The 56607-nt window shown below is 43.6% G+C and carries 45 protein-coding genes (1 of these 45 running past the window's edge); 32 read left to right on the forward strand and 13 right to left on the reverse strand.

All coding sequences use genetic code 11. From position 1 onward, the window contains the following. From gyrA to A3773_RS07670, 12 genes are all read left to right on the forward strand, one after another. Positions 1-1923, forward strand: partial view of a DNA gyrase subunit A gene (gene gyrA, locus A3773_RS07615; protein ID WP_067984629.1) — the 3' portion only. It extends 705 nt beyond the left edge of the window; 1923 of the gene's 2628 nt are visible here — the last part of the coding sequence; its start codon lies beyond the left edge, outside the window; it ends in the stop codon at positions 1921-1923. 106 nt (positions 1924-2029) lie between these two features. Beyond that, a complete protein-coding gene (gene serC / locus A3773_RS07620) occupies positions 2030-3112 on the forward strand; it encodes a 3-phosphoserine/phosphohydroxythreonine transaminase (protein ID WP_067984630.1) in 1083 nt (360 codons plus the stop codon). 27 nt (positions 3113-3139) lie between these two features. Further along, positions 3140-4231, forward strand: coding sequence for a prephenate dehydratase (gene pheA / locus A3773_RS07625; protein ID WP_067984632.1), 1092 nt, complete (start codon positions 3140-3142; stop codon positions 4229-4231). 44 nt (positions 4232-4275) lie between these two features. Beyond that, on the forward strand, positions 4276-5379 hold the full coding sequence (hisC, locus tag A3773_RS07630; protein WP_067984634.1) for a histidinol-phosphate transaminase: 1104 nt from the start codon (positions 4276-4278) through the stop codon (positions 5377-5379). Positions 5380-5381: 2 nt separating this feature from the next. Beyond that, the gene (locus tag A3773_RS07635) at positions 5382-7592 is read left to right on the forward strand and encodes a bifunctional prephenate dehydrogenase/3-phosphoshikimate 1-carboxyvinyltransferase (RefSeq protein WP_067984635.1); all 2211 of its coding nucleotides are present in this window, start codon (positions 5382-5384) and stop codon (positions 7590-7592) included. After that, positions 7592-8278: a (d)CMP kinase gene (gene cmk / locus A3773_RS07640; protein ID WP_067984637.1), complete on the forward strand. Its 687-nt coding sequence runs from the start codon at positions 7592-7594 to the stop codon at positions 8276-8278. Before A3773_RS07635 ends, cmk begins: the two co-directional genes overlap by 1 nt. Positions 8279-8304: 26 nt before the next feature. Next, entirely contained in the window at positions 8305-9999 is a 1695-nt protein-coding gene (gene rpsA / locus A3773_RS07645) for a 30S ribosomal protein S1 (protein WP_067984735.1), read from the forward strand. Between the two features lie 41 nt (positions 10000-10040). Further along, complete coding sequence (locus A3773_RS07650; RefSeq protein ID WP_067984638.1) at positions 10041-10331, forward strand: integration host factor subunit beta; 291 nt, start codon at positions 10041-10043, stop codon at positions 10329-10331. Between the two features lie 82 nt (positions 10332-10413). After that, a complete protein-coding gene (locus tag A3773_RS07655) occupies positions 10414-10656 on the forward strand; it encodes a LapA family protein (protein ID WP_231902164.1) in 243 nt (80 codons plus the stop codon). A 13-nt stretch (positions 10657-10669) separates the two neighbouring features. After that, on the forward strand, positions 10670-11848 hold the full coding sequence (gene lapB, locus A3773_RS07660) for a lipopolysaccharide assembly protein LapB (protein WP_231902165.1): 1179 nt from the start codon (positions 10670-10672) through the stop codon (positions 11846-11848). A gap of 19 nt (positions 11849-11867) precedes the next feature. After that, on the forward strand, positions 11868-12578 hold the full coding sequence (pyrF, locus tag A3773_RS07665) for an orotidine-5'-phosphate decarboxylase (RefSeq protein WP_067984643.1): 711 nt from the start codon (positions 11868-11870) through the stop codon (positions 12576-12578). Positions 12579-12649: 71 nt separating this feature from the next. Next, the gene (locus tag A3773_RS07670; RefSeq protein ID WP_231902166.1) at positions 12650-12964 is read left to right on the forward strand and encodes a ComEA family DNA-binding protein; all 315 of its coding nucleotides are present in this window, start codon (positions 12650-12652) and stop codon (positions 12962-12964) included. Between the two features lie 73 nt (positions 12965-13037). On the opposite strand, the gene A3773_RS07675 is transcribed toward A3773_RS07670, so the two are convergent. From A3773_RS07675 to A3773_RS07705, 7 genes are all read right to left on the reverse strand, one after another. Continuing rightward, complete coding sequence (locus tag A3773_RS07675; RefSeq protein WP_075109507.1) at positions 13038-13943, reverse strand: ROK family protein; 906 nt, start codon at positions 13941-13943, stop codon at positions 13038-13040. Positions 13944-13981: 38 nt separating this feature from the next. Next, entirely contained in the window at positions 13982-14872 is an 891-nt protein-coding gene (locus A3773_RS07680; protein WP_067984645.1) for an AEC family transporter, read from the reverse strand. A gap of 62 nt (positions 14873-14934) precedes the next feature. Beyond that, positions 14935-15423, reverse strand: a complete 489-nt coding sequence (locus tag A3773_RS07685; protein WP_067984647.1) for a universal stress protein — start codon at positions 15421-15423, stop codon at positions 14935-14937. Between the two features lie 25 nt (positions 15424-15448). Then, positions 15449-18322: an FAD-binding and (Fe-S)-binding domain-containing protein gene (locus A3773_RS07690; protein WP_067984648.1), complete on the reverse strand. Its 2874-nt coding sequence runs from the start codon at positions 18320-18322 to the stop codon at positions 15449-15451. Between the two features lie 90 nt (positions 18323-18412). Beyond that, complete coding sequence (locus A3773_RS07695; protein ID WP_067984650.1) at positions 18413-19795, reverse strand: TRAP transporter large permease; 1383 nt, start codon at positions 19793-19795, stop codon at positions 18413-18415. Next, positions 19795-20322: a TRAP transporter small permease subunit gene (locus A3773_RS07700; RefSeq protein WP_067984652.1), complete on the reverse strand. Its 528-nt coding sequence runs from the start codon at positions 20320-20322 to the stop codon at positions 19795-19797. The genes A3773_RS07695 and A3773_RS07700 overlap by 1 nt, the downstream gene beginning before the upstream one ends. A 205-nt stretch (positions 20323-20527) precedes the next feature. Further along, positions 20528-21598, reverse strand: coding sequence for a TRAP transporter substrate-binding protein (locus A3773_RS07705; RefSeq protein ID WP_067984654.1), 1071 nt, complete (start codon positions 21596-21598; stop codon positions 20528-20530). Between the two features lie 358 nt (positions 21599-21956). On the opposite strand from A3773_RS07705, the gene pdhR reads away from it, so the two are divergent. The 5 genes from pdhR (at position 21957) to A3773_RS07730 (ending at position 30150) form a co-directional block, all read left to right on the forward strand. Further along, positions 21957-22724, forward strand: a complete 768-nt coding sequence (gene pdhR / locus A3773_RS07710) for a pyruvate dehydrogenase complex transcriptional repressor PdhR (protein ID WP_067984655.1) — start codon at positions 21957-21959, stop codon at positions 22722-22724. Positions 22725-22973: 249 nt separating this feature from the next. Then, complete coding sequence (gene aceE / locus A3773_RS07715; RefSeq protein ID WP_231902167.1) at positions 22974-25631, forward strand: pyruvate dehydrogenase (acetyl-transferring), homodimeric type; 2658 nt, start codon at positions 22974-22976, stop codon at positions 25629-25631. Positions 25632-25674: 43 nt separating this feature from the next. Beyond that, the gene (aceF, locus tag A3773_RS07720; protein WP_067984657.1) at positions 25675-27651 is read left to right on the forward strand and encodes a dihydrolipoyllysine-residue acetyltransferase; all 1977 of its coding nucleotides are present in this window, start codon (positions 25675-25677) and stop codon (positions 27649-27651) included. Positions 27652-28029: 378 nt separating this feature from the next. Further along, positions 28030-28461 (forward strand): REP-associated tyrosine transposase, encoded by a 432-nt coding sequence (locus A3773_RS07725; protein WP_067984658.1) that lies wholly within the window; start codon positions 28030-28032, stop codon positions 28459-28461. Between the two features lie 351 nt (positions 28462-28812). Further along, complete coding sequence (locus A3773_RS07730) at positions 28813-30150, forward strand: UDP-glucose dehydrogenase family protein (RefSeq protein WP_067984660.1); 1338 nt, start codon at positions 28813-28815, stop codon at positions 30148-30150. Between the two features lie 12 nt (positions 30151-30162). Here A3773_RS07730 and A3773_RS07735 read toward each other — a convergent pair whose 3' ends face one another. The 3 genes from A3773_RS07735 to A3773_RS07745 all read right to left on the reverse strand — a co-directional run bounded on the left by A3773_RS07735 (position 30163) and on the right by A3773_RS07745 (position 32872). Continuing rightward, the gene (locus A3773_RS07735; protein WP_067984662.1) at positions 30163-30576 is read right to left on the reverse strand and encodes a 3-phosphoshikimate 1-carboxyvinyltransferase; all 414 of its coding nucleotides are present in this window, start codon (positions 30574-30576) and stop codon (positions 30163-30165) included. 329 nt (positions 30577-30905) lie between these two features. Next, positions 30906-32231, reverse strand: coding sequence for an O-antigen ligase family protein (locus A3773_RS07740; protein WP_067984665.1), 1326 nt, complete (start codon positions 32229-32231; stop codon positions 30906-30908). Between the two features lie 137 nt (positions 32232-32368). After that, positions 32369-32872, reverse strand: a complete 504-nt coding sequence (locus tag A3773_RS07745; protein WP_067984666.1) for a hypothetical protein — start codon at positions 32870-32872, stop codon at positions 32369-32371. 316 nt (positions 32873-33188) lie between these two features. On the opposite strand from A3773_RS07745, the gene A3773_RS07750 reads away from it, so the two are divergent. From A3773_RS07750 to A3773_RS07810, 12 genes are all read left to right on the forward strand, one after another. Then, positions 33189-34640 carry an undecaprenyl-phosphate glucose phosphotransferase gene (locus A3773_RS07750; RefSeq protein WP_067984667.1) on the forward strand — a complete coding sequence of 484 codons (1452 nt, stop codon included), beginning with the start codon at positions 33189-33191 and terminating at the stop codon, positions 34638-34640. Between the two features lie 77 nt (positions 34641-34717). Further along, the gene (locus tag A3773_RS07755; protein ID WP_067984668.1) at positions 34718-35980 is read left to right on the forward strand and encodes an oligosaccharide flippase family protein; all 1263 of its coding nucleotides are present in this window, start codon (positions 34718-34720) and stop codon (positions 35978-35980) included. Continuing rightward, positions 35977-36477 carry a serine O-acetyltransferase gene (locus A3773_RS07760; protein WP_082800571.1) on the forward strand — a complete coding sequence of 167 codons (501 nt, stop codon included), beginning with the start codon at positions 35977-35979 and terminating at the stop codon, positions 36475-36477. Before A3773_RS07755 ends, A3773_RS07760 begins: the two co-directional genes overlap by 4 nt. Next, entirely contained in the window at positions 36474-37676 is a 1203-nt protein-coding gene (locus tag A3773_RS07765) for a glycosyltransferase family 4 protein (protein WP_067984669.1), read from the forward strand. Before A3773_RS07760 ends, A3773_RS07765 begins: the two co-directional genes overlap by 4 nt. A 313-nt stretch (positions 37677-37989) precedes the next feature. Then, positions 37990-38373, forward strand: a complete 384-nt coding sequence (locus A3773_RS07775; protein WP_067984673.1) for a glycosyltransferase — start codon at positions 37990-37992, stop codon at positions 38371-38373. Between the two features lie 19 nt (positions 38374-38392). After that, the gene (locus A3773_RS07780) at positions 38393-39580 is read left to right on the forward strand and encodes a hypothetical protein (protein WP_067984675.1); all 1188 of its coding nucleotides are present in this window, start codon (positions 38393-38395) and stop codon (positions 39578-39580) included. Then, on the forward strand, positions 39577-40692 hold the full coding sequence (locus A3773_RS07785) for a glycosyltransferase family 4 protein (protein WP_067984678.1): 1116 nt from the start codon (positions 39577-39579) through the stop codon (positions 40690-40692). The genes A3773_RS07780 and A3773_RS07785 overlap by 4 nt, the downstream gene beginning before the upstream one ends. 36 nt (positions 40693-40728) lie before the next feature. Then, a complete protein-coding gene (locus tag A3773_RS07790; protein ID WP_197462738.1) occupies positions 40729-41529 on the forward strand; it encodes a glycosyltransferase family 2 protein in 801 nt (266 codons plus the stop codon). Between the two features lie 32 nt (positions 41530-41561). Beyond that, a complete protein-coding gene (locus A3773_RS07795; protein ID WP_067984680.1) occupies positions 41562-42602 on the forward strand; it encodes an acyltransferase family protein in 1041 nt (346 codons plus the stop codon). Next, the gene (locus A3773_RS07800) at positions 42599-43852 is read left to right on the forward strand and encodes a glycosyltransferase family 4 protein (protein ID WP_067984685.1); all 1254 of its coding nucleotides are present in this window, start codon (positions 42599-42601) and stop codon (positions 43850-43852) included. The genes A3773_RS07795 and A3773_RS07800 overlap by 4 nt, the downstream gene beginning before the upstream one ends. Positions 43853-43904: 52 nt before the next feature. After that, positions 43905-45305, forward strand: coding sequence for a mannose-1-phosphate guanylyltransferase/mannose-6-phosphate isomerase (locus A3773_RS07805; RefSeq protein ID WP_197462739.1), 1401 nt, complete (start codon positions 43905-43907; stop codon positions 45303-45305). 45 nt (positions 45306-45350) lie between these two features. Continuing rightward, positions 45351-46517 carry a nucleotide sugar dehydrogenase gene (locus A3773_RS07810; protein WP_067984690.1) on the forward strand — a complete coding sequence of 389 codons (1167 nt, stop codon included), beginning with the start codon at positions 45351-45353 and terminating at the stop codon, positions 46515-46517. An 84-nt stretch (positions 46518-46601) separates the two neighbouring features. Here the strand turns inward: A3773_RS07810 and A3773_RS07815 are convergent, their stop codons facing one another. After that, positions 46602-47600, reverse strand: a complete 999-nt coding sequence (locus tag A3773_RS07815) for an NAD-dependent epimerase (RefSeq protein WP_067984691.1) — start codon at positions 47598-47600, stop codon at positions 46602-46604. A 393-nt stretch (positions 47601-47993) separates the two neighbouring features. Between A3773_RS07815 and A3773_RS07820 the strand changes: the two genes are divergently transcribed. Continuing rightward, positions 47994-49352: an MBL fold metallo-hydrolase RNA specificity domain-containing protein gene (locus tag A3773_RS07820; RefSeq protein ID WP_067984692.1), complete on the forward strand. Its 1359-nt coding sequence runs from the start codon at positions 47994-47996 to the stop codon at positions 49350-49352. Between the two features lie 690 nt (positions 49353-50042). On the opposite strand, the gene cysQ is transcribed toward A3773_RS07820, so the two are convergent. Together cysQ and A3773_RS07830 are read right to left on the reverse strand one after the other, a co-directional pair. Then, a complete protein-coding gene (gene cysQ, locus A3773_RS07825; RefSeq protein WP_067984693.1) occupies positions 50043-50840 on the reverse strand; it encodes a 3'(2'),5'-bisphosphate nucleotidase CysQ in 798 nt (265 codons plus the stop codon). A gap of 12 nt (positions 50841-50852) precedes the next feature. Next, a complete protein-coding gene (locus tag A3773_RS07830) occupies positions 50853-52619 on the reverse strand; it encodes an SLC13 family permease (RefSeq protein ID WP_067984694.1) in 1767 nt (588 codons plus the stop codon). A 901-nt stretch (positions 52620-53520) separates the two neighbouring features. On the opposite strand from A3773_RS07830, the gene cysD reads away from it, so the two are divergent. Both cysD and cysN read left to right on the forward strand, forming a co-directional pair. Next, positions 53521-54471, forward strand: coding sequence for a sulfate adenylyltransferase subunit CysD (gene cysD / locus A3773_RS17695; protein ID WP_269454490.1), 951 nt, complete (start codon positions 53521-53523; stop codon positions 54469-54471). Continuing rightward, entirely contained in the window at positions 54471-56375 is a 1905-nt protein-coding gene (gene cysN / locus A3773_RS07840) for a sulfate adenylyltransferase subunit CysN (protein WP_067984696.1), read from the forward strand. The genes cysD and cysN overlap by 1 nt, the downstream gene beginning before the upstream one ends. The last annotated feature ends 232 nt before the right edge of the window (positions 56376-56607 follow it).

The following is a 56607-nucleotide window of genomic DNA, read 5'->3' on the forward strand; positions in this document are numbered from 1 at the left end:
GGGCGTGGACGTATCTATGTCCGTGCTAAATACCATGTTGAAGAAGATGAGAAGAACGGTAAGCCGTCTCTTATTATCACCGAGATCCCTTATCAGCTAAACAAAGCACGTTTGATCGAAAAAATTGCTGAGTTAGTTAAAGATAAGAAAATCGAAGGGATTACCGAACTGCGTGACGAGTCTGATAAAGACGGTATGCGCATTGTTATTGAATTACGACGTAATGAAGTACCTGAAGTCGTTATCAATAACCTGTTCGCACAGACCCAGATGGAGTCTGTCTTCGGTATCAATATGGTGGCGCTGGTTGATGGTCAGCCGCGCATACTGGATCTTAAAACCGCGCTTGAGTGCTTTGTACGTCATCGCCGTGAGGTGGTTACACGTCGTACTGTTTACCTACTAAGAAAGGCCCGTGAACGCGGCCATCTATTAGAAGGTTTAGCGGTAGCGCTGGCAAATATTGATCCGGTTATCGAATTAATTAAAAAATCACCAACGCCAGCAGAAGCAAAAGAAGGCTTGATTGCAGCAGCGTGGGCACCGGGTGATGTTATTCAGATGCTTGAGCGTGCAGGTGAAGATGCTTGCCGTCCTGATGATCTGGAAGAGCAGTACGGCTTGCGTGATGGGCATTACCACCTATCACCAGCACAAGCCCAAGCGATTCTAGAGCTACGTCTACACCGTTTGACCGGTTTAGAACATGACAAGCTGATTGCTGAATATAAAGAACTACTCGATAAAATTGCAGAACTTCTGCTTATCTTAGGCTCCCATGAGCGTTTGATGGAAGTGATTCGCGAAGAGCTTGAAGCGGTACTCGAAGAGTATGGTGATGAGCGTCGTACCGAGATTACTGCATCACGTAAAGATTTGACGATTGCTGATCTTATTACCGAAGAGGACATGGTTGTTACCATCTCCCATGGTGGTTATGCGAAAACGCAGCCATTAACGGATTACCAGTCACAGCGCCGTGGTGGTAAAGGTAAGTCTGCCGCAGCGATTAAAGATGAAGACTTTATAGAACATCTGCTTATCGCTAATACACACGATACGATTCTCTGCTTTACCGATCGCGGTAAAGTCTATTGGTTACGTGTGTTTGAAATTCCTGTTGCGAGCCGAACCGCGCGTGGCCGTCCAATTGTGAATATCTTGCCATTGGATGAAGGGGAGCGCGTCAGTACAATCCTGCCGGTAGGTGCCTATGATGAAGATAAATTTATCTTTATGGCAACCGCTTCTGGCACGGTTAAGAAAACCGCGTTAACCAACTTTGCCCGTCCTCGCTCAAGCGGCTTGATTGCGTTAGACCTATTAGATGATGACCATCTGGTTGGCGCAGCGATCACAGATGGCAGTAATGACATCATGCTTATGACCAGCGCAGGTAAGAGCATGCGCTTTAATGAAAATGATGTACGTCCAATGGGTCGTACGGCACGTGGCGTACGTGGTGTAAGAATGGGCGATGGCGTTGAAGTTATCTCATTAATTATTCCACAGGAAGGCGGTAAGGTACTGACAGCATCTGAAAATGGCTATGGTAAGAAAACAGCCATTGATGACTTCCCCGTTAAAGGTCGTGGTGGTCAGGGTGTGATTGCGCAGCAATGTTCTGATCGTAATGGTCAGTTGGCGGGCGCAGTTCAGGTCTTTGATGGCGATGATGTGATGCTTATCAGTGACCGGGGTACATTAGTACGTACCGGTTGTGACGGCATTTCTGAGCTTGGACGAAATACTCAAGGGGTTACATTGATCCGTGTAAATACGGATGAACGTCTCGTGAGTGTTGCACGTATAGAGGAACCGGATGAAGAAGAGATCAGCGAAGGGGAGGTGTCTGAAGAATCGTCAGATAGCCCAGCTGACTTGCAGCCGGATGCGGAAAACCACTCGGATGAGAATGAGTAGTTTATCCAATCAAGTGCGGCTTTAAGTCGCACTTTTTATATAGCACCCTTTTAGTTGCGCCTATTCTTAATAGCGGCAAGAAATATTGATATAAGAGACACGATCGATGACACGCAAGTTTAATTTCAGTGCAGGACCTGCAGGTTTACCCGAAGACGTGCTAGCACAAGCACAGCAAGAGTTGTTGGATTGGCACGGCAAGGGGCTCTCTATTATGGAGATGAGTCACCGCAGCGACGAGTTTGTATCGGTGGCTGAACAAGCGGAGCAAGATCTACGCGATCTAATGGGCATTAGCTCTGCTTATAAAGTGTTATTTCTCCAAGGCGGCGCAACGTCGCAATTCTCAATGATTCCGATGAACTTATTGAGAGGCAAAACGAACGCCGACTATATCAATACCGGTATCTGGTCGAAAAAAGCGATCAAAGAAGCGGCTCGCTACTGTGATGTCTCTATTGCAGGCAGCAGTGAAGGAAACGGCAATATTGCCGTACCGACCCAAGCCGAACTTAAGCTTAACCCTGATGCGGCTTACCTTCACTACACGCCCAATGAAACCATTGGTGGATTGGAGTATGACTATATTCCAGAATCGGGTGATGTACCTCTCGTGGCTGATCTTTCTTCTACTATATTGTCCCGTCAGCTGGATGTGGATAAGTTTGGATTGATCTATGCGGGTGCTCAAAAGAATATAGGCCCGGCGGGTTTGACCGTTGTTATTGTTCGAGAAGATCTGCTTGGCAGTGTCGTGGCCGGTACTCCGACTATGTTTGACTACAAAGTCCATGCGGATGCTGATTCCATGTGTAATACGCCACCTACATTTGGCTGGTACCTTGCTGGTTTGGTCTTTAAATGGCTGAAAGCGCAAGGCGGCGTTGCTGCAATGGAGAAAGCAAATCAGCGTAAGCAAGCTAAATTATATGCCGCGATTGATGCGAGCGATTTTTATGCTAATCCAATGGCGGTGGCAAACCGTTCATGGATGAATGTACCTTTTACACTGGCTGATGATGCGTTAGATGCACTTTTCTTGCAGCAGGCTGAAGAGGCCGGATTGTTGAATCTACAAGGTCATCGCTCTGTGGGTGGAATGCGTGCAAGTATTTATAACGCCGTGCCCGAAGCCGCCGTTGATGCGCTGATTAGTTTTATGCAGCAGTTTGAAAAACAACACGCCTAAGATCATCACAGAATTAAGTAGAAGAGTATGAGCGAACAGGAAAAAGAGCTACGTATCCTCCGTGACCAGATCGACACTATTGATGGGCAACTCCATGAGTTGCTCAATCGTCGTGCCCGTTGTGCGCAAAGTGTGGCGGAAGTTAAACAGAAATATCAGGGTGATGTTAGCCCTGTGTTTTATCGTCCAGAACGTGAAGCTCAAGTGTTGCGGGCAGTCATGGAGCGTAATGAGGGCCCTTTAGCTGATAAAGAGGTTGCCCGCTTATTCCGTGAGATCATGTCAGTCTGTCTTGCACTGGAAGAGCCGATGCGTGTTGCTTTTTTAGGCCCAGAAGGGACCTTTACGCAACTGGCAGCTATGAAGCACTTTGGCCACTCCGCGCGTCACTTACCGATGCAATCACTGAAAGATGTTTTCCGTGAAGTACAGTCAGGGGCTGCCCATTATGGTGTTGTGCCGATTGAAAACTCAACGGAAGGCGTTGTAAGCCATACGCTCGATCTATTTAAGCAGTTTGACCTTAAGATCTGTGGTGAAGTAGAAGTGCCGGTGCACTTGCACCTGCTATTAAATCGAGGGGACAGCCTCGATGGCATCAGAAAAATCTACTCCCATCAGCAGTCTTTAGCGCAGAGCCGTTGTTGGCTGGATGTACGCTATCCTGATATCGAAAAAGTGGCCGTTAGCTCAAATGCTGAGGCGGCCCGCTTAGCGGCGAAAGAGGGTAAAGGCTGTGCGGCGATTGCAGGTGATATGGCCGCTGACCTTTATGATCTAGATGCTGCCGTCAAAAATATTGAAGATCAAATCGATAACTCTACACGCTTCCTGATTATCGGCGATCAATATGTTGGCCCAAGTGGCGATGATAAAACCTCTATTTTAATCTCGGTGCCTGATACGCCGGGGGCGTTATATCAGCTGCTGGAGCCTTTCCACCGTTACGGTGTGAGTTTGACGCGTGTTGAAACCCGTTCAGCGTCAAAAAATTCATTATTCTATATCGATTTTGTCGGCCATAACTCAGACCCCGTGGTACAGAACGCACTACAGGATCTGATAAAGAACAGTATCGAGCTTAAAGTGCTTGGGTCTTACCCCAGTGCCGTACTTTAACGGGGTAGGGTCAGTCAATATATGATGCTCTCGGTCAGTGTATTATGAAGTGTGATTTTATATCCTTAGCCTGTTCTGGTATTCAGGACCTTGTGCCGTATCAGCCAGGTAAACCGGTTGAGGAGCTGGAGCGAGAGCTGGGATTAACCGACGTTATCAAGCTTGCCAGTAATGAAAACCCGCTGGGGCCTTCTCCTCGTGTGTTATCTGCGATACAGCAAGGCCTGTCGGATATCACCCGCTACCCTGATGGTGGTGGCTATAGATTAAAACGCGCGCTATCGGATAAATATGCGGTTGCCGTAGACTCACTCACCTTAGGTAATGGCTCTAATGATGTTATTGACCTGATTGGTCGCGCCTACCTTGGGAGCGGTGATGAGGTTATCTATTCTGAGTTTAGCTTTGTGGCCTATTCGATTGTCACACAAGCCTCGGGTGCAACGGCGGTTGTTACGCCCGCTAAAGCATGGGGCCATGACCTAGATGCGATGCTGACGGCGATAACTGAGCGTACGCGGATTATCTTTATCGCAAACCCCAATAACCCGACCGGTACTTGGGTAACAGAACAGCAACTTACCGCCTTTTTGGATCAGGTGCCGGAGCAGGTTTTAGTGGTGCTTGATGAGGCCTATACCGAATATGTTGAGCACCCTGAGTTTCCTAATGGACTGTTACTGCTTGAGCGTTACCCTAACTTAATCGTCACACGTACCTTTTCTAAGGCGTATGGATTAGCGGGTTTGCGCGTAGGTTATGCGGTGTCTAATGTGCAGATCGCGAATATTTTAAGCCGTGTGCGCCAACCTTTTAATGTTAATAGTTTAGCGTTGTTGGCTGCCGAAGTTGCGTTAAGCGATGAGGAGTATCTTGCACAGGGCATGGCGCTTAATAAGCAAGGTATGGCCTTGTATCAACAAGCATTAACGACCATGGGGCTGAGTTATATTCCGTCTGTGGGTAACTTTATTACCGTTGATTTTGCCATGGATGCACAGCCTATTTATCAGGCGATGTTGGAAGCGGGAGTCATTGTTAGACCGATTGCGAGTTATGGTATGCCGCAACACCTTCGCATCAGTATTGGTTTACAAGAAGAAAACGAACGCTGCTTAAACACATTAAATCGAGTGATGAATCTTTGAGTATGAGTATCAAGAAAACCCTCATTATCGGCTTAGGCTTGATTGGTGGGTCATTGGCGAAGGCGCTCAAAATGAATCGTCAATGCGGCCAAATTATAGGGTTCGATCGGAATAGTGACGAAGTCAAAATAGGTTTGGAAACCGGCGTTATTGATGTGGCGGCCGAGAATTTAGTTGAAGCCGCATCCCAAGCTGATTTGATCGTGTTAGCGGTTCCAGTTAAGGCGATGGAGAAGGTGCTCGTTGATATTGCACCGTTTATAGCAGAAAACACCCTGATAACCGATGTAGGGAGTACCAAAGGGAATGTTGTTGAGGCCGCACGGCGTGTTTTCTCAACGATGCCTTCAGGTTTTGTGCCTGGACATCCTATCGCAGGCTCTGAGAAAAGTGGCGTCGTGGCAGCGGATGAGACACTTTTTGTAAATCATAACGTTATTCTTACGCCTTTAGCAGAATCTTCATCTAAGGCGGTTATCCTGTTGACGAAGATGTGGGAATCCACCGGTGCTGAGGTACTCGTCATGGCGGTTGATAAACATGATGAGGTCTTAGCTGCAACAAGCCATCTTCCGCATATGCTTGCGTTTTCACTTGTGGATACTTTGGCGCAAGAACAAGATAACAATACAGATATTTTTCGTTACGCCGCGGGTGGGTTTCGAGATTTTACCCGTATAGCGGGCAGTGATCCGACCATGTGGCACGATATCTGTTTGGCAAATAAGCATGCTTTGCTTGCCCAATTAGACCGGTATACGGCGGGTTTGGCAAAGTTGAGGGCTGCAATAGAGTGTGGGGACAGTGAATCAATGCTGGGTACCTTTACTCGAGCAAAAGCAGCAAGAGAACATTTTTCTAAAATTCTTTCGGGTACAGCATATTCACAGCATATGAGTAATCTACACGTAACCTTTCGCGCCCAGCCTGGCGGTAGCGTAAATGGAAAAATTAGAGTCCCAGGTGACAAATCCATCTCCCATCGTTCGATCATGTTGGGGTCTTTAGCTGATGGTGTAACGGAAGTAAGTGGTTTCTTAGAAGGTGAGGATAGTCTTGCGACACTTCAAGCATTCCGAGACATGGGGGTCGTTATTGAAGGCCCTGATGACGGTAATGTCACTATCTACGGCGTAGGTGTTAACGGCTTGCAGGCGCCTCCGGGGCCGTTGTATGTAGGTAATTCAGGTACATCAATGCGTCTTTTGTCCGGCCTTTTGGCGGCACAGGCATTTGATACTGAATTAAGTGGTGATGAATCGCTCACTAAACGTCCAATGGGACGTGTGGCAGATCCTTTGCGTTTGATGGGTGCTGAGATTGAAACGGCGGAAAATGGCCGACCACCGCTTAAAATAAAAGGCGGTAAAGCACTTAAAGGTATTCATTATGATATGCCGATGGCGAGTGCTCAGGTTAAGTCCTGCCTTTTATTGGCCGGCCTTTATGCCGAGGGTGAAACCTCAGTGACTGAGCCTGCACCAACACGGGATCACACGGAGCGAATGCTCACGGGCTTTGGTTACCCTGTAGAGCAAGTAGGTGCTACCGCTAAAGTTAAATCCGGTGGCCATCTACAGGCAACGCGTATTGATGTACCAGCAGATATTTCGTCAGCTACCTTCTTCTTGGTAGCGGCGGCCATCTGCCCAGATTCCGATCTAACCATTGCGCATGTGGGTATCAACCCAACCCGTATTGGCATTATCAATATCTTACGGTTAATGGGTGCAAACCTAGAACTGCTCAATGAGCGTGAAGTGGGTGGTGAGCCTGTCGCGGATATTCGGGTGCGTTATGCACCGTTGAAAGGTATTCATGTGCCTGAAGACCAAGTGCCGTTGGCGATTGATGAGTTTCCTGCCATCTTTATTGCCGCAGTGTGTGCCGAAGGTACAACCACTGTCACGGGCGCTGAAGAGCTTCGGGTGAAGGAAAGTGATCGTATTCAAGCCATGGTTGACGGTTTAAAAACCTTAGGTGCTGATATTGAAGGTACGCCGGACGGTGCTGTGATTCAAGGCAGTCGTTTATCAGGTGGTGTTGTTGAAAGCCACGATGATCATCGTATCGCTATGGCATTCACGGTGGCTTCGCTTAGGTCGAGCGGCGAAATTACGATAAATGATTGCGCAAATGTTGCGACTTCATTCCCCGGCTTTGTTGAGTTAGCGAAGTCTGTGGGTCTTAAGGTTGAAAAGGAGGAGGGGTGATGTCTAATCGACAGGTACCCGTCATTACCATCGATGGTCCAAGCGGATCAGGTAAGGGAACTATCTGCCAATTATTGGCGCGCGAATTAGGTTGGGAGCTGCTTGATAGTGGTGCCCTTTACCGTTTAGTGGGTTTAGCAGCACGTCATCACGGCGTAGAGCTGGATAATGAAGAAGCGTTGGTCGTGTTGGCCGCGCATCTGGATGTTCAGTTTGTTGCACGTACGGATAACAGTGTTCAGATTATTTTAGAAGGTGAAGAAGTTACCGATGCCATTCGAACCGAAGTGGTAGGTAAAGACGCCTCTATCGTCGCGGCTATTCCCGCGGTACGTGACGCTTTATTAGAGCGGCAGCGTGCGTTTGCTGAACCTCCGGGTCTGATTGCTGACGGCCGAGATATGGGGACCGTTGTTTTTCCGGACGCTGCTTTAAAAATATATCTGGATGCTAGTGCTGAAGAGCGTGCATCACGCCGGTATAACCAGTTGATAAACAAGGGGCTCGGTGCTAGTCTTCAAGCTATATTAGAGGATATTCAAGCACGGGATGATCGTGATATGAACCGTGCTGTTGCTCCTCTCAAGCCTGCGGCGGACGCTGTAATTCTAGATACGACAACAATGTCTATCAAAGAAGTGCTGGCCGCTGTAATGGATGATGCGAGGCATAAAGGGCTTCGCTGAGCGATTAAATGCGGGATGTAATAGATATGAGCGAGAGCTTTGCTGAGCTGTTTGAAGAAAGTCTTCAAGAATTAGAAATGGCACCCGGTGCAATAGTCACGGGAATAGTAATGGCTATTGAGGATGACTTTGTCATTGTCAATGCAGGTCTCAAATCTGAAGGTGTCATCCCGCGTGCGGAGTTCTTTGACGAGAACGGCAAACTGAGTGTTGAGGTAGGGTCCGAAGTTAAAGTCGCACTTGAGGCGATGGAAGATGGCTTCGGCACTACACAGCTGTCGCGCGAAAAAGCGAAACGCGCTGAAATCTGGCTTGAGCTTGAAAAGTCTTTCGAAAATGATGAGATCGTCCGTGGCCGTATTACTGGTAAAGTTAGGGGCGGTTTCACTGTAGATGTCAACACGATCCATGCTTTTCTGCCCGGCTCGTTAGTTGATGTTCGTCCTGTAAGAGATACCTCTCATCTTGAATCCCAAGAGCTAGAATTTAAGCTTGTTAAGCTTGATATCAAGCGTAACAACATTGTTGTGTCTCGCCGTGCTGTACTGGAAGCGGCGTACAATATCGAACGGGATCAGCTACTTGCCAACATGGAAGAGGGGCAAGTGATCAAAGGTATTGTTAAAAATATTACAGACTATGGTGCCTTTATTGATTTGGGCGGCATCGATGGACTGCTGCATATTACCGATATTGCGTGGAAGCGTGTTAAACACCCAAGCGAAACCTTAACTGTTGGGCAAGAGCTTGATGTAAAAGTGCTACGCTTTGATAAAGAGAAAAGCCGTGTATCACTCGGTTTGAAACAGCTTAGTGATGATCCATGGACTCAGCTGATCTCTAACTACACTGTCGGAATGAAGGTGAAAGCCCGTGTCACTAATTTGACCGATTATGGCTGTTTCGCTGAAGTTGAAAATGGTATTGAAGGTTTAATCCATGTTTCTGAGATGGATTGGACCAATAAAAATGTTCACCCATCGAAAATGGTTCAGGTGGGAGACGAAGTCGATGTGATGTTATTAGACATCGATAAAGAAAAACGCCGTATATCGCTAGGGATGAAACAGTGTAAACAGAATCCTTGGTTAGCTTTTGCTGAAACTTACGCTAAAGGCGACCGTCTCAGCGGAAAAATTCGATCCATTACCGATTTTGGTATATTTATCGGCCTTGAGGGTGGTATCGATGGTTTAGTTCATCTCTCTGATCTTTCGTGGGATGAAAATGACAAAGATGCCGTTAAGCGATATAAAAAAGGTGATGAGGTCGATGCAGCTGTGCTTTCAGTGGATGCTGAAAGAGAGCGTATTGCGCTAGGTATTAAGCAGTTAGATGCTGATCCTTTCGGCAATTTTAGTGCAGGTAAGAGCAAAGGCACTGTTGTTAAAGGCACCGTTTCAGAGGTTAATGACAAAGTCTTAATTGTCACCTTAGCTGAGGGTGTTAACGGAACGATCAAAATTGCTGAGGCGTCCCGTGATCGTATTGAAAAGCTCAGCGATCATTTCAAGGTCGGTGATGAGGTTGAGGCCGTAATCACAAATATCGATAACCGCAATCGGGCTATCGTGCTGTCAATTAAGCAGTTAGAAATACAGCAAGAGAAGAAAGTATTAGACAATGTCAGCCAACAGTCTGAAACTCGGCTATCGGGTCCGACAACGATTGGTGACCTGATCAAAGCACAGATGAATAAAGTCGACTCAGACTCAGAGTAAATTCCGGTTTACGAGAAGATCAAAAGATCGAGGAACATGATATGACTAAATCTGAACTGATAGAAATACTTGTAGATCGCCATGATCAACTGTCAGTAAAAGATATTGAGCTGTCTGTAAAAACAATGCTTGATCATATGACAGAGTCTTTGTCTCAGGGTGATCGCATTGAAATCAGAGGGTTTGGTAGTTTTTCACTGCATTACCGCGCGCCACGAACAGGGCGTAACCCTAAAACGGGTGAATCTGTTGCACTGGATGCAAAATATGTCCCGCACTTTAAGCCAGGTAAAGAGCTTAGAGAGCAAGTGAATGATTCAATTCAAAAATAGTTACTGAGGTTGTGCGACCGTGCGTTTTTTAAAAACCCTAATCCTTATATTGCTCTGTTTGGCAGTGTTGCTGATTGGAATCATGTTTACGATTCACAATACAGAAAAAGTCGTTATTGATTTGGTCTTTTTCCAACTGCCAGAAGCAAGCTTGTCCATTTGGTTGATTGCGACATTTTTGATGGGTGGTTTTATCGGTGTCACGTTAAGCGTTATGACAGTTTGGATGCTAAAAACCCGTTTAGGTTCTGCTCGCCGTAAAATTGCTACTACTCAGAAAGAGTTAGACCAGCTGAGAGTTTCTAACCTAAAAGATGCCGTTTAATTTAGATAGTCTATTGGGTAACTACGTCCTAATAGTACCTTTAGTCATTGCTATCGCTATTGGGTGGTTTCTAGGAAGGCGGGAGCGCCAGAGTAAAGCCTCTCGTCCGCAAACAAGCCTGAGTAGTGAATACTTTACCGGGTTAGACTACCTGCTTAACGAAAAAGTGGATGAAGCGATTGAGAGTTTTATCCGCGCCCTCGAAATTAACTCAGATACTATCCCCGCACACCTCTCGCTCGCTAAGTTATTTCGTCGTAAAGGCGATGTGGATCGGGCGATTCAAATTCATCAGAAACTATTAGCGCGGCCAGACCTGACACGGTCCGATTTTATGCGGATTCAGATGGCGTTAGCGCGAGATTACTATGCGGTAGGGTTATTAGATCGCGCAGAAAACCTGCTGCAAGAGATCATCAAATCCGGATCAACAAAAAGTATCCGGCATAGCGCATTACGTCTGTTGATAAAGCTCTATGAAAAAGAGGGCGAGTGGGAGCAGGCTTTAAATACGGCACAGCAGCTGGATGTTGAGGAACGAAAAAGTATTGCGACCGAGTTAGCGCATTACTGCTGTGAACTGGCAGAACAGGCGATAGCGGCGAAGAAGCACAGCTTATCCGTGAGTTATTTAAAGCGTGCAGAACAGTTTGAAACGGATAATGTGCGGGTCTGCTTTATGTTGGCGCGTGTCGCGATGGCGGCTGGTCAATGGAAAGCGGCGATCAAGCAGCTTAAAGCGATCGCTAAGTTAGATAAGCTGTTTGTATCGGAGGCGATTCCGCTACTGGGCGAGTGTTATGCCCAGCTGAATAATCAACGGGAATACACCGAGTATCTGCGTACGTGCTTAGCACAGGCGCCGTCTACAACTGCGATTATTGCCTTAGCGGAACAGATACGCGCCGATCGTGGTATCTATGCGGCAGGCAGTTTCATTACTGAAGAATTAAAACGTCGCCCTTCAATAAAAGGGTTTAATAGCTTAATCGATCTTCATATAGAATACGGCTCAGAAAGTGCCAAGGATAGCTTAACTGTTTTACGCGGCTTAACAGGGCAGTTAGAACTGTCTAAACCGGTTTATCGTTGTAACAGTTGCGGTTTTTCAGGCCGTTCGCTGCTTTGGCAATGCCCATCCTGTAAAAGCTGGGGTACAACAAAGCCTATCCAAGGGCTCGAAGGCGAATAACAAACTTTAGAGAATAGATATGTCAGTAGATAAAAAACGCGTCATCGTTGCGCTAGATTACCCTGATCAGCAGCAAGCACTGGCGATGGCTAAGCAGCTTGATCCCCAGCGTTGTCGCGTTAAGGTGGGTAAAGAGCTGTTTACCCGTTGCGGTCCTGGGATTGTTGAAGCGCTTCAAAGCCAAGGGTTTGAAGTGTTTTTAGATCTTAAGTTTCATGATATTCCAAACACAACGGCGAAAGCGGTTAGAGCCGCAGCGGAGTTGGGTGTATGGATGGTCAATGTGCATGCATCGGGTGGTCGTAAAATGATGGAAGCGGCACGTAATGAGCTTGAGCAAGTTAACGGTAGTAATACCTTATTAATTGCTGTGACCATTTTAACCAGTATGGAGCGTTCGGACCTGCAGGAAATCGGTTTAGATATCGATCCACTAGAGCAAGTGAAGCGACTTGCGGCATTAACTGAACGGAGCGGTTTGCACGGTGTGGTTTGCTCTGCGCAGGAAGTAAAACCTCTACGTGACATTATCGCGCCAGATTTTAAGTTAGTGACGCCAGGCATTAGGCCTGCCGACGCGGATATGGGCGATCAGAAACGCATCATGACACCGTCCGCTGCTATTACTGCCGGTAGTGATTACCTTGTGATTGGCCGTCCCATTACTAAAGCGGATTCACCGATAGAATCGCTTGCTCGTATCGATGCTGAATTAAGCCCGTTGATTTAAGCGTGTAAGCAGGCTATAAATAAGATCTGGCTAAGGATAGCCAGATCACTATCAAAAAAAGGATTTTACTAATGAAATACTCTATCCAGATGAGCTCTGTATTGAGTTCTATTCGTGTACTTATTCTTGCATCTATCTGTGCATTCTCTTTTCCTACCTTTGCAGCCTCAATTGATATTAATACCGCATCGGCTGAGCAGATCTCTGACGCCTTAAAAGGCGTAGGCCCTGCAAAAGCGAAAGCGATCGTTGCATACCGAACCGAACATGGGCCTTTTATAACGGCAGATCAACTGACCGAAGTGAAAGGGATTGGGGCGGCGACCGTTGATAAAAACCGTGATGCGATTCTTATCTCTAAACCTGAGGCTAAACCGAAGAAATAGCCGCCATACCCTGCGAATAAGTGAGGGCCGTGCTGGATCATCTATCTGGTAAGGTTGGCTTATTCGCAGGCTTTTATAGCCAAGCAGCGCCACGGACACCGCTAGAGTCGCCGTATTTTGCTTTGACGATCGGGGTTAAAACAGGATCACTGTGATGGCTGGCAGAAAAAAGGTAAGTGGCTAATCGTTTAGGGACCTGCTCATAGATCTCATCAATATTTGAAAGCCCGCCGCCGAGCACAATAACGCTAGGATCAAGAACATTGATAATCGACGCTAGGGCTTTGCTAAGTTGCTCTATATATAAATCACAATGGGTTTGGCAGCTGCGGTCTCCCGCTCTGGCACGTTGCCAGATCGCAAGGCTAGTGAGTCCTGTGTTGCTAGGTAATGCGGATGAAAACCCAGGGCCAGAGAGAAAGGTCTCAATGCAGTCCTGTTTGCCACAGTAGCAGGCACGTTGCAGATTATCAGACGGTACCGGCCAAGGTAGAGGGTTGTGTCCCCACTCGCCGCAGATGGCATTAGGGCCGCTCAGTAATGTTTTATTAATCACAATACCCGCACCGACTCCCGTACCTAGAATAACGCCAAACACACTGTTGTAACCGGCCGCACTACCATCGATCGCTTCAGACAGGGCAAAACAATCGGCATCATTGGCAAGACGAATAGGGCGTTTAAGTAATTTTTCTAGATCGTCATCTAAGCGCTGCCCAATGAGGCAGGTTGAATTTGCGTTTTTTATCAGCCCTGTGGCGGGGGAGATGGCACCGGGTATACCAACCCCTATCGCTTCGGCGTGATCTTGGCAGGCTTGTTCCGCGGCGGTTACGAGTTCTGCAATGCAATTAACGGTGGCGTTGTAATCCCCTTGGGGGGTATGGGTACGTTGTCGAAAAAGAGGTTTACCCTGTTCGGTTAGCGCGATCACCTCTATCTTCGTCCCGCCTAGATCAATCCCAATTTTTATACTCATAACACGCTTTTTATCGGATGCTGTTTATCAGATAGATCTTATAGCACAAAGGCCAGCGTTAATGGGAGAAAGAGCAAGCTGCCGATATTACCGATTAACACAATGGATGCGACCTGTTCAGGCTCCTGATTATAGCGTTCGGCAATCATATAGTTGAGTACCGCTGGAGGAAGGGCGCCAAACACAACTAAATAGGCAAACTGCTCGGAGCTAAGCTGCATAAAGTGCTGGCAGGCTAAGGCTAAGAGAATACCGCTAGCGGGGCATAATACGGCACTATAGGTCCCAATCCTCCAGTTTTTAAGGTCAACACTGGTCATGCGAACCCCCAAGGCAAAAAGCATCAATGGAATCGCAATTTGTCCGAGCATATCGATGCAGGTTGCAGCGGCTTGGGGTACTGATAGATCAAAACCACTCCAGATTAAACCAAGAATCGTGGCGGCAATCATCGGCATTTTAAGCAGGTTAATGAGCCGTGTTTTATGATCTAAGATGTAGATGCCAACTGTAAAGTGCAGCACATTTTCCACCAAAAATAGAACAACCGCGGCTGACAGTGCGTCTTCACCAAAGGCTAAAACCATCAGTGGAATGCCTAAGTTGCCGCTATTGCTAAACATAATGGGAGGGATAAATGTTTTCGGGTGAACCCCGAGTAATTTACAGGCTGGAAACAGCAATATGCCGGAGCCGATAACGACGATTGCGGCACATATAGCAAGATCTTGAAACTGGACTAAATCGAATGATTCAGCCGAGAGTACAGAGAAGATAAGTGCGGGTACAAATACATCAATATTGACCTGATTTGCGGTGGTCATATCAATCTTATAGCGCCGCGCATAGTAAAATCCCACGGTGACGATGGCCACCAGTGGGAAAACGGTTAAGAATATCCGTTCAAGTAAAAGACTTTGTGTATCCACCTACAACTTCCTTCTTAAATGGCACAAAGCCTTTATTGATCGTTAACCGGCTTTGGTTGGGCTTATTCGAAGTTTTTACCCGTTGGTACAACCATGACAGGTACTTTTGCGTGACGAATAACCTGCTGGCTGGTGTTGCTATGATGCCCAAAGCGGTTTTCTGCGCCTAAAATAATCAGGTCAGCATTCACCGATGTTGCGGCTTTGACAATGGAGTCAGCGTGATGGCCTTCAGCGACTTTATGCTCAATATCCAATACGATAGGGTGCTCTAAGCTCTCAAGCTCATCCGCACAAAACTGGGCGACCCGTTCTTTCATATTCTCATGTATCGCTTGAATCCCTTCATCATGCATTTTTTGAATCAGTTCTTCAGTTACATAATGTTGGATAAGCGCGTGCCCCATCTCTCCCATCGGCTCAACAACATGCAACATAACGATCTTTGCATTGTTTAGGCTTGCTTGTTTAACCGCTTGGCGAAAAATTGGGCGAGTATGTTTGCCCAACGAGGTTGCGTAAAGAATCGTTTTTATCTGAGGGAGTGCCATCTTCTATATCCTCTATTAAAGCAGATTATAACGGTTGAACCGAGATCTGTGAGTTTTCAGGATTACTGTTATCGTTTACTTGTTTCGGTTGGCTACAACGATCAAGTAAATAAACAATAGATTTGTAATCAATGCCACTGTGATGGGTTAGACCTATTTCACAGGTACGACTGGTTGAATAGCCGGTGTTACAGGTTTTAACTTGATCTTTTAGGGTGCGTAAAGACGACGCGTTTAACTCCGGCGTGCTAAAGCCCTTATCACCAGCAAAACCGCAGCAGGTGATGTGATCAGGAATAACCACATTACTTGAGCATGCCTTAATAATGCGTTTAATCTTTTCAGCTTGGCCCATACGTGTGGCGCTACAGGTTATATGTAACGCAACGGCATCCGTTGTCGGTGTCACGACTAAACGGTCCAGTACAAACTGATCTATAAAGTCGATGCTATCATAGAGCTTAATTTTAGCATCCATATTTTCCTGCAAACGAAGACTGCAAGGACTTGTGTCGGAATAGACCGGAATTCTTCCTTGGTCCGTGCAATCCAGCAAGAAACGTTCGGTTTCATTCGCTTTATAATCTGCCGCTTCAAACATACCTTTAGATTGAAAAGGCATACCACAGCAAAGATTATCAAGGCCTTCTGGAATAATGACGTTAAAGCCCGCTTTTCGTAGCAGTTGAAGGGTCTTATCCGCTAACGGGGTCTGATCCTCTTCACCGCGGGAAGGGGCCATCGTTCGGCTTGCGCAACTGGGTAAGTAGACAACCTCGGGGCCTGTTTCATCGGGCGTAGGTTGATAGGCCTTAACTTTAGGCGCGGCTTTCGGCATTGACGGAGACCACTGTTGAACAAGCCCACCGGTGACTTTGCGCGCGGTATTGGTAATCGCACTCATTGCCTTAGTGCCTATGACCCCATGGGTAACATCGGCAATTTTAAAGGTGGCACGAGTTGCGCTGGTTAGCCCGCCGTAATGTTCGGCGAGCCATTGGGCCAGTTTAGTATGGTTCTCATTCTTCCTGCTGCGGATGGAGCGGGTCAGGTCGCCCGTATTAATGCCGACAGGACAGGTTGTTGAGCATAATCCGCAAGCCGCACAGGTATCAGTCCCTTGATATTGATACTCTTTTCTTAAGGTGGCTAGCCGTTCAGGGTCTTCGCCGCTTTTCTCTAAACGGGCGATTTCGCGCCACAGCACAATACGTTGGCGAGGCGTTAAGGTTAAGGCACGGGACGGGCAGGTGGGTTCACAAAAACCACATTCGATACACTTATCCACAAGCTCATCGGCAGCCGGTAAGGACTTTAAGTTCTCTAAATGAACATTGCTGTTTTTATTTAGAATAACGCCAGGGTTTAGAATGCCACGCGGGTCGAGTAGTTCTTTTAACTCCCACATTAAGCGATAGGCATCAACACCCCATTCCATCTCCACATAGGGTGCCATATTACGGCCAGTGCCATGCTCCGCTTTAAGGGAGCCGTTATATTTATGCACAACCAGTTTGCACACCTCGTCCATTAAGCCGTCATAGCGATCAATCTCAGCTTGCGTATCAAACGATTGGGTAAAGACAAAGTGTAAATTACCTTCTAGGGCATGGCCGAAGATCAGTGCTTCACTATAGTTCCACTTAGTAAATAGCTGGTGAAGGTCGTGAACAGCGTCGGCGAGTTGTTCAACCGGAAAGGCGACATCCTCAATAATAACGGTTGTGCCTGTGAGCCTAACGGCGCCCACCGCTGGGAATAAGCCTTTACGTATAGCCCAAAATTGCGCATTAACCGCAGGGTCTGTTGAAAACTCAATAGGCTTTGTGGTTTCTAGCCCTGAGATAGAGGCTGCTATCGCATCAACCTGTTGCTGAAGCGTTGCTGCATCGGCTGCACGGGTTTCAACTAAAAGAGCGGCGGCATCATTGGGTAGCTCTTTGATAAACGGCGGCATACCCGCTTTATTCTCTATAGAGCGTAGGCCCGCACGATCCATCAGTTCTACCGCTGATACCGGTGTCTTTTTGAGAATCGCGACCGCTTCGCAGGTGGTGCGTACGGTATTGAAGAAGATGAGCGCAGTGGCTTTGTGTTCATGCTCATCAACCGTGTTGTAGGTGATGTTTGAGATGAACCCTAACGTGCCTTCTGAGCCGATCATCAAATGCTGCAATATATCGATGGGATCTTCGTAATCAACCAGCGAGTTTAAGGCGTAGCCTGTCGTATTTTTTAGTCGGTACTTGTGCTCAATACGTTCGCGTAAATCATCATTGGTACGTGTCTGTTGAGATAAACAGTCCAGTGAATCTAATAACACGCTGTGGGAGCGGCGAAAGTGCTCAATACTTTCGGGGTCCGCCGTGTCGAGCACGGAGCCATCGGCCAGAACGACACGCATACTGTTTAAGGTGCGATAGCTGTTTTGCGCTGTGCCGCAACACATGCCACTGGCGTTGTTGGCTGCAATACCGCCGATTTTGGCTGTATTAATTGACGCAGGGTCGGGGCCTATTTTTTTGTTGAGAGGGGCTAAGTATTTGTTTGCATTACCGCCGATGACCCCAGGTTGAAGGGTGATGGTGCTGCCATCGTCGCTAATTTTATAGTTATCCCAGCCATCGCCCAGTTGTACCAACACTGAATCGGTAATGGCTTGGCCAGATAAGCTTGTACCTGCGGCCCTAAACGTGACAGGTGTATTGTGTCGGTCCGCTAGTTTTACAATTTTAATAATCTCTTCTTCATCACTAGCACGCACCACAATCTGTGGAATCAAACGATAAAAACTAGCATCCGTGCCGTAGGCTAGGGTACGAAGAGGGTCTGTAATCAGGCGCGTCTCGGGGATAAACTCCCGAAGAGCATTATAGAAGTCCTGATGGCCCTGTTGCATTGTTCACACCTCACTTGTGAAGAGAATAACCAGATTATGTCTTAATAGGAGAGGCCCCTACCCGTTGGGGGCAGGGCCTCAGGTTTAGTATTAGCTATAAGCCACTGTGGGCAACCACAGTACAAGCTGAGGCCAAAATACTAAGATCAATAAAGCAGCCAGCTGAATCATAATAAATGGCACGACGCCTTTATAAATATCAGTGATTTTTACATTTGGCGGGCAGACCCCTTTTAAATAGAAGAGGGCAAACCCAACGGGCGGGGTCAAAAAGGATGTTTGGAGTGCCATGGCGACTAGCATGACAAACCACACCAGTTCGGGGTTATCGATACCGGGTGCAGATATATCTAAGCCCAAGGCCGATATGACCGGCGCAAGCAGGGGCAAGATAATGAGCGTGATCTCAATCCAATCCAAGAAGAACCCAAGCAGAAAGATAACGCCCAGAATAAAGAAGATAATGCCATAAGGACCAAACGGAAGACCGGTTAGAAATGATTCAATCATCTCATCGCCGCCAAGCTCACGTAGTACTAAGGCAAAGCAGGTTGCACCAATAAAAATAGCGAAGATATACGCCGTTGTATTCATCGTGCCGCCAACAACCTCTTTCAGTACCGGAATACTAAAGCGCTTGTTGTATATGGCGAGTAACGTTGCACCAAATGCACCGACACCAGAGGCTTCTGTCGGCGTTGCAATACCGGCAAAAATAGAGCCTAACACCACCACAATTAAGGCAACGGTCGGCAATACATCTTTGAGTACATTAAACACAATGGCTGCGGTAACGGGTTTGGCATCATCTGGGACAGGTAGGTCTTCAGGTTTTAACTTACCGCGAATAAGAATATAGATGATATAGAGCATACCCAGCATCAAGCCTGGGAAGACGGCACCCATAAAGAGATCGCCAACCGATAAACCTAATTGATCGGCCATGATGACAAGCATAATGCTAGGTGGGATTAAAATACCTAAGGTGCCCGCAGACGCGATAGTCCCTAAGGCTAAAGGCATGTTGTAGCCTTGTTTCGTCATGGCCGGTAACGACATGACGGCAAGGAGTACAACGGACGCACCAATAATGCCGGTAGAGGCCGCTAAGATAATGCCTATCGCTGTGACGGTAATGGCTAAACCGCCATGTACGCGCCCAAACAGCTCTTGCATCGATTGCATTAAACGTTCAGCTACACCGGATTTATCAAGCATGATCCCCATAAATATAAACATGGGGAGTGCGACCAATATCCAGTTTTCCATAATGGTCCATAAACGGTTTACCACTAGTCCTAACGTGGTGTAATCCAACCCCGTCATCGTGTCTAGGTTGTTATCCGCAAATTGACCTAAAAAAGCGAAAGCAATACCAATACCGCCTAATACCCAAGCAACAGGTATGCCTGTGAAGAGTAGCGCGATGAACGATAGGAACATCGCGATAACGAGAATCTCATTCGCATCCATCAGTCGTCACCTTTAATTAATAAAGTAAAATCTCGAATAAAACGTGAAACAACGGCAAGGCCGAGTAGGGCAAAACTGACGGGGATAACACCTTTAATCGCCCATCGCCACGGTAGGCCTGAGGCCGCTTCCGAGGCTTCGTTAACGCGCCACGCTTCCGTAACAAAGTCGATACTATGTAAAAAAATGACAATGATGAAAGGCAGTACAAGCGTAACAATACTAATAATCTCGATAATACGCCGTGTTCTTGCACGCATGTGTGCATAGAACAGGTCTACACGGATATGGGAATTGGTAGTTTGGGCATAAGATAAGCCAAACATTACGCCAATAGAGTAGAGATGCCATTGCAGCTCTTCTAATGCGATTAATCCACTGGAAAAACCTTTGCGTAAAATAACTTGAAGCATGATTACCAATACTAGAACGACATAAGTCCAAGCAATGGTTTGACCTATTCGCTGGATGAATCTATCAATTGCATCCGCGAGTGGCACTCGGGGCAGTGTATCGTTTTCAGTCACTGAAACGTACCTTCGTTGCTCGTCATCAGATTCATACAGTGTAGGACATCTGTATAAGAGCTGACTTATTTATAATTATAAACAAACGCGATGGGGCGATGGTAAAAACCAAATGAGGTCGTTCGATCGATCCCAAAATAAACAGGGTAGCTGTTGCTACCCTGTTTTCTTCAGAAGGCTGGTGGCTTTCCGAAGTTATGTCATATTACTTAGTTGCACGCGGAAGGAATGCATTCGCTTCCCATAGGTCGTAACCTTTACGGAACGTGCTTAGGTCATCCCATACTTTCTTGAAGAATGGGTCAGCGGCAGATTTTTCAGCGGCCACTTCATTCCATGTAGTTTGGAACGTGTTAAGCATCGTTTCATTCCAGTAGCGGATATGCACGCCGTTTTCTTTCGCTTTCTCCATTACTGGGAACTGCATCGCTTCACCTTCAGCAATTGAATTGGTGATAGATGCTTTACAGGTTGTTTCTATAAGTGCCTGCTGGCTCTTGCTCATGTCAGCCCACGCATCTTTGTTGATCAACAATTCGAAGATCGTTGCTTGCTGATGCCAACCTGGGAAATAGTTGTATTTTACGATTTTGTGGAAGCCTAGACGTTGGTCAATGGCAGGCTGAGAGAACTCAGATGCATCGATCGCACCCTTCTCAAGTGCGCCAAAGATCTCGCCGCCTGGAAGCTGAACCGTGCCTACGCCCAGTTTTTCCATGACGGATGCACCCAGCCCGAAGAAACGCATGTTTAGACCTTTAAGGTCTTCTGGTTTCTCAATCGGTTTAGCAAACCAACCGGATGTTTCAGGGGAGATAATCGCACATGGCATAACTTTAACGTTATAGCCTGATGAGTCATACATCTCTTGATACAAAGTCATACCGTTACCGTAGTACAACCATGCCATATATTCGCCGGCTTCAGGGCCGAACGGAACCGCAGAGAAAAGTGAAGCTGCAGGGATTTTACCCTGCCAATAACCCGCTGTTGCGTAACCTGAGTTTACTTTGCCTGAAGATACTGCATCTAAAATCTCTTTCGGGCTAACCAGTTTGCCTGGCTCATAAATCTTCATTCTTACGTTGCCGCCACTGATGATCTTTAGCTGATCGGCAACCCAAACAATCGGTGTGCCAAGTGCAGGTAAGTGAGAGCCGAACGCGATAGGGGTTTTCAGTAGTAGCTTGTCAGCTGCTTGTACTGGGGCGGATACGCTTGCCACAGCGGCTGTTAGAACAGCAGCGGAGATTAAAGATTTGGCGAACTTTTTCATGTCACATCCTCTAGAGATTTATTTTTTATAGTTAGAGTGTTGCTGCAGGCAGAGGGAGATTTCGGTTGTAGCTAATCTATGCTGCACTGCATTAATCCCAATTGGTATTACCAATTTACCACAAGAGACTTCATACTGTATTTTTTTTGAGCAGTGCATGTCAATATCTTTTTTTATTTTAACGACTATAGTCTAGATTTTAGAATCTTTATAAAGTGATTCTATGGTTTGCAATATAAAGGGTTTCTGTACTACTTTGGGTCGATATTGTGAATAAAAAACATTCAGGGCTTGTTTTGATTCATTAGATTAATCTAGTATTGATATTGGTCATACCAATATCAGTTGAGTGGAAAATATGAGTTACAGTCGGGTTAAACAACCTAAAATTTCAGATGTCATCATGGGGCAGCTGGAGGTGATGATTCTGGAAGGTATTCTCAAGCCTGGACAGAAATTACCTCCCGAACGAGAGCTGGCAAAGCAGTTTGATGTGTCCCGCCCATCGTTGCGCGAGGCTGTACAAAAATTAGCAGCTAAAGGGCTGCTTATTAGTCGGCAGGGTGGTGGAACCTATGTATCTGAAGATTTAGGTGGATCTTTCTCTGATCCTCTACTAGAACTATTTAGGACGCATCCAGAAGCACAATATGACCTGTTGGAGTTTCGTCATGCGCTCGAAGGGGTTGCGGCTTATTATGCAGCGTTAAGAAGTACCCCGGCAGATAAAGAGGCTATTTTACAAGCCTATGCCGATCTACAGCACCACCATGACAATAAAGAGATACAGAAAGAGGTTTATGCGGATGTGGATTTCCATTTAGCGATTGCGGCCTCTACGCACAACATGGTCTTGCTACATATGATGCGGGCGCTGTTTAGCCTGTTACGTGAACATATTTGGGATAACTTGAAAAACATTTATCCGCGCTCGGAGTATCGAGAAAAGATACACGACCAGCACAAAGTATTAATGGATGCGATTTTAGACGGCGATCCAGAAAAAGCGCGCCAAGCGGCCCATCACCATCTGGCTTATGTTGAAGATGCCCTGCTTGAAGGCGAGCGCGAAAATACCCGATTAGAACGAGCGCTGCGACGTGCGAATATTAGTACTAACTTATAATGTACTAAAATTACAAGACTGAGTGGCGAAGTAAACAATTTTTACTACTTAAGCTGTAGTTGTTTACGATTTGTAGACACTTTAGTTATATTTATGTAGTATTACTACACGAAAATTATTATAAGACTTGATCAGGCGTCCTTTTGTGCTTTTTAAGGTGAGCAGGGCTACTGGCAAAAAGTCATAACAATAGAAGGAATCAACTTAGATTCCCTATACGTTGCGTTAACTTAGAGTGGAGAGGTCAAAGTGTTAGACATTATTGATGACGTTGATCCAATTGAAACACAAGAATGGTTGGATGCACTGGAATCGGTTGCCAAAAACAATGGCGACGACCGTGCAAAATATATTTTAAGAAAGTTAGGTGAAAAAGCGAACGATATGGGTGTTGATTCAGCATCGGTATTGACGACACCTTACCGAAACACTATTTCGGTGAAAGATGAAGCACGAATGCCAGGCGATCTATTTATGGAACGTCGTATTCGCTCCTTTATTCGCTGGAACGCAATGGCCATGGTCATGCGAGCCAATGATAATGATGATGGCCTAGGCGGTCATATCTCCTCTTTCTCCTCATCTGCAACACTCTACGATATCGGTTTTAATTACTTTTTCCGTGGTAACGAAGGTCAGGAATCTGACATGGTCTTCTTCCAGGGGCATATCTCTCCCGGTATCTATTCACGCGCTTACTTAGAAGGACGTCTATCTGAAGAACAGATGGATAACTACCGTCGTGAAGTTGATGGTCACGGTCTTTCATCTTACCCACACCCTTGGCTTATGCCTGATTTCTGGCAGTTCCCAACGGTATCTATGGGTCTAGGTCCGATTCAGGCGATCTACCAAGCACACGTTATGCGTTACCTTTCGGCACGTGAATTAATTAATCGTGGCGATCGAAAAGTATGGGCATTTTTGGGTGATGGTGAGTGTGATGAACCTGAATCCTTGGGTGCTATCTCGCTAGCGGGACGTGAAGGTTTAGAGAACCTAATCTTTGTTGTTAACTGTAACCTGCAGCGCCTTGATGGCCCAGTACGCGGTAACGGCAAGATCGTACAGGAACTCGAAGGTATCTTCCGCGGCGCTGGCTGGAACGTTATTAAATGTCTCTGGGGTCGTCATTGGGATGCACTCTTTGAGAAAGATACAAAAGGCTTACTACAGAAGCGTTTTGATGAAGTCTGCGATGGTGAATTGCAGAACTACAAAGCTAACGGTGGCGCTTATACCCGTGAGCACTTCTTTGGTAAATACCCAGAGTTACTTGAGCTAGTTGCTGACCTGTCAGACGACGACATCATGAACCTTAACCGTGGTGGCCACGATCCTTACAAAGTATTTGCAGCTTACAATGAAGCTGTTAATCATAAAGGTCAGCCAACCGTTATCCTTGCACAGACAGTAAAAGGTTACGGTACTGGTAAGTCAGGCGAAGCGAAAAACGATACCCACTCCATGAAAAAAGTGGCGATCGATGATCTAAAAGATTTCCGTGATCGCTTTAATATCCCTCTATCAGATGATCAATTGAAGGACGTGCCTTACTACCGTCCAGCACCTGACTCACCTGAAATGAAATACATGTTCGAACGCCGTGCGAGCTTGGGTGGTTTCTACCCAGTACGCCGTACCGAGTTCGAAAAACTAGAGACACCACCATTATCCGACTTTGAAGGTCAGCTAAAAGATAGTGGTAAACGTACCGCATCCACTCAGATGGTACTTAACCGTGTCATGAGCACACTGGTTAAAGACAAAAAAATGGGTGAACGTGTTGTCCCTATCGTACCTGATGAAGCGCGTACGTTTGGTATGGAAGGTATGTTCCGTCAGCTAGGTATTTATACCTCGGCTGGACAGCGTTATGTGCCGCATGACTCTGATCAGATCATGTTTTATAAAGAATCTAAAACAGGTCAGATCTTAGAAGAAGGTATCAATGAAGCAGGTGCTATGTCTGCGTGGATGGCTGCGGCTACCTCTTACGCAAACAATAACTGCACAATGGTTCCGTTCTATATCTACTACTCTATGTTTGGTTTCCAGCGTGTTATGGACTTGGCATGGGCAGCGGGCGATATGCAGGCGCGTGGCTTCTTGATTGGTGCGACTTCAGGTCGTACAACGCTAAACGGTGAAGGTCTACAGCATCAGGATGGTCACAGCCATCTAATGGCGCAGATGATCCCTAACTGTAAATCATACGATCCGACTTACGGTTATGAGCTTGCGGTTATTGTTCAGGACGGTATGCGTCGTATGTATCAGGAACAGGAAAACCGTTTCTACTACATCACAACTATGAACGAAAACTACCACCACCCAGCCATGCCGCAAGGTGCCGAAGAAGGCATCATCAAAGGTATGTATCTTCTTAAAGAAGGTAAAGACGCAGACAAGCGCGTTCAGCTAATGGGTTGCGGCACAATCTTACGTGAAGTGGAAGCTGCGGCAGAGATTTTACGTGATGATTACGGTATCGAATCTGATATTTGGAGCACGACCTCTATCAATGAGCTGCGTCGCGAAGCCATGTCAGTTGCGCGTTGGAACATGCTAAATCCAGAGTCAGAACCTCAAAAAGCCTATGTTACTCAGTGTATTGAAAGCCGTGGCGAAGGCCCGGTTATCGCATCAACTGACTACATGCGTACTTATGCTGATCAGCTACGTGAATACATTCCACGTAACTTTAAAGTACTAGGTACTGACGGTTTTGGTCGCTCTGATACACGTACTAAGCTACGTGAATTCTTTGAAGTTAACCGCCACTACGTGGTTGTTGCGGCGCTTAAAGCGCTTCAAGAAGAGGGCAAGGTTGAAGGCGCTGAAGTCGCTAAAGCCATGCAGAAGTTCAACATTAACCCGGCTAAACCGGCACCGTGGACTGTTTAAGTCTGCGTTGAACTTCTAACGGCTTAGAACTGGAGGATTTATCGTGAGTATTACCACAATTACAGTTCCTGACTTATCAGGCTCAACCGATGTTGATGTGGTTGAAGTGCTGGTTAGCGCTGGCGACACTATTAGCGAAGGCGATAGCTTAATTGTTCTGGAAACAGACAAAGCGTCAATGGAAGTGCCCTCTACCCATAGCGGTACCGTGGTTTCCGTAAAAATTAATGTTGATGATCAAGTTAATGAAGGCGATGTCCTTCTTGAACTAGATACAGGGGCATCGGTTGAAGCGGCGCCTGTCGAGGTTGCTGAAGTTGCAGCACCTGCGCCAGCAGCCGTTGCTGCAGCGCCGGTGTCGGCACCTGTTGCTGCATCAGCAGTAGAAACGATTTTAGTACCTGATCTATCAGGTGCAACGGATGTAGACGTTGTTGAGGTCTTAGTTAAAGACGGAGACAGTGTTGAAGAAGGCGATAGCTTAATCGTACTTGAAACCGACAAAGCGTCTATGGAAGTCCCCGCTCCGAAATCCGGTGTCGTGGTTTCCATGAAGATAAAAGAAGGCGATACAGTCAACGAAGGCGACGTGCTGGCTGATCTAAGTGTGGGAGGGCAGCCTCAGGCTGAAGCCACTCCTGCAGCCGTAGCACCGGCAGCTGAGTCTGCGCCAGTCGCAACGGCACCTGCTCCAGCCCCTGTCGCGGGCGGCAAAGAAAACGTTTTAGTACCTGATCTATCAGGTGCGACGGATGTGGATGTTGTTGAAGTCCTAGTTAAGGATGGTGACACCGTTGCCGAAGGCGACAGCTTAATCGTATTAGAAACCGATAAAGCATCGATGGAAGTACCCGCACCTAAAGGCGGTGTTGTTATCTCCATGAAGATAAAAGACGGTGACACGGTTAATGAAGGTGATTTGCTACTTGAGTTGGAAACTGTAGGAAGCCACCCCGTGCGCGAGGCTGCGCCAGCTCCTGTGGCGGCTCCGGCTCCTTCTGCAGCAGCACCCGCTGCGCCAGCGCCTGCAAAAGCGGCACCTGCTAAAGCAGCGCCAGCCCCCGCTGCGAATATAGACAAAGCTGAGCTAGAGAAGAAAAACAAAGCGATACATGCAGGTCCATCGGTTCGAGCCATTGCGCGTGAATTCGGTGTTGAGCTTGCGCTCGTATCTGGCTCTGGCCGCCGTGGTCGTATTCTTAAAGAAGACGTCCAGGCTTACGTTAAAGCGGCACTGAAAGAACTGGCTACAAAACCGAAAGGTGGCGCGGTTACAGGTGGTTCAGGTATTCCTGCGATCCCTGAAATTGATTTCAGTAAGTTTGGTGAAATTGAAGTAGAGAAGCTTAGCAAGATTGCTAAGATCACTCGTGACAACATGAGCCGTTGTTGGTTGAATATTCCGCATGTTACACAGTTCGATAAAGCGGATATCACCGACTTAGAAGCGTTCCGTAAAGAGATGAAGGATGAAGCGGCTAAATCAGGTGTGCGTCTAACGCCACTGCCGTTCATGCTAAAAGCGATAGCAATGGCGCTTAAAGCACATCCTAAGTTCAACGCATCACTGCATGCTGACGGCGAACATATTGTTTATAAAAAATACGTCAACATCGGTATGGCGGTGGATACACCGAATGGCTTGATGGTTCCCGTGATTAAAGATGCAGATAAGAAGAGCATCTACGAACTATCAACGGAAGCGATTGAACTGGCAGGCAAGGCTAAAGATCGTAAGCTAAAACCCGCAGAAATGCAGGGTGCATGCTTCACAATCTCAAGTTTAGGGGGCATCGGTGGTACAGGCTTTACACCGATTGTAAATGCACCTGAAGTGGCTATTTTGGGCGTTTCAAAAGCGGATATTGAGCCCCGTTGGAACGGTAAAGAGTTTGAACCACGTAAGATGCTGCCTTTGTGCCTATCTTACGATCACCGCGCGATCAACGGCGGCGATGCAGGTAAATTCCTTACTTACCTAAACAGCTTGCTTAGCGACATCCGTCGACTGGTTCTATAACCAGCGGCCACACCCATTTACCAATCCCTTGGCTCAACGCCTCTTCGGAGGCGCTTTTTTTCAAGGGGGTAGATACCGAACGGCGATTCTGTGCAGGAAATCGCCGTTTTTTTATGCCTATAAAACACCAAACCCCTTCGGCCAGAGGCTGGCCTCCTACACGCAGGGCCTGTGTAGGAGCTCACCCCGTGAGCGAATGAATTACGCTCCAAGCCACAACCCTTCGGCCAGAGGCTGGCCTCCTACAAATGCACCTTGGTAGGCGGTTACCAGAACGAAGCATTACGCTTCACTCTTAAAATCTTCTATACTCCAAAAATAAGGGTTTACCTTGTCTTCACAATTACAAACAACGCATAAAGTCACAAGGATGTGGACATGCAAAAAGCTAATGCTCAATCATTGCGGGTGGGGCGCTATTCGCAACCAAATCAGATTTACCACCTCACATTAACCTGCGCTAACCGCCGTCCAGTTTTCTCTGACCCTTGTCTCGCAAAACACGCGATACACTCCATTAAACGTTTAACACCAGAGGCAACCACCATCGCCTTTGTCATCATGCCAGACCATATCCATTGGCTAATGCAATTAAACGACCGGAAAAGCTCATCCCACACCGTCCGTCTGCTAAAAGTTTTCATTAGTCACAAGGCTGGAAAAATCTGGCAAAAAGGCTTCTACGATCACGCATTGCGAAAGGAAGAGGATATAAAAAATATCGCTAGATATATCATTCTCAATCCCGTGAGGGCCGGTATCGTAAAGACCATAAGAGAATATCCGTGGTGGGATTGCATCTACTTGTAGGCGCTCATCCTTATGCCCGGAACGGGTGCCAGAGCTAAGCATCGTGCCACAACCACATCTTGTAGGAGCTCACCCCGTGAGCGAAGAATTACGCTAGAAACCACAACCCTTCGGTCAGGGGCTGGCCTCCTACAAGTGCACCCTGTAGGAGCCCGGCCTTTATGCTCGGAACGGGTGCCCGGGCGAATGAATTACGCCCTCAAACTATAAAAATATATGCCTCTTCAGCCAGAGATTCTTCTCCCGTAAGGGGGTTTATCGCCGTCATGTAAATGCAACGCTTCTGAAATAATTGTTTCACTCATGATCGGTATACATATGGGTTAATCGATAATGATGGAAGAGTGATAGATGAAGGTTACGGTTTTTGGTGTAGGTTATGTTGGTCTGGTACAGGCTGCGGTTTTAGCTGATTTTGGTCATGATGTGGTTTGTGTTGATGTTGATAGCGATAAAATAAATGATCTAAAAAATGGCATCATTCCAATCTATGAACCAGGTTTAACATCAATCGTCGAAAGGAATTATGGCGAAGGTCGTTTGGGTTTTACCACCGATGCGGCAGAGGGGGTGAGACACGCTGAAATTCAATTCATCGCTGTTGGAACACCTCCGGACGAAGACGGAGCAGCTGATCTTAAGTATGTCCTAGCCGTCGCAAGCACTATTGCTACGCATATGACCTCGAAAAAAATCATTGTTGATAAATCTACTGTGCCTGTGGGCACTGCAGATAAAGTGTTAAGCCAAGTGTCAGAGGTGTTGGCTACACGTGGAGAGGCGATAGAGCATTATGTAGTATCAAACCCCGAGTTCTTAAAAGAAGGGGCGGCGGTTAATGATTGTATGCGCCCTGATCGTATAATTATTGGTACGGCCAGTGAATATGTAAAAGCTCAGATGAGAGAGTTGTACGCTCCGTGTAATCGTAACCATGATCGCATGATTTTTATGGATGTTCGGAGTGCTGAACTAACAAAATATGCGGCTAATTGTATGCTGGCAACTAAAATTAGTTTTATGAATGAGATCTCCCGTCTTGCTGAATACCTTGGTGCGGACATCGAAAATGTACGTCGAGGAATTGGGTCGGACGAACGGATTGGGTATCACTTTATCTATGCGGGGTGCGGGTATGGTGGCTCATGTTTTCCAAAGGATGTGCAAGCGCTTGTGCATACCGCTAACAGTATTAACTATGATGCTCAGCTTTTAAAATCGGTTGAAGCGGTAAACTATCGTCAAAAAGAGGTTTTATTTGATCGAATCAGCCGTTATTTTGCGGGTGATTTATCAGGTAAGACAATAGCTTTGTGGGGGTTGTCGTTTAAGCCTAAGACGGATGATATGCGAGAAGCAACCAGTCGCGTTTTGATGGAATCCCTGTGGGAACAGGGTGCAAAGGTTCGTGCATATGACCCAGAGGCGATGGAGGAGACGCAACGTATTTATGGCTGTAGAGAGGATCTTGAGTTAGTCGGGACTAAAGAAAGTGCGCTACAGGGCGCAGATGCGCTTGTTATTTGTACTGAATGGAAAGCCTTTTGGGCACCAGATTTTGATCAAATTAAAGGCACTTTACGTCAGCCGGTAATTTTTGATGGTAGAAACCTTTATGACCCACAACAAGTTGAACGTCACGGTTTAGCGTATTACGGCATCGGTCGCGGACGGAGTGTTAGTGCATAATTTACCGTCGATCTAGAGAAATGTTCCTTTAAACCAACCCCAAATACCGAGCGAGAATCCAGGGAAAAGATCTATTCCTGCCGCCGACTTAGCTAAATAGAGAACCAGAAGGCCCATTAATGTTGAGAAGGCTAAAAATAAAAAGAGACAGAATGTTTTTATCATTAATGAGATACGTCGCTCTCTTCGGCTAAGTGAGCGTTGGTTTCGTCCCATCAAAAACACGAAATAGTAACGCCAGCTCCAGATGTTTATGGTGCCCCTCAGGTCGATAGGGTGCTTACCCCATTTGCGTGCACCAAACGCAACTTTAAGGGCGGCGACCTGTTCAGCCGTAAAGCTATCGTGCATATCGCTAGGTAGGCGTTGCATGAGGCCGTTTTCAAACCAGTCTTTCTGTTTGGTTTCTGTTGTTTCACGATCCATAACACCATCCTATAAAATCTAAAATTCAATATCTTCGGCCAGAGGGCTGGCCTCCTACACGCACGGCTTGTGTAGGAGCTCACCCTTTATGCCCGGCACGGGTGCCAGAGCGAATGAATTACGCTCCAAACCCAATCAAACCACAATCTTTCGGCCAGAGGGCTGGCCTCCTACACGCACAGCCTGTGTAGGAGCTCACCCTTTATGCCCGGAACGGGTGCCAGAGCGAATGAATTACGCTCGAAACCACAACCCTTCGGCCAGGGGCTGGCCTCCTACACGGAAGGCCTGTGTAGGAGCTCACCCTGTGAGCGAATGAATTTTATATCCTACATCTTGCGTTTTTTCTTTTCCGTTTTTTTAAACACGGCAATCCAAGCGAAGGCTAATATCACCATAAAGGTTAAAGCATTGGCTGGCATTTGAAGATTAAAATCAACGGTTGCGTGAATCAGCATGGCAATGATCGACATAGACGCGCCAAAAGCGATGCCTCGTAATAGCTTATCGCGTCGTTTGTATTGTGCATAAAGTCCAGCGCCTAGAGTGAGTAATAAGGTTAAGGCGAGGGGGGCTGCACCTAGTAAACCAAATTCAGAACTAAACTCAAGGTAATCATTATGCGTATTCACATAAAAGCCGCGCCCAACATCCTTGGTTCTATATTCAGGAAAGGCCGTATAAAAAGTACCGGCACCGGTGCCGGTTAATAACTGGGGCTGCATAAGGTTAATCGTAGCTTTGGCGACTTCGTCACGAGACTCTTTCTCAATACTCGTTTTTTGCAGTCTATCAGCGACTTCCTGAACACCAAAAAAAGTACCGACCACAAAAATATCTAAAATAATTAAACTACTAAGCAGAATAATCATGCTGCGCGTTGCTTTTCTACTCAGAATTAAACCGAGCACTCCCATGATCATCAAGCTGGCAAAAAACGAGGTATTCCCCATGCGTGAGTGAGTCATTACCAACCCTGCAACTATTATCAGCAATGAAATTCTAAGCACTATTTTCTGACTAAGGAGGGCCGTAAGCCAGCGCCGTCCACGCTCTCTCCAGTTATGGGAGCCGTCATCTTTTAAGGTCGATATCATTAAGCCTATCCCAAGGGATACGCACATGACTAAGTAACCTGCTTGGCTGTTACGGTTGATAAATGTGCCCGTTGAAACGCCTTGATAGCTCTCTTTAGGGATCAGAAAAGAGAATTCATAGCCGGTCAAGGTCATTAAACTGCCATAAATTGCTTGGAATAGAGCCGAACCCACTAAGATATAACCTGTGAGTAAAATTCTAGATCGGCTCCTAACCAGTTGTAAGGTTAAACAGAAGGTCGCTAATAGGCACCATCCCCACACGGCATCATGCAAACTATCAGTGGGAGATATCGATAGGTTTAATGCTGGAATGGCTTGTAAGCTTATCCAAATATTTCCTAAAGAGATGAGCCCAATAACCGGTAATGATTTTTTTAAGGGTGTGGATAAAGAAAAATTATGTAGCTGTTTATAAAGAACAAAAATAGACAATAACAGGACTAAGCCGCACAACAGGGATAGGGACCACAGTCGATTACTGGCTAAAGGTAAAGGTGCCCAAATTAAAATACCTAAAAAGAAATAAAACAACGTGCGATCAGATGATCTGTCCATAAATCAAAAGCCAACATATAAATTTCTATTAATAAGAAGTGAGTATACTAGATCGATATTTCAGTAAAATATCGGTAGTTTATGTTTATTTAGTAAATAAAAAAGCGCCTAGAGGCGCTTTCTTATCTATAAAATATCTAGGTTGGGCTTGGGTTCCCACCGCCGCCGTTACCTGCATTGCTGCCAAATGACGGAGGTGAAATTGCATTACCCGTTTGGCTAGGTGTAGTACCTAAACCTGTCCCTTGAGGTTGTCCGCCAGCCGCAGTTGCTTGAGCAACATCGGTAGGGTCAGCACCGGCTAAAATAGCGGCTTGGGCTACCAGTTCGGGGTTTGCACCTGCTCTGATCGCCGCTTCAACAAGCGCGACCGGATCTAAGCCGCTTTCAATTCCTGCGGTAACAAAACTATCTAATAAGTTTTTGTTAACGGCTGCCACATTCGACATAAGCGTATCTATATCGGCAGTTGTACAGTTATTTACTACAGTACCGGCGTCTTCGTAAAGGCAGTGGGCTAGAGCCTCGGATAAAACATCTACCGTTGGCGCATTTGAAGCTAATCCTTCCGAAATATCCGCATAGCTGGCTGAAAAAGGTAGTAATACACCTATAGCCAAAGAAATTATTGTGCGTCGCATCGTAACACTCCATGTTTTATGGATAACTATTGGCCGATTGTAACATTGAGTAAATGGATAAACAAACAGCTAACTTCGTGCTTTTTTGGTGCTTAAGTTTGCACTGAAACAGAGCATTTATAGGGCTTATTGTATTTTCTAACAATTCACTCATCTGTTCAAAAAAACATCACATACCTGCTTTACAATACAGATAAGCTGTTTCAGTATTATCATACCGCACTGCAAAAAAATTACATTGCTGAATGGCTTCTTAATATTTAGAATAGCGGTGGCCATTGGATTATGGAAGCAGGCTTTTTTTAAGGGAAAATAGATGGACAGCAGTACTTCTAGCGTCAACAGTGCCAATTTTGCGGTTTCTGTTCGCCGTAATAGACGCCTATTAAAAAATCATGAATCACTCGTTGCGCTATTTCAAGTCGCAACGGATCTATTTGTGGCCGCAAGTTTATTATTTATCTTTACCTGGTCGAAGCTCGAGGCGTTCCCGCCCGCTTATCGCGTACTCACCGTTATTACAATCTGTAGTTTATGGTTTATTTATAGCTCCCGTGGGGTTTATCGACAATCCTCAGGTTACTTTCGTGGTTGCCTTCGCCTGTCCAGTGCATGGCTGATGTTGATCCTACTGTTAACATTTATTGGCTTTATTACGAAGACATCCGAGATTTTCTCGCGAGAGATCTTGTTGACGTGGGCTGCCTCTATCCTTGTGGTACAGAACCTCTCGTTTTGCTTAGTGAGTTATCTGTCTAAAAAATACAAAGAGAGCTTTGGTCACCATCTGCCAGTCATGATTATTGGGACAGGCTCTGTTGCTCAACACCTTGTTGAAAGTTTAAATAAAAACAGATGGTTGCCTGATAAGGTTATAGGCTGCGTTAAAAGTTTAGATAAAGACCAAACAACAACCGTTGGGAATGTAAATGTGTTGGGTGGTCTTGAAAATATACGTGACTTGATTAAAGAACATGACATTCGGCGTATCTATATTGCCCTCCCGATGGAGGCTTCAAAGCAGATCGAAGGCGTAAATATCGATCTACTTGATGAAAATGTTGATGTGATTTGGGCACCTGATATTTTTGCGCTTAACCTGCTGAATCACTCCGTTAGAGAGGTTGCGGGAGTCCCGCTTATCTCACTGAATGAGAGCCCACTCACATCCTCCAAAGTCTCCATGATAATGAAAGATGTCATGGATCGTACTATCGCTGCTATCGCCTTGTTAATGCTCTCGCCGTTAATGCTCTGGGTGGCGTATAAAGTAAAACGCTCATCACCGGGTCCTGTCTTTTTTAAACAGGATCGTCACGGTTGGGACGGTAAAGTGATAAAGGTGTGGAAGTTCCGTAGTATGAAACTTCACGAAGAAACCAACGGCGAAGTAAAACAAGCCACCAAAGAAGATCCGCGTATCACCGACATTGGCCGCCTAATTCGTCGCACTTCTATAGATGAGCTTCCACAGCTTATAAATGTACTGCAAGGCACTATGTCACTCGTGGGGCCAAGACCTCATGCCGTAGCCCATAATAATTACTACTCAGACAAAATTAACGCTTACCTTGCACGGCATCGAATAAAGCCAGGCATAACAGGGCTAGCGCAAATTAACGGTTACCGTGGTGAAACTGAGACCATCGACAAGATGGAAAAGCGGGTTGAGTATGATTTGAATTATATAAATAACTGGTCGTTGGGGTTAGATGTGAAGATATTGATTAAGACGCCATTGAGTTTGTTGGCAAAAGATATTTATTGAAGAGTTGGTGTTTTTTACTTCGGATTTATAGATGCTTTTTTAAAACCGTATAAAGATAATAGTTTGGAAGATTGAATGTGAAGGTACGATATCTGCTGAGTAAAATTGCCGATCATAGCGATAAGAAAAAGCTGCTGAAGAATTTTATGGCGTTATCAGTATTGCGAGGCTTTGAATTTATAGTTCCAATAATAACCTTGCCCTATTTGATAAGAGTTTTGGGTATAGAAACGTATGGCCTTATAAGTTTTGCATTAGCTTTCTCGTTGTATTTTGGGTTTGTAATTCAGTATGGTTTTCCCCTAACTGCTACGCGCGAAATAGCACGTAATCAAGATGATTTGATGGCTGTTTCGTTGATATATATAAATACGTTATGGAGTTCTATATTTTTAAGTCTTTTCTGTTTGTTAGTTCTAATTCTAATTATTTTTAATGTCGGTTTTTTTGAGGTGGACTATCAATTATATTTGTTAACGTTTCTTTATGTGGCTTTTCAAAATGTTTTTCCTATCTGGTTTTTTCAAGGAATGGAGAAGATGAAGTACATAGCTTATATAAATGTACTTACAAAGCTTGTTTTTTTGATTGGGTTGTTTGTTTTTGTTGTAGAAGAGAGGGATTATATTTATGTTCCTTTGATGCAATTGGTTATGGCAATTTTAAATGTTGTTTTTGCGGTTTATATTATAAAGAGACAATTTAAGATTGGTTTTGGCTTGGTGAATGTTTTTGAGGTTAAGAAAGTCCTCTATGCTAATTTTAGCGTTTTCTCAAGTCAGATTATGCCTAGTATATTTAATAACACATTACCATTTGTCCTTGGGCTATATACTAACAATAGTATTGTTGGTATGTATACAGCAGCTGTTAGGATTGTTGATGCAGTAAATTCGATTGGTTTTGTCATATCTAATACATTTTTGCCTCATTTAACTAATAATATGCTTAAATTTAATGCTTTTAAGAAAATAATGTTAAGCATATCTTTTTTTCTAAGCTTGGCAGTGTTTTTGTTGGCGGATGTAATCGAAGGGTTAGTATTGGGGGAGACTGATAGTGATCTTGGGTATTACCTTCAATATCTCTCAATTAATGTGATATTAACATTCAGTATACTTATTTTTAGTACAAATTATTTGGTAATAATGAATAAGGATCGTTTGATTAGAAATGTAGCCGTGAGCTGTTCTAGTTTGTTTCTGTTTGTATCGTTCGTATTTGTCCCTGTTTATGGTATATGGTCTGCTTTAACGTTATTGATGGGGCTTAAGTTTAGTATGGCCGTGATAAGCTTTTATTATTATAAGAAATATAATGCTGAATTTGGTGTTTTATGATTATTGAGAAACATATTTTGTTTATGTATAGGTGTGCTCGATATCTACATCTATATTACGTTGAAAAAAAATTGTCGAGAGGGAGCTTTAAGTGGTTTATAAATAAAGCTGTCACGAAAGTAATCTATAAATATTATGATTGTTTATTATCATTTCTCTATGGAGCGTACTTGCCATATACGGCAAGCGTTGGAAAGGGGTTGAGATTAAATCATTCGTTTCACGGTGTGTTTATATCTGAAAATGCTGTTATTGGAGATAATTGCACGATCCTACAGCATGTGACTATTGGGTCAAATCAGCCTTTGACTTCAGAGGCTCCAATCATAGGGGATAATGTTTTTATAGGCTGCAATTGTTCTATTGTAGGAACTACAAGTATCGGAAATAACTGCATAATTGGTGCAGGGGTTGTTATTGCTAATTCAGAAATTGAAGAAAATTCAACAGTTGTTGGTCAAAAATTCAGAATTATTAAAAATGAGAAGTGTAAATGAAAGTATTATATCTTAATACCTTATATGCTCCAGAGTATGGTGGTGGTGCTGAAGTTACCTTGAAGTTACTCGCTGAATCTATGCAGAATTCAGGGCATGAAGTAGTAGTTCTGACTTTAAGCGAGAACGATGAATTAATTGAAGAAGTTATAGATGGAGTTAGAGTTATAAGGGCAAAACTTCAAAATAGATTTTGGCATCAGTATGAAGAAAAGCCAAGCGTCTATGATAGAGCTCTATGGCATTTACAGGATATAGATAATAAAAGAATGGCTAGAGTGCTTGGAGAAGTATTGGATAAAGAAAAACCAGATGTTGTAAGTTGTCACAATTTGATTGGCTGGTCTTCGTCTTCATGGGAGATGATACATAATAAGGGGGTCCCAATAGTTCAGGTTTTACATGATTTGTATAATTTATGCCCCAATAGCACCATGTTTAAAAATGACTCTTCATGCAAAAAACGATGTTTTAAATGTAAGGCTTTTAGGTATGCAAATCCAAAAAAATCCGAAGTTGTGTCTGCAGTTGTCGGCGTAAGCGAGTATATCCTTGATACACATTTAAAATACGGTGTGTTTGGAAAGGCTCCTATAAAAATAAATATAAAAAACATAAGAAATATTGATAGTGGAATAATAGAGCCTAAAGAGAGTGGAGTAAGTATTACATTTGGGTTTATTGGGGCACTAATTAAATCTAAAGGTATTGAGTTATTGATAGAAGAGTTTAATAAATTAAAAGATGAAAATGTTGATCTGGTAATAGCGGGAAAAGGTGAAGATGAATATGTTAAATATCTTCATTCAATTTCAGGTGGCCGTATTAAGTTTTTGGGGCAGGTTCCGCCGGCAGATTTCTATAATTCAGTTGACTTAGTTGTTGTTCCTTCTTTATGGAATGATACGTTGCCTGGAGTAGTGTTTGAGTCATTTATATTCGGTAAACCTGTTATTGGTAGCGATCGGGGTGGAATTCCTGAAATGATAACTGATGGTGTTAATGGTTTTGTTTTTGATCCTGAAAGTGATGGGCAGCTGTTGAGCTTGATGAATAATATAATATCTAATAGAAAGTGTTTGAATGAGCTTTCAAACCAAGCGAATCATTCGGCAGCCCCTTTTTTAGATGTTGAAGGCTGGGTTAAATCTTATGAAGATTTGTATATAAAAGTTATAAATAATAGCTTGAAGGCCTAGTGTTTGAGACCTGAGTATGATTACTTTTTTTAAAAATAACATGATGTTAATGCTGATAAGTAGCGTTCTGTTATTTCAATCGATAAGTCTTACTTCAAAAAGTCTTCCTTTTATAATGTTGACTTTTTTTCCTTTGTTCTTTCTGATGTATAAGTCTGGTCGTATTGTACCAATAAATAATAGTTTTATTATCTATCTTCTTTTTGTTTTTTTTATAATTATTTCGTTTATCGCAACTAACGGAAGTTCTGGATTTTAATTTTTTTCACTAGCTTACTTCGTTGTACTTTATTCGATTTTTTTTGCATCGCCAGTGTATAAAGAGGTAAAGGTTGCAGATTATTTTTTACTAATGATGGTGATGTTATCGGTTGTTGCATTATTTCAATATTTGTTACAGTTCGTGGGCCTAGGTTATTGGTATGTTGGTGACGTGGTAGGTGAGGGACTCCTTTTCAATAACTATAATTATCTTTATGAACATGCTTATGGATCTGGTTCTTACAAAATTAATGGTATTCTTTTTGAGCCTGCTCATAAAAATGAGTTAGCTGAAGCTATGTCGAAAGTAATTGAAACACCTAATACTCTTAGCAACCTTGCTAAAGAGGCTCAAAGGGAATCTTCTAAGTTCTTAGCCGTTGATAAATGGGTAAGTAAATACGTAGATTTATATAATCAACTTATTAGAAAATAATGGTTTTTAGAAGGTTGATATGGAATTTTGGATTATAAATAAAGCTAAATATATAAATAATAGTATAGTGGCAATTGTTTTTCTAGTGGTGGCCTTTCAGTCTATAAGTCTTACATCTAGAGATTTGCCTTTGATAATGGTTTTGTACTTCCCGTTGTTGTCTTTGCTATTAGTTATTAAAGGAGTGACAATTAAATCAGAATTGTTATTTTGTTATTTTTTTGTTTTTATTTCTGTTCTTTTGTCATTTATTTATACCTACGGGGGAATTAATTTTTCCTATATGTCTATGATGTATTTTGTTGTATTGTATTTTATTTATTCTGTATATTTTCATAAAAAATCTTCTAAAGTAGCTCTTTTTTTTGTTGATTTGTTATTTGTTATGTCGTTAATAGCGGTAATGCAGTTTTTTTTGCAGAGATTGGGTCTTGGGTATTGGTATGTAGGTGATTTTGTTAGTTCAAATTTGCTTTTTGATAATTATAATTATTTATATGAGTACCCTTATGGTTCCGGCGTATATAAAATAAATGGTTTTTTTTTCTTAGAGCCTTCTTTTTTGTCACAGTTTATAGCTTTAGCTATTATAGTTGAATTTTTAGGTAGAAAAAGGTTGGTCTATTTCTGTATATTTTTTATTACGATTTTCTTATCTAAGACGGGATCTGGATTCCTTTTGTTGTTAGTTTTTTTTATTTTTGTTTCTTTGCAGAAAAAAGAGTATTTTTTATTTTCAATTGTTATGTCATTACTTTTAAGTGTTCTATTGTTTGTATACGGTGAAGATGTTGTAAGTAGGTTATCCGAATTTGGAAGAGAGAATACTAGCGCATTTGTTAGGTTTGTTGCTCCTTTTTTAAATTTGTCAGAGTATTGGGGAGAAGCAGCGACTTTGAATATCTTACTTGGCGAAGGAGCAGGGTCTGTTGATAGTATTAACCTAACCTATCATGCAAATTATCCTTTGAGTGTGAAATTAACCATTGAGTATGGGCTGATAACGTCTGTTATCTTGCATTTTTATATGTTTTTATTTTTCAAAAACTCCATTTCTAAAGGACTAAAAGCCCCTCTTTTTGTCTTTATGTTTCTATCCAGTGGTGCGATGTTACAACCAATAACGCTCTTTACAGTATGGTTTTTTCAGTTTATTCCTACAGTATTGTCTGATCCCCATAATATAAGTAGAAGGAAAGGGTTATGAATTTTTTTATTACTTTTGGGGATCATAAAGATCCTAAGAATGGAGGGGCAAAATTTACAGCAGCATTCATAAGTTTGGCTGAGTCTGCTAATGTCAGTCTAAATATTTTTAACTATTATGAAAATAACGGAAGTAGAAATAAGTTATATAGAAAGGTTTTGTCTTTATTTTATTTTATTTTTAAAAAAATTCCTGTTCCTGTTGGGTATTTCTATAGTTATAGATTGTTGAGTGTTTTAAACGAAAAGATAATTGATGCTCTTGATAAAAAACAAAATGTAACGCTTGTTATTGATCATTTGGAATTATGTTATATAGCAAGTTATTTTAGTGATTTATATCCAGGGTCTATAAGATATATTCATCTTAGTCATAATAATGAACCCTTGGTATTTAATGAAAGAATAGGTTCTAAGTTTCTATTAAAGGTTATTAATTTTATTAGTGATTATGGTTCTTACGAAAAAAAAGTATTGAATAAGATGGATTTCATTTTTTCAATTTCAAATACTGAGATGGAATTGTATAAAAAAAGATATCCTGAATTAGATATGGCTGTTCTGCCTCCTTTGTTTTCATACAAAGTGAAGGAAAAAAACGAACATGATTCAATAAATAAAAAGATTGTATTCGCAGCTGATTTTTCATGGTTTCCAAATATGGATGCTTATATTTGGGTAAGGGATGTTTTTCTTCCACTTCTGCCGAAAGGATTTACCATTTATATTTATGGCTTAAATCAAGATCTCCTCGTTCCGCCAGTAAAAGAATTAGAGCATAAAATAGAATATTGTGGGTATGTTGATGATGTTCAGGATATTTGGGATAAAGCCTTTTTTTCTATTGCACCAATAAATAAAGGAGCTGGTATTAATATAAAAGTTGCAGAAAGTTTACATAATAGGGTTCCGGTTATAGCTAGTGAGCTTGCAGTTGAGGGTATTGATGAAAGTATGTTGGGAGGGGTTAGGCAAGCAAGTTTAAATCCAGAAGAATGGATTGGAATACTTGAATATTATCTATCTAATAGTGAATATTGTGATTTAGTTGATGAGATTTCTTATCCTTCTCTTGAAAGTTATATAAAATTACTTGCTCAGAAGGTGAATTAATAATGCTTTGATATATTCGTATGGAGTAAAATGTTTATGTATAAGAATTCTATATCAGTGGTTATCCCGTTTTTTAAGGCTGGAATATACGCTGATCAGTTAATTAAGAGTTTATCTGAGCAAACATTCAAATCTTTTGAAATAATCATTGTTAATGATGGTAAGGGAGAAGGTCATCTTGAGCTAAACAAGGCACTTAATAAATATGGGGTGGTTCAGGAATTGCTTTTGTTATCTACAGTTGGATTTCAGGGACCTGCAGCTGCTAGAAATTTGGCGCTTTCTGTAGCGACTGCAGATGTAATAGCTTTTTTGGATGCTGATGATACTTGGGATCCTGATTTTCTTAATAAAGCTTATGCTGAAATGAAAAAAAATGACAGTGCAATACTTGTTTCTGAGGTTTTTTGGATTAGTTCGGATAGTACAATTAGATTGCATCTTCCCGAAAAAATTTCTTATCAGTATTTACAGCAAACTTGCCCTATTCAGCCCACAGCTATTTTAATAAATAGGAAAAAGGTGGGTTTTTTTGATTTTCCTAAATGTCATCATGAAGATTATGCTCTATGGTTAACGCTCACTAATATCGGATTTGAAATAGATTGTTTGAATGAGCCTTTAGTTTATATTAATAGAGTTTCTGGATCTGTGTCTAGTAATAAAATCAAAGCTTTTCGTTGGCATTGGGCTGTTTTATGTAATTACGTAGATAAAGGTTTTTTAAGCAGACTTGTATTGTTTTCTATATATGCAGTTAATGCCGTTATGAAAAGATCTACTACAAAATACTGTCCTGTAGTTCTGCCTTCTAAATTTATAAATTTCTTGCGTTGATCTAATTAGGCGCATTTTTCTGGTGTTAATTTATGGTTAATGAAGTTTCAAACATTCAATATCTCAGAGCAATTGCCGTATTAATGGTTGTTTATGTTCATTCTGTGGAACAATTCTCTTGGCTTGATAGTTATTTTTTTGCTGCTATCGGTCATAGTGGCGTTGATTTGTTTTTTATAATTAGTGGTTTTATTATGGTGTATGCTACCAATAATAAAAATATTAATTTCATGTTTTTTTTATATAATAGGTTAGTTAGAATAGTTCCGATGTACTGGTTTTTCACAACTATATTTTTGATAATTTCTGCTTTTATGCCATCTCTTGTTAATAATTCTAACCTAGATGGTTGGCATGTTTTTTCTAGTTATTTTTTTATTCCTTCTTATTCTCCAAACTACCCAGAGAATTACTGGCCGTTACTTATACCAGGGTGGACTCTAAATTATGAAATGGTTTTTTATCTTTTATTTTCCTGTTCACTAATGTTTGTTGGTGTTTATAGGGTTGTTTGTTTGTCGTTTTTGATGTTTTTTTTATTTATTTTTTCTAGCTATTTTGATTCGATTGAAAGTTTAGGTTTTTATGCTAATTACATTATATTTGAATTTTTATTGGGGGCTTTTTTTGGAGTTTTCTTTGTTAAATATTTTTCAAGTTGTAATAGCTTTTTTGGTTTTTTTATTTGTTTTATAGCAGTGTTTTTGTGGTTTTATTTAGATGGGAAAAGTGAGAGGTTTTTGCATTTAGGAATACCTTCTTTTCTTTTTTTTATTGGCTTTTTGTATATTGATAAGCGTTTTGTTCTTGGTAATAAAATTATGCACTTGATAGGAGATTCCTCATATTCTATCTATTTAAGTCATGCTTTTTCTTTGTCTTTTTTGAAATTTGTTTTTGTTGCTTTTGGGTATTCTTACTATACTGGTGATTTTTTGAAAGGTTTTATTTTTGTACTGTTATCTGTTCTGTTTAGCGCGATTGTAGGTGTAATTGTTCATCGTCTTTTAGAGAAGCCTGTTGCTCTCTTCTTGAAAGGAATGTATTTAAAAAATCAAAGAGGTTTTCTGTGAAAGAAGTGCTTTTTATTTTAACTAGACCATTTATTCCCTCCCATGGGGGGGGAGAGAAAATGCTCTTGCAGGCTATTGAATTTATTCCGAATGAATATAAAGTTCATGTTTTTTATTTTTCTTCAAATAGTATTGCTGACAATACAAATTTTGAAGTTAAATTAAAGGAAAACTATCCTACAATTAAAGAAATTAAAGCGCTTAAATTTCCTTCATTTATAGAAATTTTTGCTAATATTCTATTGCGTAGAACTAGTCTTAATGAGTCATTTTTTTATTCAAGAAGTAGCTTGGCTGTTATACTTAAATTAATTTATTCTTCGAATTTTGAATGTGTTTATTGCGATATGTTAAGAACAGCTCAATACGTTGAAAATATTGATTTGCCTAAAGTTGTTGATTTGGATGACCTTTTGTCAAAACGATATATGCGTTTATTAAACTATAAAACGAGTAATCTTAGTTTGTTTGGTACATTCTCAAATAGGAATAATTTTTTCTTTAACTTAATTTCCAATTTTTTCGTTCGACCGGTATTGTTCGTGGAACATTATCTTATAAAAAAGCGAGAAATTTTAATTGCTTCCAAGTTCGACCGTGTTGCAATTGTTTCACCTGTTGATGCTTTGCAATTATCTAATTACATTGGCAAGCATGTTTTCGCATTGCCTCCTGCCAGAGCATTTAAAATGGATGGTTTTCATAAAAGTGACTTTTATCATTCTGATGAATTCAGGTTCTTGTTTGTTGGTAATCTTACGACTAACCAAAATTTTTCATCTATAGAGATGATCATCACTAAACTTTTACCGAAAATTCGCGCTTTTAATGTATCATTTACATTTAATGTCGTAGGTGTTTATGATTCTAGATTACACTATCTTAAAGATATTCCTGATGTGAACTTGATAGGGTATTGTGAGGATCTTCGCAGTGTTTATGAGTCTAATGATATTTTACTAGCTCCACTTTCTTTTGGTACTGGGATTAAACTAAAAATTATTGACGCTATAGAGTACGGTTTGCCGGTCGTTACTAATAGCGTTGGGGCCGAAGGTCTCCCAATTTTCGATATGGAAAATGCAGTTGTTTCCGACGATTTTGATGATATGGCCGCTAAAATTAATCAAATTATTCTCAATAGGCAGTTCCTCACTGATTTTAGAAAAAATGCAATTGCCTCATTATCGAAATCATTTACTACCCAAATTGTTAAAAAAAAGTTCGTTTCATTTCTTAGTGGGTTGTAAATCTATAATTTAACAAAATTTAAATAATTAATTTATATAAAGGATACTGATTATGATTCCACTCATTATGGCTGGCGGTTCTGGTACCCGTCTTTGGCCTCTTTCTCGTACCCAGTACCCAAAGCAATTTTTACCTTTGCATAGTCAGTTGTCTATGTTGCAAGAAACCGTCTCACGTTTAGATAACGTTGAGAACGTGGCTTTGATCTGTAACGAGGAACATCGGTTTTTAGCAGCTGAACAGATGCGAGTTATCAATCAACCTTGTTCGATATTTTTAGAGCCTGTAGGCCGAAATACAGCCCCGGCTATTGCGCTGGCTGCCTTAGATGCTGTGAATAAAGGGAAAGGGTCAGAATGCTTGTTAATTCTGGCGGCGGATCATGTGATTGAGGATGAGGCTGCATTTCAGGCGGCTGTCTGCCAAGCTGAACCGTTGGCCTCACAAGGGTTGCTGGTAACTTTTGGTATCGTGCCAGTGCATCCAGAAACAGGCTATGGTTATATTCAAGCCGGTCACGCTTTTGAAACGTCCTCCGCTTTTAATATTAAGCAGTTTGTTGAAAAGCCTGATTTAGATACGGCAAAAGCTTACCTAGAATCCGGTGACTTTTACTGGAACAGTGGCATGTTCATGTTTAGAGCGGATCGCTACCTAGAAGAACTAGGTAAGTTTTGCCCTGATATTTTACAGGCTTGCGAAAAAGCGATGATTGATACCGCTCAGGATATGGATTTTATCAGAGTGGATGCGGATTCCTTTAAGCAATGTCCTGATGAGTCGGTTGATTACGCCGTGATGGAGAAGACCGAATCGGCTGTTGTAATTCCCCTTGATGCAGGCTGGAGTGATGTCGGTAGCTGGTCGGCCCTGTGGGAGCTTAAAGAAAAGGATGCACAAGGTAATGTGACTGAAGGTGATGTAATTTCCTTGGATAGTCGCGATTCTCTTATTATGTCAAAAGATCGCTTAGTGACTACATTGGGCGTGAGTGACCTTATTGTTATTGATACGCCGGATGCGTTGCTTGTCGCTGATAAAAATCATATTCAAGATATGAAAAAAATTGTTGCGCAGATTAAAGGTGCTGGGCGTAATGAGACGTTTCAGCATAGGGAGGTTTATCGCCCTTGGGGTAAATATGATTCCATTGATATGGGCGATCGCTATCAAGTTAAGCGTATCACCGTTAAACCTGGGGCTAAACTCTCATTGCAGAAGCATCATCACCGTGCGGAGCATTGGATCGTGGTTGAGGGGACAGCTAGTGTCACTAAAGGGGATGAGACATTTTTGGTGACAGAGGATCAGTCTACTTATATACCTTTAGGTGAAGTTCACTGTTTGGAGAATCCGGGCAAAGTGGATTTAGAGCTGATTGAGATTCAGTCCGGCTCATATCTAGGTGAAGATGATATTGTTCGTTTCGAAGATAGATATGGGCGTGCGTAGAGGGATTTTTATCCCTCGATAAAATATTTTTATTAAGGAAAAGTTATGAAGGTTGCGATTGCAGGGACAGGGTATGTTGGTTTATCTAATGCGATGTTATTGGCGCAACATAATGAAGTTGTCGCGTTAGATGTGATCCCTGAAAAGGTTGAGATGCTGAATAAGCGGCAGTCCCCTATTGTGGATGTTGAAATTGAGGACTTTCTAGCGAATAAAACGCTCAATTTTACGGCAACATTAGAAAAAGAACAGGCGTACTTGGGTGCTGATTATGTGATTATCGCTACGCCTACTGATTATGATCCTGATACTAACTACTTCAATACAAGTTCGGTTGAAGCGGTAATTCGTGATGTGATGGCTATTAACCCAGATGCAGTAATGGTCATTAAATCGACCGTACCTGTAGGTTATACCGCACGTATTAAAGAAGAGCTGAGGTGTGAAAATCTTATTTTCTCGCCTGAGTTTTTGCGTGAAGGTAAAGCACTTTACGATAACCTACATCCTTCTCGCATTATCGTGGGTGAGCAGTCAGCGCGGGCTAAGGTTTTTGCTAACTTATTAGTGCAAGGTGCTGTTAAAACCGATATTCCTGTTTTATTTACTGATTCCACTGAAGCGGAAGCGGTCAAGCTATTTTCAAATACCTACTTAGCTATGCGTGTGGCCTATTTTAATGAACTCGATAGTTATGCCGAGACCCACGGCCTTGATAGCCGCCATATTATTGAAGGCGTTGGTTTAGATCCGCGTATTGGGGATCACTACAACAACCCATCCTTTGGCTATGGTGGTTACTGCTTGCCTAAAGATACAAAGCAGTTGTTAGCTAATTTTCAAGATGTACCGAGTAATATGGTACGCGCAATTGTGGATGCCAATACCACGCGTAAGGACTTTATTGCTGATGCTATATTGAAGAAATCACCCCAAGTGGTGGGTATATATCGCTTAGTAATGAAATCGGGGTCTGACAACTTTCGGGCCTCCGCGATGCAGGGTGTGATGAAGCGTATAAAAGCCAAAGGTATCGAAGTTGTTGTTTATGAGCCGGTACTTGAGGAGGATGATTTTTTCAGTTCGAGAGTGATTAAAGATTTGAATGAGTTTCTGTCTATTTCTGATGTGATTGTTGCTAATCGTCAGGGGCCGGAACTAGAAACGGTTAAGGATAAGGTTTATACGCGTGACCTTTTTGGAAGTGATTAGTTTTTATGAAATTAATGACTAAGCGCGGGTAATTTAATATTACCCGCGTTTTTAAGGTATTAGGCAATGATTCTTATGAGGTAGTTATAGGTAGAACTCTTTATACCACGTAACAAATTTATTCATTCCATCTTGAATGCTGGTATCGGGTTTAAAACCGACAGTTTTTTGAAGATCTGTAACATCTGCATATGTTGCTGGGACATCACCGGGTTGCATTGGAAGATATTCTTTGATTGCTTCTTTGCCCGCAGCATTTTCTATAGCATTAATAAATTGCATTAACTCAATAGGTTCATTATTACCAATATTGAAAATGCGATATGGCGCCTTACTTATTGAAGGGTTGTTCATTTCTTGATTTTGATTTCGCGTTGGCACAACATCTTGAATGCGAATAACACCTTCAACGATATCATCAATAAATGTGAAATCACGTAGCATTTTGCCATGGTTGAACACTTTTATTGGGTCACCATTTAAAATTGCTTTTGTAAATAAAAATGGCGCCATATCTGGACGACCCCAAGGTCCATAGACAGTGAAAAATCGTAGTCCCGTGGTAGGGATGTCATATAAATGAGAGTATGAGTGGGCCATCAGCTCATTAGATTTTTTGGTCGCTGCATATAATGATACAGGATGATCAACTCCGTCTTGGGTTGAAAATGGCATTTTGGTATTCATGCCATAAACGGATGAGGATGACGCATATACTAAATGTTGAACATCATTGTGGCGGCACCCTTCAAGGATCGCCATCATGCCTACAAGGTTTGAATCAATATATGCAAAGGGGTTTTCAAGTGAGTAGCGAACTCCAGCTTGTGCCGCAAGGTGAATTACTCGATCAAACTTCTCAGCTTTAAATAAAGCAGCCATGCCTTCCCGATCAGCTAAATCAAGTTCAACAAAACTAAAGTTTTTGTGAGGAGAGAGCTTTTTTAAGCGGGATCTTTTTAAATTTACATCATAGTAATCATTTAAATTGTCTAAACCAATGACATCGTGACCAGCATCGCTTAGGCGAGCGGATACATAAAAACCAATAAAGCCTGCTGCGCCTGTTACTAAAAACTTCATATAGAGTCCTTTTGTTTAATTATCCATTGTTTGTATATTTTGGAAACTGGTTGTGGTTATCATATGGCAAAGCTAATTATGCTTTACGCATATGCAATATTATACAGTAGTAAGATTATTAATATATTTGTGAATATAGTTATTTCTAAGGCTTGGATATGGTCATTCGCTCGGGCACGTATTCCGAGCATAAAGGTGAGCGCCTATGGGGTGTAGATGTAGGAGGCCAGCCTCTGGCCGAAAGGGTGGTAATCCTAGCGTAATTCATTCGCCCGGGGGGCCGGGCTCCTACAGGTGAGGGGTGGTTTTTGATTGGATTGCGGAGTGTAATTCATTCGCTCTGGGAGCCGTTCGAGCCCCTACAGGTTAAATTACATAGGACATGGAGGTTTTATGGCGAAGATTATTCATCATGGTGCAGTGTCGGGTGTAACAGGCTCCTGCCATCAGCTTTTTATTGATGACGAGCATTCGGTACTTATCGATTGCGGTATGTTTCAAGGCGCGGAAGCGTCTCTGCTTGAGCAAGGTTCTCTTGCGATTGATTTTCCTCTTAAGACTGTTGAAGCGTTGGTTGTGACCCATTGTCATATTGATCATGTGGGGCGTATCCCTTATTTGCTGGCTGCGGGCTTTGATAAACCTATTTATGCAACGGAAGCGACTGCTCAGTTGTTGCCTTTAGTTATTGAGGATGCAATCAAAGTGGGTATTAGTCGTGATCAAAATCTGATTGGTAAAGTGTTGGATCGTCTTCGCGTGTTGTTAAAGCCGTTTCCTTATGATCAGTGGTTTAAATTAGCGGATGCTTCTGCGGCTAGCTGTCGTTTTCGTATGGCGGGGCATATTCTTGGCTCGGCTTATCTGGAGTTTGGATTAGGCTCTGAATGTGTTATTTTTTCTGGCGATCTGGGAGCGCCATACTCTCCTTTATTGTCTGCACCTAAAGCGCCTTATAAAGCGGATTGTTTGGTTATTGAGAGTACTTATGGTGATAAAAACCATGAGGGTAGAAAGGCTAGGCGCTCTGAGTTGAAACGTGTTTTAGAGCGATGTTTGTCTGATGCGGGGACGGTGTTGATTCCTGCATTTAGTATAGGGCGTACTCAGGAGCTGCTGTATGAAATTGAAGAGATTATTCATCGGTCCGGCGGTGATTGGGCAGGGTTGGATGTTATTGTTGATTCGCCGTTAGCGGCGGAGTTTACTGAGCACTATAGGTCGTTGCGGAAGCTTTGGGATAAAGAGGCGCGGCGAAAAGTACAAAATGGACGACATCCTTTGGCGTTTGAGCAGTTGATTACTATTGATCAGCATAGGGATCATCAACGCTTAGTTAATCACCTTAAACAAGCGGGTAGGCCTGCTGTTGTGATTGCTGCCAGCGGTATGTGTGCGGGTGGCCGAATAGTGAACTACCTTAAGGCGTTATTATCCGATGAAAAAACAGATATTTTGTTTGTCGGTTATCAGGCGCAAGGTACCCCAGGGCGGGATATTCAGGTGTACGGGCCACGAGGTGGTTATGTTTATTTGGATGATGAAAAAATAGATATCCGTGCGGGCGTGCACACTATTAGTGGATATTCTGCGCATGCGGATAAAAAGGATTTAGTTAATTTTGTTAAAAGGATGCGTCATAAGCCTTCCGAAATACGGATTGTTCACGGCGATGATGAAGCGAAGCAAGCATTGCGGATTAAATTAAACGAGATTGTGCCAAACGCCAAGGTGTGGATTCCCAATGGGTAGGAGGCCTGTTTCTGGCCGAAGGTATTTTGGTTGTGGGTTTGGCGCGTAATTCTTCGCTCTGGCACCCGTTCCGAGCATAAAGGTGAGCTCCTACGGAAGGGATTTGTAGGAGGCCAGCCCTCTGGCCGAAGGGTTGTGGCTTGGAGCGTAATTCATTCGCTCTGGCACCTGTTTCGGGCATAAAGGTGAGCGTCTACAGGATGCCTTTGTAGGAGGGCAGCCCCTGGCCGAAGGGTTGCCCCCTGTGTCAGAGGGGGCTTTATATCTGATTTTTTTTTGCAGTTCTTGCAGTTATTCCTTCCCCTCCCTATTTGTAACGTAATTCATTCGCTCTGGCACCCGTTCCGGGCATAAAGGGGTGGTGTCTACAGGGTGCATTTGTAGGAGGCCAGCCTCTGGCCGAAGGTGTGTGTTCTTTTTTGGGGTTGGTTACGTAATTCATTCGCTCACGGGGTGAGCTCCTACAGCTTGTGTGTTGAAGGCTATCTGCACGATGCTTCGCTCTGGCACCCGTTCCGGGCATAAAGGGGTGGTGTCTACAGGGGGCATTTGTAGGAGGCCAGCCTCTGGCCGAAGGGTTTGTGTTTTGATTGGTTTCGAGCGTAATTCATTCGCTCTGGCACCCGTTCCGGGCATAAAGGTGAGCTCCTACAGGTGTGTGTAGGAGGTCAGCCTTTGTTTGGTGGTCGCTTAAGCCCAGATGTCGCTGATGGCTGGGCAAACGATAAAGTGTGGATTTAGCAGTGTGTCTTTGCGGCTGTTGTAGATCAGCGGCTTCATGTCTTCCATGCTTAGGACTTGTCCGCCTGCGGCAAGCACAACCGCGTGAGCAGCGGCTGTATCCCATTCGCTGGTTAAGCCGAGGCGTGGGTATAGGTCGGCTTTACCTTCTGCTACTAAGCATAGTTTGAGTGAGCTGCCCATTGCGATGATGTCGGCTTCGGGTAGCTTGTGCATAAATTGCTTAAATTCTTCAGATTGGTGTGAGCGGCTTCCCACAACCTTCCATCCGCTAGCGGTTGTTGGAACGTCCGCGACTGTAATGGCTGTTGGTGCTTGTTTGCCTTCCTGTTTAAATGCGCCTTCGCCTTTTGCGCCCCAGTAAAGTACGTCGATTGCGGGTGCGTAAACGACACCAAAAACGGGTTCGCCGTTCACGATTAGGGCGACGTTGATGGTGAATTCGCCGTTTTTCTTGATGAACTCTTTAGTACCGTCGAGTGGATCGATGAGCCAATAGGTTGTCCAGCTGAAGCGGTCTGCTTTCTCTGCATCATTTGATTCTTCTGAAAGAACCGGAATGTCAGGTGTTAGCGCGTTGAGCCCTTTTACGAGAAGGGTATGTGCTGCTAGATCGGCTTCGGTGAGCGGGCTGCTGTCGGATTTGTCGTAGATGGCAAAATCCTTTTCGTAAATCTCCATGACTGCTTGGCCCGCTTGACGGGAGAGTTCATTGATCGGTTGAGAGTAGGTGTCTAGGTTGTTCATAGCTCTTCCTTGTTAAAAATGCCAAATAAGAGGGATTAGGCTGATGGAGCAGGCGGCGGTGATCAGGCTCATAGGCAGCCCGATTTTCATATAGTCTCGACTATGGTACCCGCCTGGGCCCATCACCATTAAGTTAGTTTGGTAGCCTAGCGGCGTAATGAAGCTAGCCGATGCAGCAAACATGACGGCAATGACAAAGGGAAGATAGTTGACGTCCATTTTGTCTGCGACAGCGATAGCAATGGGGAACATTAGGATGGCCGCGGCATTGTTGGTGATCATCTCAGTGAAGATGACGGTCAGAAAATACACGATGCCTAGCATAACCCAAGGCGAAAGGTCTGCGCTTAAAAAGAGGTTGTTGGCAATCGCTTCGGCTGCACCGGTTTTGGTCATGGCGGTGCCTAATGAAAAGGATGCTGCAATAACTGTGATGACGGTTAGGTCAATATTGCGGCGGGCTTTAGCCACCGTGATGCAGCGTGTTGCTAGCATAGCGCCGGCGGCTAAAAGGGCCGATTCAAGTATGGTTAATATGCTGGTCGCGCTCAGCATGATCATTGTAAATAAGATGATTAACGCGGTGGGTGCTTTATCGAAGGCGGGGGGCGTTGAATCGTTAATCGCACTGACAAGTAAGAAGTCGCGTCGAGATCTATATTGCCCTACAAAGTCTTGGCTGGTTTCTAGGAGCAGTGTGTCGCCGACTTGTAATCGTATATCACCGATTTTCCCCTCAATGCGTTGTCCGTTTCTGGAAACGGAAATGATCGCCGCTTGGAAGCGGGTTCTAAAGCGTGAGTTTTTAATCGATTGACCGAGCCCGGTAAACTCAGGTCCGATAACCGCCTCGACAAGGCAGCGTTCATGGTGGGTGATCTGTAGTTTTTCAATATCTTTGCTAGCGGGGGCTAAGCCGCGGATTAGTCTGATCTCTCGGGCAGATTCTGGTGAGCCAACAAATATGAGTCGATCATCGGCGGCGAGTTCTGTATCAGGGGATGCTGCGGTGATCATGCGTGATTGGCGATGGATCTCAATGAGATAACCATGGCTTAAATTACGCAGCCCTGCTTCTTCTATAGTTTTGCCTACCAGAGGGCCATTTTTATCGACGATAACATCGACACTGTATTCTCGTGCTAAATCGAGCTGTTCAACTGCACCTTGGCGATTAGGCAGCAGCTTGTCACCAAAGAAATAGAGAAACATACCGCCGATCAATACTAAGGGTAGGCCTAACCATATGAGCGAGAACATGCTGAGTGAGAGGCCTTGTGTGGATTGCAGTAATCCATCGACGACAAGGTTGGTACTGGTGCCGATAAGGGTACATGTTCCCCCTAGTATGGCGGCATAGCTTAAGGGTAAAAGGAGTTTTGATGCGGGTATTTTTGTTCGTTTAGACCATTCTTGAATGGAGGGGATGAACATAGCGACAACGGCTGTGTTGTTCATGAACGCACTCAAAAAAGAGGACGGTAAAAATACTTTTAGCGTAGCCTGTTGTGTCGTTTTTGGATTGCCAAGTAGGTGTCCGGCTATCCACTGAATCGCTCCCGTTTCTTTTAGTCCTGCTGATACGACATAGAGTATTGCTATCGTCATTACCCCTGGGTTAGCAAACCCATAAAGCCCTTCTGTGGGTGTCAAAATGCCGGAGATAACTAGAAAGCCCAATGCCCCCATAAGAATGACATCGGTGGCTATTTTTGTCGCGAGTAATGTGAGGAGTACTGTAACGACGGTAGCGATAGTGAGATAGGCTTCATAATCCATTATGTTACAGCTCAAGGCCCTACTGCAGATGTTAAGAACAAATTGAGACAAATATTGTTTAATACTGTCTTGATAGCGTAACCTTAAATCCGTAGTATTACAACTGATTAAATGTTGAGCTAAAGTGATGAGCGGGGAAAACACTAACCAAAAAACTGCGGACCGGCTTCGAAAAAAAGCCGTTCTTATGCGCTTACATAAGAAGACGTTGGAGCAGGTTCGAGATGTTACTGGATTGAGCCATCCGACGATCATTTCTGCGTATAAGCGCTTTATGGAAGGTGGTTGGGATGCGCTGGTGTCTAAGAGTAGTGGGCGTCCTGTGGGGGCCAAAGGGTTAAAACACTATTCTGCAGAGGATGCATTTGCTCGATTGCTGAGTATTGCATCACCCGCTCATATTTTAGGTAGTGGCCCATTTTGGACGCCGGAGCTGGTTAAAACCTGGCTGGGATCTACGTTAGATGAGCAGCTGTCTATCAAGTCGGTTCAGCGCTACCTACAAGAGCTAGGTCTGATTGATTCAGATAAGTTTGAAATTGTGCGTAGCGAGGTGTTGAAACAGGCGCGGTTGTCGAAAACGCCGACTATTTATGTCTCTGGTTTACGGGACATATCGGTTGCGGGACAAACATTTTATCAATTTTATTTAACCGATTTAAGAAATAGTAGTCGTTGGGTTCATTTTAAAGAGAGGCCAACGGTTACTGAGTTGATTGAGTTTCTTGATCAAGTGGTCGAGACAAACACCAACTCGGTGGTTTTGATATCTCGTTATCCGTTTATTAGAAGATATCCTGAGTTCTGTGATTGGTGCGATAAGCACGCTAAAGAGATTGAATTTATCGATTATGACCGTGTGGTTCATCAGTCGAAAAGTAACGCTTTACAAATTACTACTATTGAACAGAAGACAAAGTCTTCAAATGGGAAGGTATCTTCGGGAGATAATATGCCATTGACACATTTGCAACGTCTGGAAGCTGAAAGTATCCAGATAATGAGGGAGGTTGTCGCAGAGACTGAAAATCCTGTGATGTTGTATTCCATCGGAAAGGATAGTGCGGTGATGCTGCATATAGCAATGAAGGCGTTTTACCCTTCGTTACCTCCTTTTCCTTTGCTGCATGTTGATACGCAATGGAAGTTTCAAGACATGTATGCGTTTAGGGATAAGTTGATTAAGGACCTTGGTCTTAAATTGATTACCCACGTTAACCCAGAAGGCGTGGAAAAAGGGATTAACCCTTTCACCCACGGTTCTGCGATTCATACGGATATAATGAAAACCGAAGGCTTAAAGCAGGCATTAAACCAGTATGGTTTTGATGCGGCTTTTGGTGGTGCTCGTCGCGATGAAGAAAAATCACGTGCTAAAGAGCGTATTTTTTCTTTCCGTAGTGCTGATCATCGCTGGGACCCTAAAAACCAGCGTCCAGAGCTATGGAAACAGTACAACGCTAAAAAGCATAAAGGTGAATCGATTCGTGTATTCCCTATTTCTAACTGGACTGAGCTAGATATTTGGCAATATATCCATTTGGAAGGTATCCCTATTGTGCCTCTTTACTATTCTGCTGAACGTCCGGTTGTTGAGCGTGATGGCTCTCTTATTATGGTTGATGATGACCGTATGCCTTTAAATGAAGGCGAGATCCCAATGATGAAACATGTGCGTTTTAGAACCTTGGGTTGTTACCCATTAACAGGTGCGGTGGAATCTAAGGCGACTACCTTGCCTGAGATTATTCAGGAAATGCTTCTGACTAAAACATCGGAAAGACAAGGTCGTGCTATTGACCATGACTCAGCAGCATCTATGGAGAAGAAGAAGCAAGAGGGGTACTTCTAATGGCTCATGTATCTGATTTAATTGAAAGTGATATCGCTCAATACCTTAAAGAACATGAGCACAAAAGTTTATTGCGCTTCATTACCTGCGGTAGTGTTGATGATGGTAAAAGTACGCTGATTGGACGTTTGTTGTTCGAATCAAAAATGCTGTTTGAAGATCAGTTAGCAGCCGTTGAGTCTGACTCTAAAAAGTTTGGTACTCAGGGCGAGTCTATCGATTTTGCATTGTTGGTTGATGGGTTGGCTGCGGAACGTGAGCAAGGCATTACTATTGATGTTGCCTACCGCTTTTTCTCTACCGATCGCCGCAAATTTATCGTAGCGGATACGCCGGGCCATGAGCAGTACACACGTAACATGGTGACGGGTGCGTCTACGGCAGATGTGGCTATTTTGATGGTTGATGCCCGTAAAGGAATTTTGACGCAGACTCGACGTCATAGCTTCCTCGTGTCTTTAATCGGTATTCGCCACATTGTGGTCGCGATTAATAAGATGGACTTGGTTGAATACTCTGAAGGTGTTTTTAATAACATCGTTGAAGAGTATCAGGCGTTTGCTGCTGAAGTAGGGATCGAAAAAATAACCTTTATCCCTATGTCTGCGTTTAAAGGTGATAACGTCACTGAATGCAGCGAGAGAATGCCTTGGTACCGCGGCACTACGCTGATGGGTTATCTTGAAACCGTTGAAGTAGATGATGAGCGTGCGCAACGCCTGCCTTTCCGTATGGCTGTGCAGTGGGTTAACCGTCCAAACTTAGACTTCCGTGGATTCTCGGGTTTGCTAGCGGGTGGTAAAATTCATCCGGGCGATAAAGTACGAGTATTACCTTCGGGTAAAGAGAGTACTGTCGCGCGCATTGTGACGATGGATGGTGACTTGGATGAGGCGGTTGCAGGCCAATCCGTAACCTTGACGCTTGAGGATGAGATTGATGTATCCCGTGGTGATCTGTTTGTTAAATCGGATCAGCCTGCCTCGGTTGCTAAGCAGTTCGAAACGACTGTTGTTTGGATGCATGAAGAAGCGCTACTGCCTGGCCGGACTTATCTTATGAAAGTCGGTACGCAGATGGTGTCAGCAACGGTTACCGATATTAAGTATCAAGTGAATGTGAACACGTTAGAACATACCGCGGCTAAAAGCCTAGACCTTAATGGGATCGGTATTTGTTCCTTGAGCCTTGATCGTGATATTGCGTTTGATCCTTATAAAGAGAACCAGGATACAGGTAACTTTATTTTAATCGACAGGCTGACAAACAGTACTGTGGGCGCGGGCATGATCAATTTTGCTCTACGTCGTAGCCACAATATTACTATTCAGCATGTGGATGTGAATAAAGAAGGTCGTGGTAGTGCTAAGCACCAGAAGCCTTGCATCATTTGGTTGACGGGTCTTTCAGGCGCGGGTAAATCAACGATAGCAAACTTGGTTGAGCAAAAGCTGTTTGCGATGGGGCGTCATACTTACCTGTTAGATGGTGATAATGTTCGTCACGGCTTAAACAAAGACTTGGGCTTCACGGATGGTGATCGCGTAGAAAACATCCGCCGTATTGCTGAAGTTGCAAAACTGATGCTGGATGCGGGTTTGATTGTTATCTCTGCATTTATCTCTCCATTCCGTTCAGAGCGTCGCATGGCGCGTGAGCTAGTGGAAGAGGGTGAGTTTGTTGAAGTTTTTGTTAACACACCGCTTGATGTTGCTGAAGATAGAGATGTTAAAGGTCTTTATAAGAAAGCGAGACGAGGGGAGTTGAAAAACTTTACCGGTGTTGACTCTCCTTATGAAGCTCCAGAAGATCCAGAATGCGATCTTCGTACAGCGGGTTACAGTGCAGATGAATGCGCTGAGCAAGTTGTAGAATACCTTCAAAACAACGGCTATCTAGGCTAGGTCTATTTGACCTTAGCTTCTTACCCCCTCTGACTATTAGTGTCAGAGGGGGCTTTATATCTGATTTTTTTTTGCAGTTCTTGCAGTTATTCCTTCCCCTCCCTATTTGTAACGTAATTCATTCGCTCTGGCACCCGTTCCGGGCATAAAGGGGTGGTGTCTACAGGGTGCATTTGTAGGAGGCCAGCCCTCTGGCCAAAGGGTTGTGGTTTCGAGCGTAATTCATTCGCTC

Origin of the sequence: Neptuniibacter pectenicola, from assembly GCF_001597735.1 — a bacterium.
GTDB lineage: Bacteria > Pseudomonadota > Gammaproteobacteria > Pseudomonadales > Balneatricaceae > Neptuniibacter > Neptuniibacter pectenicola.

What these genes read in the sequence shown, in the direction of transcription:
- serC (WP_067984630.1), top strand. Translation starts at nt 2,030, where the DNA reads ATGACACGCAAGTTTAATTTCAGTGCAGGACCTGCAGGTTTACCCGAA.
- pheA (WP_067984632.1), top strand. Translation starts at nt 3,140, where the DNA reads ATGAGCGAACAGGAAAAAGAGCTACGTATCCTCCGTGACCAGATCGAC.
- hisC (WP_067984634.1), top strand. Translation starts at nt 4,276, where the DNA reads ATGAAGTGTGATTTTATATCCTTAGCCTGTTCTGGTATTCAGGACCTT.
- A3773_RS07635 (WP_067984635.1), top strand. Translation starts at nt 5,382, where the DNA reads ATGAGTATCAAGAAAACCCTCATTATCGGCTTAGGCTTGATTGGTGGG.
- cmk (WP_067984637.1), top strand. Translation starts at nt 7,592, where the DNA reads ATGTCTAATCGACAGGTACCCGTCATTACCATCGATGGTCCAAGCGGA.
- rpsA (WP_067984735.1), top strand. Translation starts at nt 8,305, where the DNA reads ATGAGCGAGAGCTTTGCTGAGCTGTTTGAAGAAAGTCTTCAAGAATTA.
- A3773_RS07650 (WP_067984638.1), top strand. Translation starts at nt 10,041, where the DNA reads ATGACTAAATCTGAACTGATAGAAATACTTGTAGATCGCCATGATCAA.
- A3773_RS07655 (WP_231902164.1), top strand. Translation starts at nt 10,414, where the DNA reads ATGTTTACGATTCACAATACAGAAAAAGTCGTTATTGATTTGGTCTTT.
- pyrF (WP_067984643.1), top strand. Translation starts at nt 11,868, where the DNA reads ATGTCAGTAGATAAAAAACGCGTCATCGTTGCGCTAGATTACCCTGAT.
- A3773_RS07670 (WP_231902166.1), top strand. Translation starts at nt 12,650, where the DNA reads ATGAAATACTCTATCCAGATGAGCTCTGTATTGAGTTCTATTCGTGTA.
- A3773_RS07675 (WP_075109507.1), bottom strand. Translation starts at nt 13,943, where the DNA reads ATGAGTATAAAAATTGGGATTGATCTAGGCGGGACGAAGATAGAGGTG.
- A3773_RS07685 (WP_067984647.1), bottom strand. Translation starts at nt 15,423, where the DNA reads ATGGCACTCCCTCAGATAAAAACGATTCTTTACGCAACCTCGTTGGGC.
- A3773_RS07690 (WP_067984648.1), bottom strand. Translation starts at nt 18,322, where the DNA reads ATGCAACAGGGCCATCAGGACTTCTATAATGCTCTTCGGGAGTTTATC.
- A3773_RS07695 (WP_067984650.1), bottom strand. Translation starts at nt 19,795, where the DNA reads ATGGATGCGAATGAGATTCTCGTTATCGCGATGTTCCTATCGTTCATC.
- A3773_RS07705 (WP_067984654.1), bottom strand. Translation starts at nt 21,598, where the DNA reads ATGAAAAAGTTCGCCAAATCTTTAATCTCCGCTGCTGTTCTAACAGCC.
- pdhR (WP_067984655.1), top strand. Translation starts at nt 21,957, where the DNA reads ATGAGTTACAGTCGGGTTAAACAACCTAAAATTTCAGATGTCATCATG.
- A3773_RS07725 (WP_067984658.1), top strand. Translation starts at nt 28,030, where the DNA reads ATGCAAAAAGCTAATGCTCAATCATTGCGGGTGGGGCGCTATTCGCAA.
- A3773_RS07730 (WP_067984660.1), top strand. Translation starts at nt 28,813, where the DNA reads ATGAAGGTTACGGTTTTTGGTGTAGGTTATGTTGGTCTGGTACAGGCT.
- A3773_RS07735 (WP_067984662.1), bottom strand. Translation starts at nt 30,576, where the DNA reads ATGGATCGTGAAACAACAGAAACCAAACAGAAAGACTGGTTTGAAAAC.
- A3773_RS07740 (WP_067984665.1), bottom strand. Translation starts at nt 32,231, where the DNA reads ATGGACAGATCATCTGATCGCACGTTGTTTTATTTCTTTTTAGGTATT.
- A3773_RS07745 (WP_067984666.1), bottom strand. Translation starts at nt 32,872, where the DNA reads ATGCGACGCACAATAATTTCTTTGGCTATAGGTGTATTACTACCTTTT.
- A3773_RS07750 (WP_067984667.1), top strand. Translation starts at nt 33,189, where the DNA reads ATGGACAGCAGTACTTCTAGCGTCAACAGTGCCAATTTTGCGGTTTCT.
- A3773_RS07760 (WP_082800571.1), top strand. Translation starts at nt 35,977, where the DNA reads ATGATTATTGAGAAACATATTTTGTTTATGTATAGGTGTGCTCGATAT.
- A3773_RS07765 (WP_067984669.1), top strand. Translation starts at nt 36,474, where the DNA reads ATGAAAGTATTATATCTTAATACCTTATATGCTCCAGAGTATGGTGGT.
- A3773_RS07780 (WP_067984675.1), top strand. Translation starts at nt 38,393, where the DNA reads ATGGAATTTTGGATTATAAATAAAGCTAAATATATAAATAATAGTATA.
- A3773_RS07785 (WP_067984678.1), top strand. Translation starts at nt 39,577, where the DNA reads ATGAATTTTTTTATTACTTTTGGGGATCATAAAGATCCTAAGAATGGA.
- A3773_RS07790 (WP_197462738.1), top strand. Translation starts at nt 40,729, where the DNA reads ATGTATAAGAATTCTATATCAGTGGTTATCCCGTTTTTTAAGGCTGGA.
- A3773_RS07795 (WP_067984680.1), top strand. Translation starts at nt 41,562, where the DNA reads ATGGTTAATGAAGTTTCAAACATTCAATATCTCAGAGCAATTGCCGTA.
- A3773_RS07805 (WP_197462739.1), top strand. Translation starts at nt 43,905, where the DNA reads ATGATTCCACTCATTATGGCTGGCGGTTCTGGTACCCGTCTTTGGCCT.
- A3773_RS07810 (WP_067984690.1), top strand. Translation starts at nt 45,351, where the DNA reads ATGAAGGTTGCGATTGCAGGGACAGGGTATGTTGGTTTATCTAATGCG.
- A3773_RS07815 (WP_067984691.1), bottom strand. Translation starts at nt 47,600, where the DNA reads ATGAAGTTTTTAGTAACAGGCGCAGCAGGCTTTATTGGTTTTTATGTA.
- A3773_RS07820 (WP_067984692.1), top strand. Translation starts at nt 47,994, where the DNA reads ATGGCGAAGATTATTCATCATGGTGCAGTGTCGGGTGTAACAGGCTCC.
- cysQ (WP_067984693.1), bottom strand. Translation starts at nt 50,840, where the DNA reads ATGAACAACCTAGACACCTACTCTCAACCGATCAATGAACTCTCCCGT.
- A3773_RS07830 (WP_067984694.1), bottom strand. Translation starts at nt 52,619, where the DNA reads ATGGATTATGAAGCCTATCTCACTATCGCTACCGTCGTTACAGTACTC.
- cysN (WP_067984696.1), top strand. Translation starts at nt 54,471, where the DNA reads ATGGCTCATGTATCTGATTTAATTGAAAGTGATATCGCTCAATACCTT.